Raw genomic sequence first — 57,671 nt, 5'->3', positions numbered from 1 at the left:
TCGCCAGGGATAAGTTCAGCATCACACCCATAACCATGTTCAAGGATGAATTGGTCGATATTGGCGATCAGTGTTGCAGAGTTCCAGTTCATATCTGCAATTGTTACGCTGCCACATTCTCCAGCGTTAGCATTACCGCTGGCTGCTGCCACTAACAAAAATACGGAGCTTAACTTGTATTTCATATTGAGTTTCCTTTCTCTTTAATAATACAACTAAGGTAACCAAGGTAAATTGATTATCTAAATTGCTCGATGGTGATCCTTTCCGTGTATTTGAACCATTTGAGCAGAAGGAGGGATGGGTGAAGTTTGAATAGATAAACGTGCAAAGTCAGTGAAGTGTGATTTGCCAATTCATCCACTGTGTTTCAACAGCCATCGGATAACTTTGTCAAACTATTACAAATTCGTCAAAAACCACCTCTATTTATAATCTTAGGGAATAATCGTACGAATTCCATCTTTGATGCGATTTACATGGCACTTTAACCGCCTGTGTCACATTACCGCTAAAGTTAGGTGTGGGGCTGTTGATTTTTGGATGAGCTTAAAGGTGGTAAGACCACAACTTGCGTGCGTGAAATGCGTTGAATAGTTTTTAAAATCGTATTTTTAGTCATATTTTCGCCAAAAACACTCAATTTGGTTTTTATTTATTCAGAACTGTTGGAGCTTGAAGTCTAATAAGATAGGTGGCTGTCATGGTTTAATGACAGCCAGAAAGTAGCAAAAGAAAGTTACATCGGAAGGTTCAAAAACTCATTTTGATACAGCTTGTTTGCCAAGCTATCGCGAAGCTTAACGGGGATAAATTTCATTCGATTGATTTGTCTGACCAACTCTTGTGCAAAGCTAGGCTTTTGTTTCATGTTCATCACGCAGCCCATTAGATTGATACTTTGTGCATCAAGCAGCTTTTTCGCTTGTTCTAGGTGGTGACTCGACGTTTCTCCATAGGCGACAACAATTAGTGTACTGCCACAAGCGCTCGCGACAGACTGCGCCGGAATATTGCCTTTGTTTATGTTGAGAAGCGGTGAGGTATCAATGATGACTCTGTCGTATTTCTCTAACCATTTGTTGACCACTTTTTGTAACGTTGTCGGATCTTTATAAGCCAATTGCGTTGAAGCAACTTGTGGAGCAGGGACACCGATAAACGTACGCTGAGATTCAACATGTTCTATCAGTTGACCTTGCTGATTATCTTCTAGCATATTCAAATCTTTGAAAGCAGGGTTGAATAAGTTGAGATCAACATAAAGCGTTGAATGACCCGCAAGAAGAAAACGCTCGGCTAATGCGGTTGCAATAGATGTTACGCCGTCACCTGAATGGCAGGCGGTGACGCATATTGATTTTTGGCCGTTAAGTTCAGAAGCTAAATACAGTTGCTCGACTTCGGCATGGGTCGCTGAAATTGTCATTATAAAGCTCCTATTAATACGATGGTGGTGGTGATACGCAGTATGTCATCAAGTCCGACGCGTGCTTTTTCAATAAAGCTTTCGCGACGGTCTGGGATGTAAATCGTGTCACCAGCGCGTAGCACCGGCAAGTTGTAAATGTTCGCCGTTTTGCTGAATTCAACAAGGTCAAAAGTACGAGCCTGACCTTGGCAGCAAGACATATTGACGATGGTAATTTTTTCTACATAAGCATTGTCGGTAGGTCCTGCTGCTTCTGCCAGAATATCTAGAATGGTCATGTTGTCGTTGAACACATAACGCCCCGGATTGTTAATCGCACCAAGCACACGAACGGTTTCTTCTTTCGGTGTATCTAACCAGTTTTTGCCTTTCTCTGGGATGTAAATCGTGTCGCCAGTGGTTACGTTTGGCAGTAACGATTCGTCACCGGTTTCGAAGTACAGTGATAAGTTAAGTTTGCTTACTTGCGAATAGGTTTTGTCACGATGCGTTACTCGAACATTGTGGATGTCGGCATCCTTTGTTGGGCCATCAGCCGCTGACAAGATATCAAGGAAGTGCATGTCTTTGGTGAAGCGGTAACGACCAGGCGCATTCACTTGTCCAAAGATGTAGATCGAAGCATCAGAGCTTTGACGAACCCATTGTGATTTATTGTCTGAAGGATCTTGTGGCAAGTCGTGAACGCGCACGATAGAACCCGCTCGAATTTGTGGCATTTGATCACGTGGCGCACCATTTCGAATAAAATCATCAAGGTTAAACACGACTAGCTTTCTACCCGTAACAACCTCGATTTTCGATGTGTCAGCGCGTAGCGTAGGGCCGCCGACGTGTGCCAATAGCCCCATGAAGTTCATTTCATCTGACCATTCAATACGACCAGGTCGATTGACCTCACCAATCACGTTAACTGCTCGGTCTGGCGTGATTTTCAACCAAGACTTCTCGTTCATGTCGGTTTTCTCGGGAACGAAAATCGCGTCACCCGCTTTGATGCTAGGAGGGTTGGAGTTAGGCAAGCCTTCAGTGTAAGCCGCTAAATCGAATTTAAGCACTCTACCATCTGCTTTGATGACACGGATTTGTCGTGACTCTGCAAATCGAGTTGGGCCGCCCGCATTCGCCAAGATATCCATAAAGGTCGCGTCTCTTTTGCCTTCAAAAGCACCAGGGGCTGCGACTTCGCCCATTACGTAAACCATGTTGGCGCCGGATTTGATCTCTTCTTCTTGCTTGGGAACGAAAATGGTCGCACCCGGGCGTAAAATTGGAAGCAGACTTTCGTCACCAGAATCTAAGTAACGTTTTAGGTTGAATAGCGTTGGGGTGTTGTTCGAAATCACTCGGATTTGCTCAACACTGGCATAACGAGTTACGCCGCCCGAACGCATAAGTACGTCGACAAGGTCGGTGTTCTCTTTGTAAGTGAACGAACCCGGCGCGTTCACCTCACCAAACACTTTGATGGAGTTACGAGAATCAGCACTGTCACCTGAGTTAGCAAGCTTTGCTGCGTCAAACTCTTGCTCGATGTTACCGACTAATGGAGAAGCCGGAACGAATAGTGAATCCAGTGATTGAAGAGTAGGTAATGCTGACTCGTCTCCTGAATCAAGGAATCGTTTGTAGTTAAACTCTTTCTTATCTGCGCCTCGCTTAAGAATCAGCTTATCCAGTTGCGCGCCCGGGCGTAAACCACCCGCAGCGTAAAGTGCCATTTGGATGCTAGAACCTAATGAGAGCGTGTATTCGCCAGGCTGTTCTACATAACCTTGCACGTAGATGATGATTTGCTGCTCTTTTACATACACTGAAGCGTTCGAAAGATCTTTATAAGCGGTTGCCAGCGACTCTAGAACGACTTTGTTAAGCTGTTCGCTGTCGTAACCTGCAACAAACACAGCGCCTACTTCAGGAAGGGCAATACGTCCACGCTTATCCACCTGGAAACCAGTGTTTAAGGTGCTTTCACCGGGTACATTAACTTGGATAAGGTCACCGACTTGAACCGCGTCTGAAAACTCGTCGTTAGCATTGACGACATTCGCAAAGCTCAACGACAGGGTGATGATAAAAGCGATTAAGGATTTCATATTCCACCTCCCATTTTCTCGGCATTCTTAGGCGAGATAACTTCGATACTTACTCGGCGGTTAGTTAAACGTGTGCCGTCAGATTCGCCTTCAAAAAGAGGGACGGTTTCGCCAACAGATACGGCTTTGATTCGTTGAGCGCCTAGTCCAAAAATAGTCAGGTAGCGTTCGACTTGTTTCGCTCGTCCAAGTGCTAACTTGTCGTTGTATTCTTCGGCACCCGTTGCATCAGCATGGCCGGTAACAACAAGGTCTAGGGATTTGTGTTCTTTAAGTAAAGTGGTCGCCTCGGCCAGTCTTCCCATATACTTAGGATTTACTTCAGTCGAGTTTTCCGCAAATTGGTTGTCAACATTAAGTAGGTCATACAACTGTTCAATAACCGACAGTTGCATTCTAAATTGATTTTCATTTTGTGGTGGCTCACAGCGGGCTTGTGAAGTTACGTAATCCAGTTGGACCTCAAGTTCATTTAGGCGTTTTCTTTGGATTACTAAGTCGTTGGCTGCATCCAGTAGTAGACCACCTTGAAGTTCGCGAGCAATACGATTTTGCTTTTCGATTGCTTGAACAACAGCAGCGGGGAAACACCAACGAGCACCTTCTTGAATCAAAGCATCAAGGTGCAATTTAGCGAGCTGCCAATCAAAGCGTAATCCATGTTCCGGACCAAGAGGCTCGTCTGGCATGACAGGAGAGAAGTCTGAGTTTTGATAGTTAATAGAATCGTAACTTTCAGCCAAACCCCCTGTGCCTTGTTCAGGATAGCTAGTACAGCCACCCAGAACGAGAGCGGACAGAGAAAGGGCTATGTAGTTTTTCAGTATTTTCATGCCAACGTCCTATGTTTCTAATTTTTCTTATTATTTTTTGTTACTTCTAGCTTAGTGGGTCTTCATGAATTTGCAGGATTTTTTGAATTTACTGGGATAGCGTGGCCAATACGCAGCAAGTTCATAATTTCAAGAGGTTGACCCGTCACATTTTCAAGTCGCATGTTGCGCTCGCGTTCAGTCAGACGTTTGAACATATAAACAATCGCGCCAACACCAGATGAATCTAAAAACTCAACCTGACTAAAATCAACTTCGATTTCAGGGTGACCATCGTTAGAAATCACATCATCGATGTCGGTTTGTGCATCACGACTGCCTGCTGCATCCAGATCACCGAAAATAGAAAGTGTCAGTGTCGTTGTGTTTAAATCAATCTTACGTAGTTCCATAGCGATATCTCCTTTTCAGTATGTATGGACAATTGCACTGAATGTGCCAACTTTTATATTGTTATTTTTCAATGGCTTATATTTATCGTGAATTCCCATCTCAAATTGAGAAAAGGCATTTCTCAATTTGAGAACTAAAAACGGCGGATCATATGAGAGCCATAAGTCATTAATTTAATGAATAGATGCAAGGGTTAGATAAGGTTGATGAGTGGATCGCATCTTCTAGCAAAGATTGTCTAACTGCGTGTTAGAGCACTTACGATTAAAAGCATTTGTTGACCACTACAGTTATTAATACGGAGAAGATGATGAGATTAACCAAACTGGCTTTAGCCACTCTATGGGTGTGTTCGCTTTCATCTCATTCATCCTATTTACCTCCGGACTATTTGGTGCTTGCAAACTCCTACCAGCAAGGCATAGATGTTTCTGAATACTGGAAGAGTGAAAAACTTGATGGGATTCGGGCTCTATGGGATGGACAACATCTTTATACACGCAATGGTAATCGTATTTACTCACCGAAGTGGTTTACGGAAAACTTACCTAAGGTCCATCTCGAAGGAGAGTTGTGGGCAGGAAGGGGCAAGTTCCACCTTGTTCAATCTACCGTTCTCGACCATACGCCGAGTGACACAGCATGGCGCCAAATCGATTTCATGCTGTTTGATATGCCCGGCGCTGCGGGAGATTATCAAAAGCGCTATTACAACATTTTGCATTGGGTAAGCGTGATTGGAGAATCTCATGTCAGCTACATAGAACATGTACCAATTCACAGTGAAGAGGCTTTGTTTCATCAACTTGATAATGTCGATGAGCGTAATGGCGAAGGTTTGATGCTTAGAAAAATCACCAGTCGTTATCAAGCAGGCCGAAGTAATGACCTGTTAAAGCTCAAAAGGCATCACGATGCCGAAGCTACAGTTATTGGATACAAGAGTGGGACAGGGAAGTATAAAGGGATGATGGGTTCAATTTTGGTTCACACAGAAGAGGGTGTGGAATTTTATATCGGCAGCGGATTCAGTGACTAGATGAGACTCGCACCGCCAGAGATCGGCAGCCGTATTACCTTTCGCTACAATGGTTTTACTCAAAACGGAAAACCCAAGTTTGCGCGCTTTGTTCGAGAGAAGAGTGAATACTAAGCCAGATGCGATCTACCTGACCATTAAACGAAAAAGAGCCCTGAAAATCAGAGCTCTTTTTTTTATTCGAAATCAGATAGACCGACTTAGCGAGTACGAATCTAGCGAGAACTAAATTCTAACTGAACGTCATCGTCCTGCTTGTGCATCCAGTGTAGACGCATACCCAGCATAATCGCGGCTGACGTTAGACCGACGATGAAACCAATCCAGAAGCCGTGCGCACCCATAGGGTCAACAATCCAATCTTTCATACCCAAGATGTAGCCGATAGGAAGGCCAAGCAACCAGTAAGCAACGAAGGTAATGTTGAAGATTGAACGCATGTCTTTGTAGCCACGCAGAGCACCTGCAGCGATAACTTGGATGGCATCAGTACATTGATAAACCGCCGCGAACAACAGCAACTGCATTGCAACGGTAATTACCGCAGTGTTCTCTGTGTAAAGTAATGCAACCTGTTCTCTGAACAGGACAGTTAACGCCGCTGTCATTAAGGCTGTCACTAAACCAACAATGATACCCACGTGTGTCGCTATCTTAGCGCCTTCGGTGTTGTTTTCGCCCAACTTATGCCCAACACGAATACTCACGGCTGCCCCGATACTCATCGGAATCATGAAAACCAGCGAAGAGAAGTTGATCGCGACTTGGTGCGCGGCAACAATCAATGAACCTAATGGTGCAACTAACAGAGAAACCACCGCAAACAGAGTTACCTCGAAGAAGATAGCGGCCGCCACTGGGAAACCAAGTCTAAACAGACGAATTTGAGCTTTAAGTTGCGGCTTATGGAACGTACCGAAGATGTTAATTTTCGCCAAACGCTTTGATGTTAAAACGTAAGCGAACAGCAGAGCAAACATCACCCAATATACGATAGCCGTTGCAACGCCACAGCCAACACCACCCAGAGCAGGAGCACCAAGTTTTCCGTATACGAACATCCAGTTAAGTGGGATGTTTAATAGCAAGCCAATAAAACCAATCACCATCGCAGGCTTAGTTAAAGACATACCATCCGTAAAGCTTCGCAATGTTTGGAACAACAAAAATGCAGGTACAGCAAACATCACCGCATTCATATAGCCGATGGTCTTTTCCGCCATGAGTTGTTCAATGTCCATCCACTCCAATATCAATTGTGTTTGAAAAAGCACACCAATGATTGGAAGGGAGATGACGAGCGCTAAAAATGCGCCTTGTTGAATCTCAAATGGAATTTTGACTTGTCGACCAGAACCATTCAGCTGTGCAACGACAGGAACCAACGCCATCAATAGACCAACACCAAATAGGATTGATGGTAGCCAGATACTTGCTGCAATCGAAACCGCCGCCATATCGATAGCACTTACGCCACCGGCCATTACGGTATCAACAAAACCCATTCCAGTTTGTGCAACGGATGCGATCAATACTGGGGTCGCAAGTTTGATTAGATTCGAGGATTCTTCTTTGTAACGATGCACAAACAACTCCAAATAAGAGGGAAAATTAGAATAATAGTGTAGGAAAGGACATTCTGAAGGAATCAGAGACAATGATCTTAAGCTTCCACTGGACGAATCATAAAGAAATGTCACAATAACTGCTATGAAAAACTGTTATTAGAATGCTAAATAGGAATCTTATGTTTACAGGTATCGTTCAAGGCATGGCAACACTGGTTGCTATCAACAAAAAAGAGTCGTTTCAAACTCATACCATTGAGCTAAGCGATGAAATGGTTGAAGGATTAGCCATTGGTGCTTCAGTAGCTCATAACGGTTGTTGCTTAACGGTAACGGAAATTTCAGGTAACCAGATTGCTTTTGATTTAATGCAAGCGACATTGCGATTGACGAACTTAGGCCAACTGAATGTTGGTGACAAAGTGAATGTTGAGCGTGCAGCAAAGTTTGGTGACGAAATTGGCGGGCATAGCATGTCTGGCCACATTACTCTGATGGCTAACCTAGTCGATGTGATTAAAACAGAAAACAACCGTACGCTTTGGTTTGAGCTGCCTCAAGAATCAATGAAGTATGTGTTGAGTAAGGGTTACATCGGCGTTGATGGTTGTTCATTGACGATTGGTGAAGTGGAAGAGAACCGTTTCTCTGTTCACCTGATCCCAGAAACTCTGAATCGTACTCTGTTTGGCGGCCGTGAAGTAGGCGACCAAGTGAACATTGAGTTCGATCCACAAACGCAGGCAATTGTTGATACTGTCGAGCGTGTATTAGCGAACCAGAAATAGCCACTAAGCGCATTTAATCGGTGGCAATAAAATCACACCGATGACCAAATTAAAAAAGAGCACGTGAGGTGCTCTTTTTTGATCATGGTTTAAACGAGAAACTGATTGTCAGAATACTTGTTCATCATCGGCATCAATCGAAAGGTTGATTCTGTCTCTTACTTCGTCAACCTGCATATCCAAATGAATGGCATTGCAACACGCTGGACAATCATCATAGAAGTCTTGGCTACCATTAGATGCATCAAGCGTGATGTTAATACCGTGCCCACAATGCGGACAGGAGACATGTTTCTCTGTGTATTTATGCATGGCAAATTCTCCTCACTGTAACTGATACCAATCGTATTCGGTTATAAACAGCTGTAATTGGTATTAAACGGCCTGTATCTTCTGAATGCATGCTTCAGTGTGTGCTAAATATTCGCCGCCAAATTGATTGCAGTGGTTAAGAAGATGGTACAAGTTGTAAATGTCTTTCCGATCAGTATAGCCAACGTCGAGTGGATTGACGCTCTGGTAACCTTCATAAAACTCTTTAGGGAAACCTTCAAACAATTCCGTTAATGCCAAATCGCATTCATGGTCCCCCCAGTAACAAGCCGGGTCGTAACAGATTGGCCCAAAGGCTGAATTTGCTACATTGCCATTCCAAAGATCCCCATGAAGCAAAGAAGGGCGAGGGTTGTGGCCAGCAAGACGCATATTCACCACATCAACGATGTCATCGATATCACCAAACTCGATGCCTTTCTCTTTGAGCAGTTGCAGTTGGAAACCAATGCGTTGCTCAGAGAAAAAGCGACCCCATTTCTTATGCCAAGGGTTGGGTTGAAGTGTGCTGCCGATATAGTTGTCTTGGTCGCAACCAAACTCTTTTTGCTCGCCCCATTGATGAAGCCGCGCAAGCTGAACGCCGAAATCGAAGCTATTGTTGCCCGTCTCGAGCGGTTTGGTCGGCAAGTAATTCAGAATAATGAACGAGCACTCTTTGGTTTTGCCAATAAGCACCAACTCAGGAACGTAAACAGTGGAGGTTTCTCTTAACAAGCGTAAGTTCTCAGCTTCAATTTCAAACTTAGGTAAAAATTCTCGCTGATTCACTTTCACAAAGTAACGCTCATTACCATCGCTGATCATATAGCAATCGTTAATGTCGCCACCAGAAACCTTGGTACGTTCAGTAATCTGAAAGTTAAATAGAAGAGTATCTGAAAGTTGTTGAGAAATGGCCTGCCACATAGGAAATCCTCAAAGACTGAAAGTTAAAAAGATTGAAGGTTAGAAATACTGTTTGTTTAATAGCAATAGTTTAGGATAAATCTGAACAATTTATAGACGCACTCGTCAATGTTCTTAGCTCTTCTTCATCTTACGTAGAATCAATTGGCCGAATTGTGAACTCGAACTGATTCAAGCTCTTTGAAATACAAACATAAATTGAAAACCTGACGTGATGAAATAGTTTGGAACTGGTCTCACAATCGAAACGGTTTTGAACGCCACAAACTGGAAAAGAGGTTTGAGCTTGTTATTGTCTAGCGACTAAATCAAATGAGCTTTTAGAGTAAGTTGAAAGGGCTATTGTTAACTGGCGCAATACTTTGCTTCAAAGTTTGTCTTACACTTCTTTAGCGTGAATTTACTTATGTCGTAAGTAGGCAGGTATACCACATAAAGCTATATCGATTTAATTTTAAGCTGAAATACTAACTAGGATCATTTAAATGTGGTTTTGGGCAATAAAGTGATGACAAATAGCTTCATTTACATAGTATTAGGCAAGTACGTATTAATCTGCTCTAGAGCTTAAAACGGAGAATTATTGTGGTTGTAGAAACCGATGGCTATTTGGCTTTAATCGAGCACCTATCATTCAACCTTGATGTGTTTACCAATAGTAATGGTGATACTGGAAACGAAAGTGTCGAAGACATTGTTACCGACATGATTTCAACAAACATCATGGCTATTTTCGAGCAAAACCCAGAGTTGCATTCGAGCGTTCGTTTTCAACTTTTGAAAGAAGCAGATGCCGTAGTAGCGGATCTTGGTGAAGTATTAGCGGGTGTGTGGGCTAAGAAAGCGACTAACGAACAAATTGTATTCCTCGATGAGTACATCGCGTTAGTGAAGAACCTGTTTGATACTGCTGTTGCTAAATACGATTAACGGTTTGTTTGCTCATTTATCGTCGTAATTAATCAGCATAATAACAACGGGCGTTTAAGTCGTATCTTTCTAGAGTTACCTCGCTCAGCGGTTTATCTTTCGAACCGCTATAAACGCCTAAAGTGCCAAAACTTGGATGCCCAGTAAGGGTTATCTAACCTAGAAATAATGACACCTTTCGATGTCGAGGCATGTAGAAATTGGTTGTTTCCTAAATAAACGCCTACATGTCGCACCGTCATCGAAGTCTTGAAAAACACCAAGTCACCGCTTGTTGCCTGCCCATACGCAATTTCTTTTCCCTTTTTACTCTGGTCTTTTGTGGTTCTTGGTAGAGCTTGTTGAGTCGCATTTTGCACGGCGATTTGAACAAAAGCAGAGCAATCTATACCTCGAAATGAGGTCCCACCGAAATGGTATGGCACGCCTTTCCACTGTTCATACACGCTCATATAAGCGTTTGTAGTCAATTGTTCTGACTTTGATAGGGGTTTCTGTGCGGTTTGACTAAGCTGAGAAGGCGAAGGTGACGAGCTACAAGCAGCCAATGTTGCTAAAGTTATTGTAACTACAGCCATTTTTCTGATTTTCATATGTAACTCTTCTGACAAAAAACTGAAATAAAAACGTCATCAAGGACTTCTAGTATACGACCTAACTTAAGGATATCTCTTTTCGTAGTCAAACTGGATTTCACATGCCCGACACAAATTTATCAATAAAACCCTCACGTTATACATTCTCGCTCATTCAAACCGTCACTGCTGTATTTATTTCCATTCTTTTACTTGTTACTTTTTTATCAATGGTTAGCATTCGGGGCGTTGAACGGGTCGGGGGACATTTTGATGCACTCTCGGAACAAGCATTACCCCTTGCTCTACATAACGCCGAATTAACGCAAAGCGTATTAGAACAAGTAAAACTTCTCACTTACAGCACCCAATCAACCGACTTAGATACACTGAATGCCATAAGGGGCTCAATTGACCAACTCGCGACAGAGAGCAATACCACGCTAGAGGAACTCCTTTTTATCTCCCAATCTTTTCCTGATGCAATCTCTTTAGAGCAACAACAAAACCTTGTCGATGACATGGCGCAACTGCAAACCATGACCAACACGGTACTGCTTGCGCAGATCGAAATTCAAAGTAAGCAAAATCTGATCGACAGTAAAATGGGCGAGTTCCGTTATGGCGTTGGGTCTATCGGACCAGAAATGAATCGAATCAGCTCATTCTTGGTTGAAGACAACCCAGAAGCGAGCGATGCAGCGAACCGATTCACATCCAGTGCGTCTGCTATGGCGAACACCTTCTTGATGTTGATGATGCAACCTGACATTGATAAAGCACAAGACGAATACCGTCAATTGAGAAACCGAATCGCAGGCCTTAACTTGGCTTACAGCGATTTTGCCGATTGGCATCCAGACATCGTTGAGTTCGCGAGCTTGACGGCGCCTTACGAGATGGTGAAAGAAGGCTTTACCGAAGAAGGCGTGATCAAACAGATCCTCTTGAAACTCGAACTTGTTCAGCAGCAAGAGCAGAACTTAACGCAAGTTATCACCCTCGCGAATACAGTCATAAGCACATTGAATCAGTTGTCTTCTACCGCTTCCCATCTGATTGATGAAAGCGAACTGGTTGTAAATCAAACCATCACCAATATTGATCGTGTGTTGTTTATCAGCGGGCTGGTTATTGCCGTAATCATTGTGATTTCATGGTTCGTGTTACGCCGTTGGATGAATAAAGGGCTAAAAAACATTACTCAACAGTTGAGTTCACTTGCAGATCATGACTTCTCTAAACAGAGTGAATTGCTTGGGCCGCTAGAGCTTCAAGTTATCACTTCAAAACTCAATACGGTCGTTGATTCCACCGCGGACTCGGTTCGTTTAGTAACGCGTAACTGTGAGACGCTTTATCAAACGGCTGAAGTAAGCCATGACGCTGCAGAGCAAACCAATTCGAGCTTGAACGAACAGAACGAATCACTTCAGAATATGATCACCACCATTACTGAGCTGGAAGCATCGATTGGTGAGATTGCTCGTATTTCTAACGCATCGAACGACGATGCTCAAATAGCAGAAGATGAGTCAGTGAGTGGCAGCCAAGTGGTTGGCCTTAACCAACAACGATTACAAGCGCTTGAGCAATCTCTTAGCATGAGTGAAGAGTCGATGGCTGACTTGGATGGTCGAGTGAAACAGATTCGTGAAATGGTCGATATGATCAGCGGAATCGCTGAAAACACCAACTTATTGGCACTGAACGCTGCGATAGAAGCAGCGCGAGCAGGTGAACAAGGTCGAGGTTTTGCGGTAGTTGCAGACGAAGTGCGTAAATTGGCGAGCGGCACATCCCAGCAAACCACCAATATTCGTAGCATGATGAACGAGCTAGTAGCGGCAGCCGATCGCTCACGTGCTTCTGTAACGGAATCGAGAAGTGAGATGGCCAATGCACTGGAAACCAGTGGCGATGTAAGACAAGCCTTCGAGAAAATAGAATTTGCGGTTAGCCAGATCAAAGGGCGTGTTGAGCAAATCATGGTGGCTACCGAAGAACAAGCTCGTGCAACTGTCGATGTTACCCATTCAATCACTCGAGTATCTGAGCAGGGCGAGAATACTAAGCTGCAACTTGAATCTATGATCGAGAGTTCAGAGCAAGTCGGAGAGATAGCAGGGCACCAACAAGCCATGCTTCATAAGTACGTATTGAAGTAAGTGTGTCAACGTCGTCCGGAAGTGGGAATTGCCGCTGAAAGGTGAGAAGCTACGCATATAAAAATGGTGCAATCTCTTATGAGTTTGCGCCATTTTTTATTATTTTCTTGAGGCGTTAGGTCTTGTCTTTCGAATGAGGGAAGGAAGCGAATGGTTGGCGTAACATCAAGTCGAGCCTTTGTTCTTTTCCGTCTCGTATTTCTGGTACACCGATGCTTACCTTATCGTGACCAAGCTTGGGTTGAGCACGATACGTTTTAAACCAGATATCCCAAACTGATAAGAAGAACCCAAAGTTAGAGTGGGTCTCTTTGACGATCACTGAATGGTGCACTCGATGCATATCTGGCGTGACAATCACTTTACGAAGCTGCTTGTCGAACCATAAAGGTAAACGACCGTTGCTGTGATTGAACATAGCACTCACATTAAGCACAACCTCGAATATCACAACCGCTAGTGCGGGCACACCCAATACGAAAATCAACGCGACTTTAATTAACATAGATAAAATCATCTCGATGGGGTGGAAGCGGGTACCAGTTGTGACATCGATATCTAAATCGGCATGATGGACGCGATGAAGTTTCCACAGGACAGGGATACGGTGGAAGACTAAATGTTGAGTGTAAATGGCAAGATCTAATAACACGACACAAAGGAACACGGTGATTTCAAAGGGTAGGCGAATGTTATTGAACAGACCCCATTGATTTTGTTCCGCAATCAGTGCCGCTTGAAATGCCGCAACAGGTATTAATGTCGCCAATAAAACACTGTTAAGCGCCATTAATGAGAAGTTATTTCCCCAACGAAACCATTTATTTTGAGTCAACGTTTTTCTTGGCGCACGATATTCCCACAACGCACACAAAACAAAAGCGCTAATAAAGAAAACAAGGCGAAGCAGTGATGGGTCTTGCATGGGAATTCCTTCTATCATTCTAGGGACACTGTAAGTACAATCGTGCCACTTTTCTAGATTTATCGTTATTGTCCATGAGAATCCACGCTTTTCACCGTTTATATCAACACCGTTTGTCTCTTTCTACCAAGCCGTTTAACGCGCGCGGGTGTAAAGTGGTTCGATGTGAGTTCTGTAAAATCAAACAAGACAGCTGTATCTGTGAACATCAACCAGACGTAAATACGAACGTCGCGACCATGTTGATCTTATCGGACAATGAAATACTTAAGCCAAGTAATACCGGCCGTTTAATCCTTGATACCGTTAAAGACAGCTATGCCTACCTTTGGCACCGCACTGAACCGAATCAAGAGATGCTTGATGTGCTGAAAGACGATAAATATCAGCCTGTCGTGGTATTTCCTGAAGATTATACTGATGACAAATCGCGCGTGGTTGCTGACCTTGGTGAGATGCGAGATTCGAACAAGACGTTGTTGCTGATCTTTATTGATGGTAGTTGGCGTGAAGCACGACGTATTTTCCGTCGTTCAGAGTATCTGCAAGACTTACCGGTGTTGTCGATCGAACCAGAATCGGTTTCGCAATACATGATGCGTAAGTCAGACAACGAACAACATCTCTCGACTGCAGAAGTAGCGAGCTTGGTTTTGAAACAGGCTGGTGAAGAGCAGGGCGCAAAGACTTTACAGCTGTGGTTTGAGACATTTCGTGAAAGCTACATGCTAAGTAAGACGCGTTATAAGTCCGATCCAACCAAACCAAGCCTGAACGCTTTCATAGAGCACACTAAAAATGAGACGTCACTCTAACCTTTAACCGCTTTGTGCTGACTTGTTGTTCAAACAGATTCGAACACGAGATAAGTTTGTTATCCATCACGGTTTGTAGGGGGAGTGTTATGGATAATGCGTCCTAGATGTTTAATTTGAAAAATTTATTTGCCCGAATTTAGGGAAAAATTGGAGAGATTTCATGTATTACGGCTTCGATGTTGGCGGCACAAAAATTGAATTTGGTGCGTTCAATGAAAAACTTGAGCGAGTAGCAACAGAACGCGTACCAACGCCTACTGAAGATTATCAACTGCTACTTGATACGATTGCCGGTTTGGTGAAGAAGTACGACAGTGAATTTTCTTGCGAAGGTAAAATTGGTCTTGGTCTTCCTGGTATGGAAGATGCTGACGACGGCACAATGCTGGTTGTTAACGTGCCAGCTTCAACGGGGAAACCACTACGTAAAGACCTAGAAGCACTTATTGGTCGTAGTGTGAAAATTGAAAATGATGCGAATTGCTTTGCGCTTTCAGAAGCGTGGGATGACGAGCTTAAAGACGAACCATCAGTAGCAGGCCTAATTCTAGGTACTGGTTTTGGTGGCGGGTTAGTTTACGAAGGCAAAGTGTTCTCTGGTCGTAACCACGTTGCTGGTGAACTGGGCCATATGCGTCTTCCTATTGATGCTTGGTTCCACCTTGGCGACAACGCACCGTTACTCGGTTGTGGTTGTGGCAAGAAAGGTTGTCTAGACAGCTACCTATCAGGTCGTGGCTTTGAATTGATTTACGAGCACTATTTCGGCGAGAAGAAGAAAGCAATCGAGATCATTCAAGCGTACAACGAAGGTGAAGCAAAAGCGGCTGAGCACGTTGATCGTTTCATGGAGCTATTGGCTATCTGTTTCGCGAACCTGTTTACCGGTCTTGATCCACACGTAGTTGCATTGGGTGGCGGTCTTTCAAACTTCGAACTTATCTACGAAGAGATGCCAAAGCGTATCCCTAAATACCTACTGTCTGTAGCGAAATGTCCAAAGATCATCAAAGCGAAGCATGGTGATTCAGGCGGCGTTCGTGGCGCTGCATTCCTTAACATTAAGTAATCGTGACTTAAGTTAAGCTAGCTAAGGTTAGATAGTTAAAAGCACAAATAAAAATGCCGCAATCTCTTTCGAGGTTGCGGCATTTTTTATAGTTCAGCGTTTTCGTTTCTTTAGCTCTAAGAGCTTAGATCTTAATTACAAACGAAAAGCTAGAAGCGACATATCAAGCAAAAGAGCCAGAGGGCTTACTTCTTCTTTTTACCAACACCAAGATTGTCTTTTTGCTTCAACGTAAGCTTAGTAAAGCCAAGCTTGCGGAAGTAGTTGTCTTGGTAGTTGCGAACCGCTTTAGTATCAGAAATCAACTCAAGCTGTTGCTCAGTTTTTAGATACTCAGAGATATCGATGCCTTCAGCTGCAGCAACAGCTTCTTGGATCGTGCGGTGTTCTTGTTTTGAAAACAGTAACTCTTTGTCTTCGTCTTTGTAAGTGTACAGAATGGTACGAGCCATGGTGCTCTCCAATAGAATTATTACTTTGCGCGCACTCTACATAAAAAGCGTACGTGGCTCAAGGTAATGGTAAGAAATCTTAAGATTATCGTTCTAAACGTTTAGCGTAATTTAAGCTATTTGTCTTTTAGGAAACGAACAGGTTGTTTTTCTCGAAACGAAAAGAACAAAAAGCCCCTTAACATCGAAAGCTCGATAGAAGGGGCTTCGTCTATGTCTTGGCGAAGATCTTCCAAATCACTTAAAAGCTTCTAAATCAATTAAAAAGCTGCCAAGTCAATTTAAGTGTTTGCTTTGAGTTAAACGCGACCTTGCAGAGGAATGATCGTCACTGTCTCGCCAACTTTCACAGTATCAACTGCTGGAGAGATTTCGATTAAGCAGTTCGCTTCACTCATTGAACGCAGAATACCTGAACCTTGCTTGCCCGTTGTTTTCACTTCAAGCACGCCAGATTCATTCATCGAGAACACACCACGGCTAAATTCAGTACGGCCTTGGCGTGAGCGCAGTTGTTCAGTTGCTACAGCATTTGCTTTTACTGGTGTCCAGTTCGTTTGACCTTGAAGCTTGCGGATCGCAGGCTCAACAAAGTTAATGAACGACACCATCACAGCAACAGGGTTACCCGGTAAACCAAAGAACGGCTTGTTCTCAATCTTACCGTAAGCCAATGGGCGACCTGGACGCATGTTGATACGCCAGAAGTTGATTTCACCCAGTTTATCTAACGCAAGCTTGATGTAATCCGCATCACCAACAGACACACCACCAGAAGTCAAAACCATATCGGTTTCAAGCGACGCAGAATGCAGCACATCCATCATCTTCTGCTCATCATCTTCAATGATGCCGTAATCGACGATGTCACAGCCGAGCTTTTGAAGCATGCCGATAATAGTAAAACGATTTGAGTCATAGATAGAGTTTGGTTTTTGCTCGTGACCCGGCGCTTGAACTTCATCACCCGTAGAGAACACACCCACTTTCACTTTACGCAGAACAGGGCAGGTACCAAAACCTAACGACGCCATCATGCCCATTTCTGGCGCTTCAATGCGTGTGCCACGTGTAAAGACAGGTTGGCCGATTTCTAAATCTTCACCTGCCATACGGACATTTTGTCCAACCGAGATTTTAGCATCAGGGAAGCTAACTTTATCGCCATCTTGGACGGCTTGTTCACGCATCACGACAACATCAACGCCTTCTGGCATTGGTGCGCCGGTCATGATTTTAACGGCTTCACCTTGTTGCACGATTTGCTCGTAGCTGTGGCCCGCCATGACTTCAGCAACGATGTTGTAACTGTCCAATTCTAGATCTTCACTACGAATTGCATAACCGTCCATTGCAGAGTTGGTATTCTGAGGAACGTTGATTGGCGAAATCACATCTTCAGCCAGCACGCGGCCGTAGCCTTGCAGTAATTCAACACTCTCTGTGAGATCGAGTGCGTCAATGCTATCAACAATCTTTTGTTGGCCTTGAGTAACGGTTAAACCTGCAGGAGAGAACGAATCACAACAAACAGCTGGCGCTGCGTCTTTTGAAGATGAGCATGACACGGCTCTGCCTGTTGTAGAGACAAGGTCAAAGGACTGCGCGTAATCGATGATGAAATCACGAATCGCTTCTAAGTCGCTGATCGCCATTTGTGGCAGCTCTGATTCAACTTGGCTGTCTGCCGCGATAGCAATAATGTTGTTATCGTTTGGATATAACCAAGGTTTGCCCACTTCATCTCGGTGCAGTTCAATTTTAGGGAAGGCGATGTTCTTACAGCCTTCAACCAAAATCAGATCAAGGGTGTTGGTATCAAATCGAGTCAGCAGGTAATAAAAATCTGCTTCGGCTTCTGGTGTTTCTGTCATCATCACGTGACGATTACGCGATGCAATCAACATTTGGTTCGCGCCCGCTTTACGTAAGCGGTAACTGTCTTTACCCGGCTTATCGACATCAAAATCGTGGTGAGCATGTTTTAACACGCCAACTTTTAAACCCGCATCAGTCAACAGAGGAAGCAGGGCTTCAAGTACGGTCGTTTTGCCTGTACCGCTATAAGCAGCAAAGCCCAATAAAGGAAGGATAGGGCGTTGTTTAGAATCTTTCATTATTGAAGCGTTCCGAATTGGGTGAGTTCTTCTGGCGTGTTGAGATTAACAAAGCAGTTAGGAGAATCGCTGAAATCAACGTATTCGGTAACACACTCTTTGTATAGCAAGATGATTTTACGATCACCACGTTCCAAAAACGCTTCTAGCTTTGGCAGAACACGTTTGTGGAATAGGGTGAATACAGGTTGCTTAAATTCGCCATCATGCGCGACAAGAATGTCACTGTCTTCTTTAACTGCAGAACAAAAACGCTCAACAAGGTCGTCACTGATTTGTGGGCTGTCGCACGGGACAAAGCCAACCCAGTCGGTGTTCGCGTTTTTAAGGCCAGCATGAATGCCACCCAACGGACCCGGGTAGTCAGGGAAAGAATCGGAAACAACCGGAGCAAATGCTTTATAACTGTCTAAGTTACGATTGGCATTGATAGTGATGCTGACATCTTGTTGTGACAGCTTGTTTATAACGTATTGAATAAGCGGAGAACCGTTGAGCTCAACGAGTCCTTTATCTTTTCCGCCCATACGGCTGGCCTGTCCGCCAGCCAAAATAACCCAACTAGTTTGCGTTGGAAGCAACATAAATATTCTCTTGTGCTTTATCTTTCTGAATAACTTGCAGAAGCGGGGATTCGGTCAAAGTATTGTCTTTGATCCACCACTGCTTCTTACATAAATCGGTTAACGCGTTAGTTTGGTGACTGGTGATGACTAAACTCGCGCCTCTCTGAAGAAGATCTTCGGCCATAATCACCAATCTTTCAATAGATTCTTTGTCTAAAGAAGCACTTGGTTCATCCATAAGCAAGATTGAAGGCTTAAGAATCCAAGCTCGAGCCATTGCTACGCGTTGACGCTCACCGCCAGACAACACAGAAATATGCTCATCTGCCAGGGTTTCTAAACCTACCATTCTCAATGCATTAATTATTTGAGCTCGCTTATCTTTTTGGCTCTCTTTGTTAAAGCGAATGCCATAAGCGACATTTTGGTACACCGAGCCATCAAAAAGATAGGGGGTTTGATGCAGGTAGATGATGTCTTTGAACTTGAGTCGAGGGAATAATCTTTGTTGCCAGCTCTGTGTTGGAGACTGAATACGGCCAGAGCTCGGCTGAATTAATCCAGACAATATTTTAAGTAGGGTCGTTTTACCCACACCATTATCTCCTTTGAGATAAATGGCATCGTTGGGGCCGATCGACAATTCGGGAATATGGAACAAAACACGCTCTTTGTAGCGCATTGAAATTTGCTGCGTTGTTATTTTTATACTCATGACAGCGTTCCTAAGTTCTTAAATAGCCTTTTCCTCTCACACTGGAAAGGAAAAAGTTAAGGGCTAATGCCAATGCTAATAACACCATACCGAGGGCGACGCCTTGAGCGAATGCGCCTTTGTGGCTTTCCATAGCGATAGCTGTTGGGATGTTTCTTGTCATCCCCATAATGTTGCCACCGACCATCATTGAACAACCAACCTCAGTGACGATACGAGAGAAGGCAGCGATAGTTGCAGCTAAAAGAGGGAAGCGCGTTTCCCAAATTAACGTACACGCCACACGAGTCGTTGATACGCCAAGCGTGCGCGCCGTTTCAACCGCTCGGCGGTCACTGGCTTGGAGAGCGCCGTGCATCATCGCGACTAGGATTGGGAAACAGATCAGCATCTGACCTAGAATCATCGCCTTTTGGGTGAACAGTAATTCCCAATCACCGAGTGGGCCAGAACGAGAGAGCATCATGTACATCAACAAACCGATAACCACGGTTGGGATAGCTTGCAGGGTGTTGATCACCGATAACAATGCCCACTTCCCGGGGAACTCAGTATAAGCCAATAAGAAAGCCATAAGGATTGCAGGAACAATCACTAATGAGATGGCGGACAAAGATACGCTGAAGGATACCGCGACGATTTTCCACAATTCGTGGTCAAAACTCACTAGTAGGTTCATTGCATCAATCGTTGTTTGCCATAGGGTCATGAAGTATCTCGTGTGAATCGATAATAGATCTTTATCGGTAATGACTGATGTTAATCATAGCTGACACAAACTATTTGAGCTTGAATTGGCCAGCTATTGTTTTTAAGAGTGTTTCGTTAACTGTTTAGCTAAGTGTAGTGCTTGTTGGTTTTGACTACACCTTCAACGCTACGCTTTACTTACAAGCAACGACTCATTGCTTACAATCAGCTATTCTGCGCTCGCAACAAACAGCTGTTTGCCGTGCAGTTTAAAGTCGTTAATCAGTTTCTGACCTTTAGGGTTAACCAGCCAATCACTGAATACTTTCGCAGCTTGGTAGTTGATGCTCGGGTAGCGTTCTGGGTTAACAAGAATCACTTGGTAAGGGTTAAACAGGTTTTTGTCACCTTGGAAAAGGATTTTAAGATCCAATTTGTTTTGGTAAGCCAACCAAGTACCACGGTCTGTCATGGTGTAGCCTTGCATCTCTGACGCCATGTTCAGAGTAGGGCCCATGCCTTGACCCACACTGCGATAACCACCGAAGTTTGGTTCCATTTTAGTTTGTGCCCAAATACCCATCTCTTTCTTATGAGTACCAGAGTCGTCACCACGAGAAACAAAGGTCACGTTATTGTTCGCGATTGCTTTGAACACATCAGTCACTGCTTTTTGAGATTCAATCTTCGCTGGATCGCTTTGAGGACCAACAATGACAAAGTCGTTGTACATCAGCTTGCGAGGTAGAACCCCGTAACCTTGTTCAACGAAATTCGCTTCAGCCTTTGGTGCGTGAGTCATCACTAGATCTACATCGCCATTCTCACCCATGCGAAGTGATTTACCTGTACCCGCCGCTAGAACATCAACTTTGATACCAGAATCTTTTTCGAACTCAGGTAATAAGTAGTCAAGTAGACCAGAGTGGTAGGTACTTGTGGTGGTCGCCAATTTGATATGGGTGGTGTCTTCCGCGCTGCTAGCCGTGTAACTGACGATAGATAGAGCTGCAATAGTTAGGGGAATTGCTTTCATTATTATTATGTCCATTCTGTTATAAATGAATGACATGCCTTTAGTATTAAAGGGCTCAAAAAAGGGCATGTGCATAAGACGCTAATTGTTGTAATTAGAAATCTACACCTTATAAGCAATCTTAATGCCAATAAATCATGCATCAGGTCTCATTAAATTGCTGTTATTTCGGACAAAACTGCGTCATTTAGCCCTCTAAAATGAATCAAAACATGAGCTAGGACAAAATGTCGCACATTGTCCCTGTTGAACAAAAGGTTAATTGGTACACTCTGTCCCAACTTTCCCCACCGGCTAATCATTATGTCTTTACCTAGTTCACCTGCACCCAACCTCAACCCGAACACATTGACTCAATATCAAGCGTTTTCCGTCTTGGTTGTGGATGATGAAATGGGTATGCAGGCTATTTTAAAGAAAGCACTGGGTAAGTTCTTTGGCAAGGTATCGAGTGCAGGGTCGGTTGAAGAAGCCGAAATACTGCGTTCGAGCGAGCATTTTGATCTGATTGTCCTTGATATCAACCTACCAGGCCGCTCTGGCATTGAGTGGGAAGAGGCGTTTAACGACAACGACAAACGCGCCGATGTGATTTTCATGACGGGTTATGCCGATCTAGAGATGACCATATCCGCGCTTAAGCTTGGTGCTTCAGATTTTATTCTTAAGCCGTTCAACCTCGAACAGATGATACAAGCGGTTCTGCGTTGTATGGATAAGCGACTCGACCAAAGAATGCAGTACGCGTTGAAGCGTGATGTGAGTCGTCATATCAAGACTGAACTGATTGGCAATTCAGACAAGACCAAACAACTTAAATTGCTGATCAGTCAATTTGCACCGTCTCGAGCGTCCGTCTTGATAGAAGGTGAGTCGGGTACCGGCAAAGAGCTGGTTGCTCGTGGTGTACATGAAGCCAGTAAACGCACAGGTCCATTTGTGCCAATCAACTGTGGTGCGATTGCTCCAGAGCTTCTAGAAAGTGAACTGTTTGGACATACCTCAGGCGCATTTACTGGTGCGAAGAAAAACCGTGAAGGTCTTTTCCGAGTCGCAAGTGGTGGCACCTTGTTCCTTGATGAAATTGGTGAAATGCCACTGCCAATGCAAGCTGCATTGCTACGCGTGTTAGAGCAAAGAACCATTCGTCCAGTCGGTAGCGAAAAGGAAATTTCCGTTGACGTACGAGTGGTGGCGGCGACCAACCGAAATCTTCAAGAAGAGGTCGATAAAGGGCACTTCCGCCGCGATCTGTTCTACCGACTCAATGTACTTAAGATTGATGTGGTGCCATTGAGAGAGCGCCCGTCAGACCTGATTGAACTTGTTCCATACTTTACTCGTCTTTTATCGAGCGAGCTTGGCATGCCAGTTCCAAATTGGGCACATGAAGATATCTTGGCGTTGAACGAATACGAATGGCCGGGAAATATTCGTGAACTTAAAAACTTAGTCGAACGATGCATTCTTTTAGACAAGCCACCAGCACACTATTGGCGCGAGATTAATGGTGATCCTGTTCCCGCTAGCATTTCAGTGACGGTGTCACATGGTGCGGAAATGCCAAACTTGAATAATGCAGACGCTGCCGAGGGTTATCCAAACACTTGGACACTCAAAGAAGTAGAAAAATCTCATATAGAACAGCTGGTTAGTTTTCATGATGGCAATAAATCGGCAGCTGCAAGAGATCTTGGCGTCGCACGTAAAACGCTAGAGCGTAAGTACAAAGATTGGAACACAGAAGGCTCTGAATATGCCGATTAGACGTCGTTGGTGGTCAAAGTGGGCGTTCCGATTCAAAACCATGGTTCGCTACCGATTATTATTCCTAACATCAGCTCCGATCATTCTGACCTTGTGCGCGCTTGTGGCTATCACACTGTATTGGTCAATACATTACACGTGGCAGGGCGCTCTGATTGATGTTGATGAACGCTTGGATGTTGCCGATAACAGTATTCACCTGATCCAAAATCAGCAAGCATACAACGTTCGTGCGTTCGCCGAGTCTTATAACTTTCGAACCAAACTCGCGAGTGATCTTTCACACGAAGAACTAACTCGCTGGGTGTCTGAGAACAAATCTCGCTATGAGCTCGATTTTCTGCGCTGGCGCAGTGTCGAGAGCATGGAAAAGAAACTCGAATATCTAAACTTAACTCACAAGCCTTCATTTTTCAGTGTCTTAAGCCGTAATGAACTCAATTATCTCGATCGTGACCTCGCTAAAAAAGCGGAAGTTCCGATGCTCAACGGGCAAGAGGTCGAGACTCGCGGATTGGTAAGCCGAACCGTTGTATCCATCAAAGATGAACATGATCATGTGATTGGTTTTCTGGATGGTGGGATCTTACTGAATAACAGTACTCAACTTGTTGACCAAATCAGTAACCTTATCTATCCACAACGAGAAGGTTTTAATCGTCATATAGGAACGGTCACGGTTTTCCTTGATGATCTTCGTGTTAGCACCAACGTGCCTTTGAGCAGTGAAGACAGTGTAGGGCGCGCCATTGGTACACGTGTTTCTCACGAGGTTCACTCGAAAGTCTTGAATGAAGGTAAAGAGTGGCTAGATCGAGCGTATGTTTACGATGCTTGGTACATCACAGCTTACCAACCAATCCATGACCAGTTTAATAATGTGATTGGTATGCTTTACACCGGTTATTTGATTTGGCCGCTGATAGAAACGTACTTGACCAACCTTGGCGAAATTAGCATTACCATTGTGTTGCTTCTGTTGGCATCCGGTTTGATCGTTCACCGTGGCGCACGTGATCTTTTCAACCCAATCGAACGCATTCATAAGGTCGTCAAGCTAGTCCAGATGGGGCAAGACAAGCGAATTGGTGCGCTAGGTTTGGATGATCAACACGAACTGACACTGCTCGCTAAACAATTCGACAAGATGTTGGATCTACTGCACGAGCGCAATCAAGAGATTCAACAAGCGGCGTCTGAACTTGAGTGCAAAGTGCATTCTCGTACCGCGAGTTTGAAAGAGAAAACTGAAGAACTCGAACTGCACATCAAGCTTCTCAATCAAGCCAGAGATAAGCTGGTGGTCAATGAAAAACTGGCCGCGTTAGGTGAATTAACGGCAGGTATTGCTCATGAGATCAATAACCCAACCGCCGTGATTCTTGGCAACGTTGAACTGATGAAGTTTGAACTGGGCGATGAAGTGAGCCGTGTAGATGAGGAAGTCCACGCGATCATGGAGCAGATTGACCGAATTCGAAATATCACACGAAGCCTGCTTCAATACAGCCGTCACGGCGGCGTACAAGACGAAATTACGTGGCAACATATCAACCCAATAGTGGATGAAAGTATTACGCTCGTAAAAACAGGTGCGAAGAAGAAAGGCATTGTGTACGTATCGCAGCTGAACGCTAAAACCTCAGTCGAGGTCAATCGAAACCAATTGCTACAGATTCTGGTTAACCTACAAATGAACGCGATTCATGCAATGGACGGTCAGGGCACGTTAACCATTTCGAGTGAAGACTGGGTTGAAAATGGTGTGTCTCATGGCGCTATCGTTCATGTTCAAGATGAAGGCTGCGGTATTAAGGAAGAACAACTGAAACGTATCTTCTCGCCTTTCTATACCACCAAACGAGATGGCACGGGCTTAGGGTTGTCAGTATCTCAGAGTATCTTGAGCCAAACTGGCGGCGAGATCCGAGTTGAATCTGAGGTAGGTAAGGGAAGTTGCTTTAGTATCTATCTTCAACAGAAAGCGACACCTCAATTGCTTGTATCAAACCTATAAGTTCTAAGAACTCATTCACTGATATTATCATCTGATAATATTTCTAACGCGCTTGGGCTATTACACGAACGTTTTAGCCCAAGCACGAAAATTCTGCACTACTAATCTATCGCAAACCAAATCTCAACTCGCTGCAAATGAGGTACTCCAAGCCTCACAATCGCTCGCAGAAGACAGTCAGAAAATGGCGAACACTACAGAACACCTTACTGAGCAATTGAAATACTTTAAGGTTTAGCATCAATAGGACTATTAGCTTAAAGATAAAAAGCTCATAAAAAACACCTCCGCACTTGCGATAAGTTCGGAGGTGTTTTTATTTATGGCTAGCCATTTGCTATAAGCAACAAACGTCTAAAGCATCAAGCCTAATGCGCCGCTACTGAAATTTTCGGTGGGTTGATGTTGTGCTTCTTAAACTCTTTCATCACACGCAAAGTAATGTCGGTTTCAAACAGCTTCTCATACGCAGTATCCACAACGTAAGCCTTACAAGTTAGCTGTATTGCTAGGTAGTTATCGGTAATCGTCTGTTTAACCAAAACCGTTACAGGTTTCGGCAAGTGGATATAACGACTTGAAGACGCCGCTTCTTGAATCAGATCGCGGGCTAGGGTGATGTCTTCATCCATACCAACGTAAAACGGAATCACCACCTGCATGTCCAACGCACCGTAGTTACCACTGGTGGTCACTTCATTTAAGAACTTGTTGTTCGGAATGGTAATGATGTCATCGTTCAGGGTTCTCATTCGCACTGAACGCAAACCAATGGTAATGATATCACCGTAGTTGCCTTCGAACGTGACGCGGTCACCAACTTGAAAGGGCCTATCAATCATTACCGTGATGCCCGCGATGAATGAAGCTGCCAAATCTTTAAGCGCAAAGCCGACTGACACGGCGAGGGTACCACCAATCAAAGCCAGTATTTGGTCGTTGATTCTAAAGCTCATCATGAACACGATAAGACCTGTGCTCACATAGATAAAGAACTGAGTAAACGACTGCAGTTTCTGTAGCAGCATTCGGTATTGCACGAATTGGCTACCAAAACTGGTCACCATCGAGTTGATAAACTTAAGCAGTAACCACATCGCAGCAATAACGATCATGGAGAAGAACACGCCGCTCCATCGCACTAGACTCGCTATCTTTGAGATGTTTTCTACATTGGCTAACTCTTCCGTCGCAAAGATCGGGAAACTGACAGCACTTGCCAAGCCAACAAATAGTAGGATAAATAACTTCTTCATTTTACTTCACCAGTAGATGTTGACGGTCGAGAACGTTAGTAATGTGGCGGAACCAGTGCTCGGAAATTCGAGCCTTTTCTTCATGCCAACCAATATAACCACGGCTTTCAAAGTAACGCAGAATGCCGGTTATCTCAGCCGTGCTTAGCTGCGTACAATCAGACAAGACTTCCGGAGACGCGATTTCCAACTGCACGATAGAACGAAGTACAGCCAACATAGGTTTTGGCATGTTTTCCAGCTCCTGTGCTTCAGGAACATGGAACAAGCGCACCACGGCTTGATCGGTATCTTTGTTCCGATTTAAAGAGAGTCGGAAGAAGCGCAGCGCAACGGTAGGGTTACCATCAGAGTAATGCCACAAGATTCGGTAGAAGCCTTGACGTGCGCGATCTTCCTCGCTCATGTCATCTTGGTCCCACTGTTTAGGCACCACCAAACCATCAAACGATAACGGCTTCTCAAGCTCCGTATTAATACGGCTATTTAGAAGCTCACCGACTTGTTTCTCTGTCCAACGCGGAAGGAAACACACCAAGTCAAACAGCAAACGTTCGCCACGCGCTCGATCGACAAACCGCCAGCTTGATTTGGCGATCGATATCACGACACGGTGGTTCTTTTTAGAACGACGCAGTAGATTGGTTAAACGTATCAGATCAGACAAGCCGCCAACCATTGGCTTAACTAGACGTTGTGCATTATCGATCGCAATCAAGTACGTGGTCTTGCTTTTACGAAGGTGAGCCAAGATCTGAATCTCAGTCGCTTTTTCTTCCAAGCCGATGCTCACCGCTAGATGCGCTAACAGCTCTTGATAACCAGCGTAAGGGCAACTTACGTAGACAGGTTCAGCGTTAGAGACTTTGTGCAGCAGTGTATAAAGCAGCGTTGTTGCGCCCACACCACGTTCACCTGAAACAATACAGATAGCAGGGCTGTCTGACATCAAGTAGCGAGACAGTTGCTTAACCTCATCACCGGCGTAATCAATCAGCGTGCTGTCGATATTACCCGGAAGAATGTATTCATAGGTTTGATCGCCTTTGATTCGAACCAAGTTTTGCTGATTCTTGTCAAGGTCAGACTGCTTAGCCACTTCAATTCTAAACAGGTACGCCAAAGCTTGGCTAAACAGTGTGTAATTAGACAGTAAGGCCATGATGCGGTGTTGGAAGTTGTAAACACTCAACCATACGATGCCAATGGCCGTCGCCAATATATTAAGTAAGAAGGTATCCTTGCGGTTTACTGCCCAGTTCACCCATACCGGACGATCAGAGATGTGTTGCAGCGTATCGAAGACTTTCGCACGCCATAATCTAAGCACTGAAATGGTAACTAGTACAAACCAGAAAAATAGGGCGCTGTAGATCCAGCTATAGATAGTGCCTTTGCCTAGCGTGATACTCGATATTTGCAAAGTCACACCCGCAACAATGAAGCTCCAAACATAACGGCGAATGGTCGATAGGCGCAGCGCAATCACTTCTTGATTGGATGTGCGGCCCAAACGATACGCAAATTCCAAAATAAAGCTGATAGCAATCGAACCACCTAGAATCCACCAAGTGAAGATCTCAAGGAAAATCAGGTGTTGCAGGCTAGGGATGCTGGAGAGCACTCTTAGAGAAAGCGTAATCGCAATTAACCAAGCAATCGCACGATCAGCGCGGCTGATGTACCAGATCACACGTACTAAAAATGGAGGGTTCGTTTTCGCTTCAAGAAAATTAATTCTGAACAACTCAATCAAACGAGTGCTATTGGCAAGCCACCACGCTAAACCAAAATAGATAAACAACACTTTTAACGATGCACCAATCACAGGCACTGGCGAAATAAAGATGTCTTTAACGAGCGCTTTAAAGCTACGAATTTGGAAGTAAACAAGATACTCAATGTTGAGCTTGGTTAATTCCCATTCTTGCTTAAATTGAGTTACACCGTAGGGGCCAAAACCCGTTAGGCGCTCTTTATTAGCGGAATTCGTCTGCTCTAACAGGTGTTGCTTGCTCACATTCAAGCTATTCAAAGTGACGTAACTGGTTTGAACGGCAAACCATTGATCGGCGTCGTTGTTCGCTCTGTAGGCTTTTATCTGTTGCTCGAAGGTTTTGATTTCCTGCTTTTGAACTTGTAGCACTTCAGCGAGCAATATATTGACTTGGCGTCTGTCCGACGGTTCCATAAAGAGGGGGTCGGGTAACGAATCAATTCGATCATCGAGATCAACAGCAGAATCGGATACCTGCGGCTGAGATTGTAAGTCATATTCCAAGTTGGCATGACTAGGCCAAGAGAGAATGGCCAAAGTGAGGATTAAGAAGCGCGATAGTGAACGCATAAAAGTCTCTTAGAATTATGAGGTTAGGATTACTATAGTTAGATAATCTGACTTTGTGAAATCCAACCCCGTGTCGGGGGCGAGTACTTTATTCCTGTTTCGAGCGATTTTGTCATGAAATTGTCAGGGATTAGGCTAGTATTTGAGCATCTTTATTATGTCTTCTGTTGCGTTGATCGGGTTGGCTTTTACTGTGACCAATCAGCATACGATATATTCAATGGTTGGCATGATTTGGGACGTTATATACCGCCCATTATGGTGCGCTGTTCGATATTTTGTTTTTCCTTAAAATCGACGGTTTTACGGCGATAAATAGAAAACCAAAAATGTGAGTCAGTTCAAACTATGATTTGGCTAGGTTATCACTCACTTAATGGCCAGTAATTGCAATCAATACTTGCAGTTAAAGCCCTGAACAAGTAACGTTGCGGCGTTTTTCACATTAAAAAGGTAATGGCATTGATCTCCACAGCAAATATCACCCAACAATTCGGCGCTAAGCCACTTTTCGAAAATATTTCAGTTAAGTTCGGCGAAGGCAACCGCTACGGTTTAATCGGCGCGAATGGCTGTGGTAAATCGACGTTCATGAAGATCCTATCTGGTGAACTTGAGCCAAGTGCTGGTAACGTAAGCTACGATCCAAACGAGCGCGTTGCTAAGCTAAACCAAGACCAGTTTGCTTACGAAGAATTCACGGTAATCGACACGGTTATCATGGGTCACAAAGAGCTTTGGGCTATTAAGCAAGAGCGTGACCGCATTTACTCTTTGCCAGAAATGAGCGAAGAGGACGGCATGAAAGTGGCTGACCTTGAAGTTCAGTTCGCTGAAATGGACGGCTACATGGCAGAAGCTAAAGCTGGTGAGCTTCTTCTAGCGGTAGGTATTGAAGAATCAATGCACTTCGGTCTGATGAGCGAAGTAGCACCGGGTTGGAAACTTCGTGTTCTATTGTCTCAAGTACTGTTTGCAGACCCGCATATCATGCTTCTTGACGAACCAACGAACAACCTGGACATGGACACCATCAAGTGGTTGGAAGATACGCTAAACCAACGTAACTGCACAATGATCATCATTTCGCACGACCGTCACTTCCTAAACTCTGTTTGTACACACATGGCTGACCTTGATTACGGCGAACTTCGTCTATTCCCAGGTAACTACGATGAGTACATGACGGCTGCGACTCAAGCTCGTGAGCGTCTACTGTCTGACAACGCTAAGAAGAAAGCACAAATTGCTGAACTTCAAACGTTCGTATCTCGTTTCTCTGCTAACGCATCTAAAGCGAAGCAAGCAACGTCACGTGCTAAGCAGATCGATAAGATCCAACTAGACGAAGTTAAAGCGTCTAGCCGTCAAAACCCATTCATCCGTTTCGAACAGTCTAAAGAGCTATTCCGTAACGCACTTGTGGTTGAAAACCTATCTCAAGGTTTTGAAGAAGACCTATACAACAAGTTCGACGGTATTTTCGAAGTAGGTGAGCGTGTTGCTATCATCGGTGAGAACGGTGTGGGTAAAACAACACTACTTAACACACTAGCTGGCGCTCTTGAGCCTCGCACAGGTGAGTACAAGTGGTCTGAAAACTCAAACATCGGTTACTACGCTCAAGATCACGCACACGATTTCGAGACAGACATGAACTTGTTTGATTGGATGAGCCAATGGCGCCAAGAAGGCGAAGACGAGCAAGTTGTTCGTGGCTTCCTAGGTCGTATGCTATTTGGTCAAGACGACATTAAGAAATCTGTAAAGGTTATCTCTGGTGGTGAGCAAGGTCGTATGCTTCTTGGTAAGATCATGATGCATAAACCAAACATCCTTCTAATGGATGAGCCAACAAACCACATGGATATGGAATCTATCGAAGCGCTTAACTTGGCTCTTGAGAACTACAAAGGCACATTGTTCTTCGTATCTCACGACCGTGTATTCGTAGACTCGCTTGCAACTCGTATCCTTGAAATCAAAGATGGCAAGATCAACGATTTCCGCGGTACTTACGCTGAGTTCTTGAAAGCACGCGGCTAAGCTTTAAGTTAGCCTTAGTTTTCAACTCTATGCGTTGGAAATTAAGCTATAAATTGAAAATTAAAAACGCCGTCATACTAAAAAGCATGACGGCGTTTTTGTATCTAGCTAAGTTTCTATGTATTTATCCTTGATGGGTCACTAACTATTTACATCAGAACTTTACAATTAGAAGCGGTTAGTGAATCACCAATCAAACCTACGCTTTTTTCCGACTGCTGATTATTCACCTTTCACATCAAAGTCAATCTTGTCTGCACCCGTGAACACTTGGAAGCGTAAACCTTTAGCGCGAGCAATCGTAGTGATGCCGAACTTCTGCGCTAAATCTAAGCCCATTTGTGTAACGCCAGAGCGTGACAGTAGTACAGGGATTCCCATCTGCGCAACCTTAATCACCATCTCAGACGTTAAACGGCCTGTGGTGTAGAAGATCTTATCTTCACCTGTCTCTTTGTTAAGCCACATCTCACCAGCCAATGTATCAACGGCATTGTGTCGGCCAACATCTTCAACAAACGATAGAACCTTGTCGTCTTTGCAAACAGCACAGCCATGAACCGCACCCGCTTTCTTGTAGGTGTCGTTATAATGAGTCAGCGCTTCTAGAGCCGTATAGATTTCAGATTGCTTAATCTTGGTTTGAGGCACTTGGTAATCTTCCAACTGCTTCATCACGTTGCCATACATAGTGCCTTGACCGCAGCCAGAGGTTACTGTCTTCTTCTTAAGCGCTTGCTCAAGTTGGCTTGTATCTTCTTTGGTGATAACCGCTGCTGAGCTGGTTTCCCAGTCGATGATGATTGATTCAACGGCTTCTGGATCAGAAAGGAAGCTTTGGTTTTTCAAATAACCCAAGACTAATGCTTCCGGGCGTGAACCCAATGTCATTAGAGTTACGATCTCTTTCCAGTTCAACATAACGGTAAGAGGGCGCTCGCACGCAATTTGTTTCGTTAGCTTTTCGCCATATTCATCAAACACTTCAACTTCGATGGTCTGAAGTGGGTTTTCACTGGTTTTTATTATGTTTGGTTTTACCACAGTCATTTCCTACTTAATGAGATAGCGATTTTATGAGATAAGAAGTCAACAAGAGCAATAAGGCTCTCATTCATTAATGCGCTAGTTTGTTGATTCGCTATGGCCTAGATTTCGATTATCGTTCTCGAACATGCCATAGATCTGTGAATACATAGCTCTGTGAAGAACATTAGCGAATTAGCTAAAGCAAATCTTATTCCAAAATAACGGGGATTGATGGAAACATGAAGCATTAGATTAAAATAGCGCAAAATATGAGAGTTCACCGGGTGGAGTTGTCTGAAATAACCAGTATCGACTAACGTTATAGTGACAACTTGATAACGAACGCTATAGATACGCTCTCGCAGTTAATCCGTATTGGCGTGTTTATTGCTTTATGGGGTGTATATGAATGCACACAGTACAAAATGTCCTAAGTGCATTCAGACCAAAGAAAATCAATTGGGTGAAGTATGTCTGAGATAAAAGAATTCAAAGAACAATATGAAAAAACAGAAGCAGCTTGGCCAATCGGTGTCCAAAGAATAGAGAAAGAGATCAAAACTGGCATTTGGGTAACAACTCAATGGGAACTCATCGGTTTTGAATTATCACCTGAACATGAAACCCCAGACGTATGTTTGCTTCAGTTGCACAAAGACGAACGTACCGACTACCGCTTCAATCTAAGCTCTCAGCAACCTAAGCTATTCTTAGTTATGGATAATGTTGACTCCGGTAAACCTATTATTCAATTACTGACAGCATCACAAACAGTCGCAGGCCAATACATGGACGGAGATAACCAAGTATTGTCTTACGACATGCCATTGCCTGTACAAGCTTGGATGGAAGCATTCATCGGTCGTCATGGCGAGTTATTAGAAGCAAGACGTAAGAAACGTAAAGGCGCGGGTCGATCAAATGGCAACTAACTTTTTTAGCCGTTGGTCTCAACGAAAGCTTGATGAATCAACCGACCAACCTTTAGAAGCGCAACAAACGCTTGAGGAAACTGAGCTTACTTCCACTGAGGCTTCGTCTGCTGCTTCATCTATAGACGCAGAAACATCGGAGTCACTAGAACGTGGAACTTTGGAAAAAGAGTCTCCAGAACACGCTGTCGATTCTCAAACTATTGACTCTCAGGAGATAGCATCAGAAACGACTGAAGACTTGTCTGTTGCTCAATTATTGGTGTCAGAAGCTTCAGAAAGCGTAAAAAAAGCGGCATTGCGTAAATTATTCCTCTCAGAAGAATTCAACGTTCGTGATGGTTTAGATGATTACGACGACGATTACAGTAATTTGAAGTCTCTTTCTGAAGGGGTTGCGGAAACCTTGCGTGATTGGGTTAAAGACAAAACGGAAGAAGAAACTGCGCCAGAAGAAGAGCAAATCATTGATAATAAAGACGAAGGTGAAGTTTTAGAAAATTCTGAAAGCGATCTTGAGGTATCTGATAATAAACTTGAAACGTCAGAAAGTGCCGAAATAACCGAACAAGAAAAAGAACTGTATAAAAACACAGTATCGGATAATAACGCTACAATGTCAGACGAAGCAGACCTGAAAGAGGTGGGACAAAATATACCACACAAAGAATAGGTACATTTTGACTAAACACTCAATGAACCGCTTGCGACAAAATGTCCCAAGCGGTTTTTTTATACGCACAATAAACGTTATATAGGATTAAATCACTGAAATATAAGGCATATTAAATTGGCATGGCATTTGCAAAATAACGTTCATTATCAACTTTTTTGTAGATAGACGAGTTCACGGTCTGACGAACGACACACTGGCTAAAGGGTTAGTTGTTAACGGATTACTCAGCAAGTTCTCTCTCGCTTACTACAATAAAGGTTGAACAGATTATCCATGTCCAAAGATGGAACTGAGCAATGCTTAAACAATTATTAGAACAAGCAAATTCAAATAACGCTAAAGCAAGACTGTATGCATTTGAAAATACAGTTGAGTTAACAAATCTGATTCCACCTACTGTTAGCTACGAAAGCGGCGGTAATACACTTGTTATTGGTCCAACTGCGATCATTGAAAGTGCTGCGGCTCAATTACCTCAATTGACGAGCCTAACCTTATTGTCAACAGATGGCGAAAAGGGCACAAACCCAGAACTGTACTTCGCGAATTCGGTTCAAGTATCCGGTTTCCTTGGCACGTTTGAAGTTGTGATCGAAAACAAAGGCACATCAAGCAATCTAGCGAAAGTCGCGATTAATCACGATTGTTTCGATGTTGTTTTAGACCTATGTCTGAATAGCTGCATGACAGAAGAAGTACCTGTACCGGGTTATTACCCAGTAGGTCGTGGCTATCCAAAACTTGCTGAAGCACTGGAAGAGATTCCAACGCTTATGGGCACATTTGATAAGCCTAAGTTCTTCCGTCTCGACACTGACCTTTGCGCGCACAGTTCTCGTGGCGTAAAAGGCTGTGAGCGTTGTGTAGATGCTTGTCCTGCTGGCGCACTATCAAGTGAAGGCTCTGATAAGACGGGTCACAAGATTGAGATTAACCCTTACCTATGTCAAGGCGTTGGTACTTGTGCAACTAGTTGTCCTACAGAAGCGATTACCTATGCGCTGCCAAACCCTGATGACACTCAAAAGTTTATTGAACGTACGCTAGCTAATTATGAGCAAGCGGGTGGTCTGGATCCAATCGTACTTATCTGTAGCTCACGTCATGAGACTTACAACGTGATGGCTCTTAAAGCGCTACCAGATAACGTGATTCCAATTGTCGTAGAAGAACTGCCATCTATTGGTATCGATACTTGGTTTGCAGCTTTAGTTAATGGCGCAACTCAGGTTCTGTTTGCCGCATCTCGCTTTATGCCAGAAACGATCATTCGTGTTCTGAATAACGAAGTAGGGATTGCTCAAGAACTACTAGATCAAATCGGTATTCCAAAAGAAACCATCGATATTCTGTACTTAGAATCTCTACGTGAATGTCCTCCAACACTTTGTGTGGATTCATTCGACCTTGCACTTGGCGATCTTCAAGGCAACAAGCGCCAACGTCTATTTACAGCACTTGATGCGATGTCTTCAGCTCGTATTCCTGTTGAAAATATTGTTGAGCTTCCGTCAAACGCACCTTACGGCAACGTTTCGTGTGATAGCAAAGATTGTACGTTATGTATGAGCTGTGTGGCTGTGTGTCCGACACGTGCACTTCATACCGACGGGGCTTCTCCATCACTTAAATTTGTAGAACAAGACTGTATTCAATGTGGCTTGTGTGAAAAGGCATGTCCTGAAAATGTTCTGACTCTTACGCCTCGTATGAACTGGGTAAAAGAAGAACGTCAAAAAGCAGTTGTGATTCATGAAGAGAAAGCTGCGGAATGTGTACGTTGCCATAAACCATTCGCACCTCAGTCTATGATTGACATGTTACAGAACAAGTTACGCGGTCACTCTCACTTTTCAGATGAAGCAGCGATTAATCGTATTGCTATGTGTGAAGACTGCCGTGTGGTGGATATGTTCGATTCAATGGCTCAAGACCCATTGAAACAATTGAAATACTAGGAGTTAGCCTTGGAAACGAATTTGGATCAGGCACAAGAACAGACACTAAGAACTGAGATCTATTTGGTTCTATCCGCACTGTTTCGCAGCGCACCTTCTGAAGAGGTGATCGACTTTCTAAAAACACTCGATATTGAAGCGTCTGAAAGCGCAATGCAAAAGGCTTGGATTGCCATTCAACAAGCGGCAACAGAATCAAACCGTGAAGCTCTTGAAGACGAATATCAAGATTTGTTCATCGGTATTGGGCGTGGAGAAGTCGTTCCATTTGGTTCTTGGCATCGCACTGGCGCCATGATGGAAAAACCATTGGCAGAGATTCGTCATGACTTAGAGCTTTTAGGCATTGAGCGTGACGATCAAGTGAAAGAGCCGGAAGATCATATCGCAGCACTGTGTGAAGTGATGGCGATGCTAACGGCTGAAGAAGAAGCACTGCAACAGGCGGTATTCAATAAGCACCTTGGCCCTTGGTTTAACTCTTTCACGCGTCAGCTTGAAGGGGCAGAAAGCGCGAACTTCTACAAATCGGCCGCTCAACTGTGTGAAGCATTCTTAACGTTAGAACAAGTGCGTTTTAGCGTGAATACAAAAAGCAGTAAGCACAAATTAAAGATTGATGTGAAAAACGTCACTGATTACGAGTAATCGAGCAGTACGCGATTATATCGATAGAGGGGCATTAAGCCTCCAAAAAAAGATCTACCGTAAGGTAAGGAAGCAATGATGAAAGATAATAAAGATATAAATACAAGCCGTAGGGATCTACTCAAAGGCTTGACGACTGCAGCCGTTGCTGGTGCCGTTGTCGCTGGTACAACTAAAGTGGCAACCGCTTCAGAAACTGTTGAAATTTCGAAAGAAGACGTGAAGAAGACAGGGTATCGTGAGACGCAACACATTCGCGATTACTACGACACACTTTAGGAGATAACGGATGAAACTTGTCAAACGCTCCGATAGTGTGAGCAAAGAAACCAATCAGCTAGGTGTGTCTCGACGTGCCTTCATGAAAAACACTTCATTAGCTGCTGGTGGCGCAGTGGTAGGCGCAAGTCTATTTGCACCAGGTATGATGAAGAAAGCACAGGCTAAATCAGTCGATCCAGAAGCGAAAACAGAAGTGAAACGTACTATCTGTTCTCACTGTTCTGTGGGTTGTGGTATCTACGCTGAAGTTCAAAATGGCGTATGGACAGGTCAAGAGCCTGCATTCGATCACCCATTCAACGCTGGTGGACACTGTGCGAAAGGTGCAGCACTTCGTGAGCACGGCCACGGTGAACGTCGTCTTAAGTACCCAATGAAATTGGAAGGCGGTAAGTGGAAGAAGCTTTCTTGGGAACAAGCGATTGAAGAGATCGGTAACAAAGCGCTAGAACTTCGTAAAGAGTCTGGCCCTGATTCAGTTTACTTCCTAGGTAGTGCGAAACACAGTAACGAGCAAGCTTATGCATTCCGTAAGATGGCTTCGCTTTGGGGCACCAACAACGTTGACCACCAAGCACGTATTTGTCACTCAACCACAGTAGCCGGTGTTGCGAACACTTGGGGTTACGGTGCAATGACAAACTCGTTCAATGACATGCACAACTGTAAATCGATGCTGTTCATTGGTTCAAACCCAGCGGAAGCTCACCCAGTAGCGATGCAACACATCTTGATCGCGAAAGAGAAGAACAACTGTAAGATCGTTGTTGCGGATCCTCGTCGTACGCGTACTGCTGCGAAATCAGATCACTACGTTTCTCTTCGTCCAGGTTCTGACGTTGCGTTTATCTGGGGTGTGTTATGGCACGTCTTTGCAAACCAATGGGAAGACAAAGAGTTCATTAAACAACGTGTATTCGGCATGGACGAGATCCGTGAAGAAGTCGCGAAGTGGAACCCAGCAGAAGTTGAACGCGTAACTGGTGTTAGTGAAAAAGACGTATACCACACCGCGAAACTACTTTCTGAAAACCGTCCGGGTTGTATCGTTTGGTGTATGGGTGGTACTCAGCACACGACTGGTAACAACAACACACGCGCTTACTGTGTACTTGAGCTTGCGCTAGGTAACATCGGTAAATCAGGCGGCGGTGCAAACATCTTCCGTGGTCACGATAACGTACAGGGCGCAACTGACCTTGGCGTACTGTCAGACACACTTCCAGGCTACTACGGCTTGTCTGAAGGTTCTTGGCGTCACTGGTCAAAAGTTTGGGATATCGACTTTGACTGGGTGAAAGGCCGTTTCGACGACAACGCATACGGCGGTCAAAAACCAATGAACAGTGCAGGTATTCCTGTATCTCGTTGGGTTGATGGCGTACTTGAAGACAAAGACAAGATTCGCCAACGCGAAAACATCCGTGCCATGTTCTACTGGGGTCACGCGGTGAACTCTCAGACTCGTGGTCCAGAGATGAAAAAAGCGATGCAGAAGCTGGATATGATGGTTATTGTTGACCCATACCCAACGGTTGCAGCGGTAATGAATGATCGTACCGACGGCGTTTACCTGCTACCAGCAACGACTCAGTTTGAAACCTACGGCAGTGTAACGGCGTCAAACCGTTCTCTACAGTGGCGTGACAAGGTTGTTGATCCTCTATTCGAATCTAAACCTGACCACGAAATCATGTACCTGCTTTCTAAGAAGCTTGGTTTCTCTGATCAGCTGTTCAAAAACATCCGTGTTGAGAACAACCAACCACTGATTGAAGATATTACACGTGAATTCAACAAAGGTATGTGGACAATCGGCTACACAGGCCAAAGCCCTGAGCGTTTGAAAGAACACCAACAGAATTGGCACACATTCCACAAAACGTCTCTAGAAGCAGAAGGCGGTCCAGCAAATGGCGAGACTTACGGTCTACCTTGGCCATGTTGGGGCACACCAGAGATGAAACATCCGGGTACACACATCCTTTACGATACGTCTAAGACGGTTGCTGAAGGTGGTGGTAACTTCCGTACTCGTTTTGGTGTTGAGTTTGAAGGTCAAAGCCTACTGGCAGAAGACAGCTACTCGAAAGGCTGTGAGATCAAAGACGGCTACCCAGAGTTCAGTGACAAACTACTGAAACAACTGGGTTGGTGGGATGATCTAACTGCAGAAGAGAAAGCGGCTGCTGAAGGCAAAAACTGGAAGACTGACGTTTCAGGTGGTATCCAACGTGTGGCAATTAAACACGGCTGTATCCCATTTGGTAATGCGAAAGCACGTGCGATTGTTTGGACATTCCCAGACCGTGTACCACTGCACCGTGAGCCACTTTACACGCCACGTCGCGACCTAGTTGCTGATTACCCAACGTGGGACGACAAAGAAGCTATCTTCCGTGTTCCTACGCTTTACAAGTCGATTCAAGAGCAAGACAAATCTGGCGAATACCCGATTATCCTGACTTCTGGTCGTTTGGTTGAGTACGAAGGTGGTGGTGAAGAAACCCGTTCTAACCCTTGGCTAGCAGAACTACAGCAAGAGATGTTTGTTGAAGTGAACCCGAAAGATGCAAACGACATCGGCTTTAAAGACGGTGACGATGTTTGGGTTGAGGGTGCAGAGAAGGGCCGTATTAAGGTGAAAGCGATGGTTACACGTCGTGTGAAACCGGGTCTGGCATTCATCCCATTCCACTTCGGTGGTAAGTTCCAAGGCGAAGATTTGCGTTCTAAATACCCAGAAGGCACTGATCCTTACGTTATTGGTGAAGCTGCTAACACAGCAACCACATACGGTTACGACCCTGTCACGTTGATGCAGGAAACGAAAGTAACCCTTTGTAATATTCGTAAAGCGTAAGGAGTCTTAAAATGGCTAGAATGAAATTTCTTTGTGACACCAAGCGTTGTATCGAATGTAACGGTTGTGTCACTGCATGTAAGAATGAAAATGATGATGCTCTGGAATGGGGTATTCAACGTCGTCGCGTTGTGACACTGAACGATGGCGAACCAGGTGAAAACTCTATCTCAGTAGCGTGTATGCACTGTACTGATGCCCCTTGTATGGCAGTTTGCCCGGCAGACTGTTTTGAACATACGGAAGACGGCATCGTACTTCACAATAAAGATCTGTGTATCGGTTGTGGTTACTGCTTGTTTGCTTGTCCGTTTGGCGCACCTCAATTTCCTAAACAGGAAGCCTTTGGTGAGCGCGGTAAAATGGACAAATGTACCTTCTGTGCTGGCGGCCCAGAAACAGAGCCAGGTTCTGTGGAAGAACGTCAGAAGTACGGTGCGAACCGTATTGCTGAAGGCAAGCTACCAATGTGTGCTTCTTTATGTTCGACCAAAGCACTGCTAGCGGGTGATGCAGAGAAAGTCTCTGATGTATTCCGCCAGCGTGTTGTTGAACGTGGTGCGAAAGGTGCAGGTTGGACAGACGGCAACGACCTTTCTTACGATGCGACTAAGAGCTAAGTAGGAGAGACATATGCTTACAATGTTTAAGCGTCTCTTCCTTGTAGTGCTGCCAATGTTGGCAGCACTAACAATGCTTTCTCCTATGAGTCATGCATCTGAGACGAACTCATCACAAACTCAATCGAGCTCTGCTCAACGAGAAATCACACAACTTGCTGGCGCCGATTTTTGGCGACAAGTGAGAAACGGTGAGGAAGGTTACACCACATCTCAATCAGCTGAGCATGGTGTGTTGATCAGTACTCCAGGTCAAACGTGGTACATATTGAAAGAGAAGTGGATGTCACCAGCCGGTGCCGTCGCTATCTTTGGCAGTATTGCTTTCGTGACTTTGATGTACGTTGTGATTGGCCCGCTAATGCTAAGCGCGCCAAGAACAGGCCGTAAGATCAAACGTTGGTCTCGACTAGACCGTGCCTTGCACTGGAGTATGGCGTTTACCTTCTTAACACTGGCGTTCAGTGGTTTGATGTTGGTTTACGGTAAGCACTTCTTGAAGCCGTACATTCCAACAGACCTTTGGGGCTTCATCGTTCTACTGGCTAAGCAATACCATAACTACATCGGCCCAATTTTCTATGTGCTGTTGATGGCTGTTCTTATCAAGTGGTGGCGTAAGTCTATCTTCAAGATGGTCGATATCCAGTGGTTCATGAAACTGGGTGGTATGGTCGGGAAACATAAAGGTTCTCATCCATCTGCAGAGTTTTCGAACGCGGGTGAAAAAGCACTGTTCTGGCTATTGATTGTTATGGGTAGTGTGGCTGCGATCAGTGGCTTGGTTTTAGACTTCCCAATCTTCGGTCAAACCCGTCGAGATATGGAGCTCTCAAACCTAGTCCACATGTTGGCTGCTTTGATCCTTATCTGTGGTTTCGTGTTCCACATCTACATCGGCTTGTTCGGTATGGAAGGGGCACTAGAAGGCATGGTAACAGGCGAAGTTGATGAGACTTGGGCTAAAGAGCACCATGATCTTTGGTACAAAGAAGTGATGGAACAAGAGAAAAACGGCGTTGAACAAAGCGCTAACGCAGCAACAGAGAAAGCGGAAGGGGTGAATAAGAATGAACAAACCTCATAAAGGTATTTGGGTCGCTTACATACTAAGCTGCTTTACGCCATTTACTTGTCTTCTCTCTGGTGTGGTTGCCATCATCTACGCGGGCTATCGTTTAGATAAAGGTGAAGACGGCGAAGTAGTGGATACCCATTACTACGGCTTGATTCGCTCGTTCTTCTTGAACTTGACGTTCTTTGTTGTACTTATCGTGACAGTAGCGACCTCTAATGGCGTGTTGATCGGTGTGAACGATTACTGGTATCAAAATCATATTATCGATGACATCGCTTACTACATACCGTATGTAGGCATGTTGTTCGGTGGTGTTGCGATTGTGGTTTGGTTTATCCGTATGTATCAAGGCATGCAGCGTTTAAGTCAAAACCTACCGCAAAACCCGTCGACAGGACCAAACCTGTAACGCTGAGACGTTAATGACATATCTAAAGAAAGCCCAGTGATTCATTGAACTGGGCTTTTTGTTTTTAAGTCCCCGGAACCGTAAATAGTTGTCAGCCGCTATCTGCATCAGAACCTACTTATTGACCGCTTCAATATGGTGCAACTCCCTTATTTGGTGCAATTGTCGTTGCGATTTTTTTTGGTGTAAAGGACCATAAAAGTGCACCTAAATATTTAGACTTTAATAATCAATAAGTTAAAAACAAAACCTGTTGCACGAAAATTACCCCTCACACTTGGAACGCATCTTGCGTTCACTGTTGAGTCTTTAATTAATTACAACATTGAATCGCACGATATCAGTGCAAATCAGATAAAGCGAAGGAGAATGCTTTAATGAGTGAAACGGTGACTCAAGTTCATAGTGCAGTACAAACCCTTACCCAAAGTTCAGATACTTTATTCCTATTACTCGGCGCCATCATGGTTTTCTTGATGCACGCTGGCTTTGCATTTCTAGAAGTCGGTACCGTTCGAAAGAAGAACCAAGTGAACGCGCTGGTTAAAATCCTGTCGGATTTTGGTGTCTCCGCCATTGCTTACTTCTTTATCGGTTACTGGGTTGCTTACGGTGCACACTTTTTTGCAGACGCAGAAACACTTTCGCAAGGCAACGGATATGAACTGGTTAAGTTCTTCTTCCTAATGACATTCGCGGCGGCAATTCCTGCGATCGTTTCAGGCGGTATCGCAGAGCGTGCACGTTTCTACCCAATTTTGATTGCGACACTGTTTACGGTTGGTTTCATCTATCCATTTTTTGAGGGCATCATTTGGAACGGCAACTTTGGATTCCAAGATTGGCTAGAAGGTCAGTTTGGTTACGTGTTCCATGACTTCGCAGGCTCGGTAGTGGTTCACGGCGTAGGTGGTTGGATTGCTTTGGTTGCGGTTTACTTCTTAGGTATGCGTAAAGGTCGCATCCGTGCAGGCAAACACACCAACTTCGCACCATCGAATATCCCATTCTTAGCACTAGGCTCTTGGATCTTATGTGTCGGTTGGTTCGGCTTTAACGTAATGTCAGCTCAAGCAATCAATGGTATCAGCGGCTTAGTGGCGATGAACTCACTCATGGCAATGGTTGGCGGTATTCTTGCGGCTCTAATTGCGGGTAAAAATGACCCGGGCTTCATCCACAATGGTCCTTTGGCTGGTCTCGTCGCTATTTGTGCAGGTTCAGACTTAATGCACCCATTAAGCGCGTTAGTGACTGGCGGCGTGGCAGGCGCATTGTTTGTTTACCTGTTCACGTACATGCAAAACAAAACACAGATTGATGATGTATTAGGTGTATGGCCTCTACACGGCGTATGTGGCGCTTGGGGTGGCATTGCAGCGGGTATCTTCGGCTCGCAAACATTCTGGGGGCTAGGGGGCGTGAGCTTTGCTTCTCAAGTTGTCGGTACACTAGCGGGCATTGCTGTGGCTTTGATTGGCGCAATGATTGTTTATGGTGTGTTGAGCAAACTAACAGGCCTACGCTTAAGTGAAGAAGACGAATTCAACGGCGCGGATCTTTCAATCCATAAGATCTCGTCTATCAACGAAGATTAACGTTGTTCACTTTGATGGGTTTAAGCTACATCAAGTAGGCATCAGTTAAACAGAACTAAGCGGCTTCGGTCGCTTTTTTGGGTTCTGTGAAAAGCTAAACCAAGAGTTTGAGTAACAACGGCAGTATCCATCAAGCGAGTTATGTCACAAATAGCCAATGAATTCAGTTGCCTAAGACTATGGTCTAATCCCCAAAAACTATTGTTGGAATTTGAACAGTGCTAAGCTGTTACAAAGTGACATATCTAAAAGGACGTTATATGCATTTCCCATATCGAAATATCGTAATTCTTACTGGCGCTGGCATCTCTGCGGAGTCGGGGATACAAACATTCCGAGCACAAGACGGGCTATGGGAAAACCATAAAATCGAAGATGTCGCGACTCCAGAAGGTTTTGCTAAAGATCCCGACTTGGTTCAAGCATTCTATAACAAGCGTCGTCATGGCTTACAAGGTGAGAGCATTCAACCAAACTCCGCCCATAAGGCGCTAGGTGAGCTCGAAGACAAACTTGATGGCAAAGTAACAATCATCACTCAGAACATCGACAACCTGCACGAGAGAGGCGGCAGCAACAACATTATCCACATGCACGGTGAACTTTTAAAAGCACGTTGCAGTGAATCCAATCAAGTTATCGAACATAAAGGTGACATCGAAACCGGCGAACTCTGTCACTGTTGTCAAATTCCAGCGCAGATGCGCCCTCATATTGTGTGGTTTGGCGAAATGCCATTACGAATGGGTGACATCTATTCAGCACTGGAAGAAGCTGATCTGTTTATCTCTATCGGAACTTCAGGTGTTGTTTATCCAGCGGCAGGCTTTGTTCACGATGCGAAAATGCATGGTGCACATACTATCGAGATAAACCTCGAACCAAGTGCGGTTGAAAGTGAATTTGAAGAGAAGCGCTACGGCAAGGCGAGTATCGAGGTGCCTAAACTGGTTGGCGAGTTATTATGTACAGAGAAAGGTTCTTTAACGGCCTAAGCCTTGTCTTTAATAACACACATCAGTTTCTGAATCTGAAAAAATAAAGCGGCTTACGCCGCTTTATTTACTTAACTTCTTAACTAACAATAACTTAGTTGTTTACTTTAAGTTTTTGGAAGTACTCGTCATAAATAACGCTCGCTTCACCAACTTCATCTTGCCACACACCGTTATCCATCACTGATTGTGGTGGGAAAACGTTCTTGTCTTCAGCAAATTCTTTAGGAAGAAGAGGGTAAGCGGTTTTAACTGGTGTCGGGTAACCGATCTCTAGAGCAATTTTCGCAGCGTTCTCTGGGCGAAGAAGGAAGTCGATCATCTTATGAGCCGCTTCAGTGTTCTTAGCGCCTGCTGGAATTGCTAGGCTGTCCATCCAGAAGATAGCGCCTTTTTCTGGCCAGATAATGTCAATCGTTGCGCCTTCTTGGCGTGCCATGTAAGCAGAACCATTCCAAAGCATACCAAGAGACACTTCACCTGCTAGGTAAGGGTTCGCTGGGAAATCTGAGTTAAATACCAATACGTTTGGCATTAGCTTACGAAGTTCTTCGTAGGCTTCTTTGATTTCTTCAGGGTTAGTCGTGTTTGGAGAGTAGCCCAGTTTAGATAGAGCGATATGGAAAACCTCACGAGAGTCATCCATCATCATCAGTTGACCTTCCCACTGCGTATCCCACAGATCGCCCCAGTTTTTAACTGAAGACTTGTCTAGCATGTCTGAGTTGATACCAATACCCGTCGCACCCCAGATGTATGGGATTGAGTAGTTGTTATTTGGGTCAAATGGCTTATCTAAGTAATTTGGATCCAAATCTGCAAAGTGGCTTAGCTTGGTTTTATCAAGCTCTTGAAGCATGCCTTCTTTACGCATCTTAGAAACGAAGTAAGTAGAAGGAACCACTAAGTCGTAACCCGTACCTTGAGTTTTTAACTTAGCGTACATGCTTTCGTTAGACTCATAAGTTGAGTAGTAGACTTTAATGCCCGTCTCTTCTGTGAAGTCTTCTAGTACTTCATTTGGAATATATTCAGACCAGTTGTAAAAATACAGTTCTTGGTCAGCTGCGAAAGAGGGTGTAGAAAGTAAAGTAGCAGCACACAATGCGCCGGTATACAGTGTTTTTTTCATTACTGTTCCGTTCATTTGTTTGATTTGGAGCTGGGTAGTGAACCCAAGGTAAAGGATTTCGAAAAATCGCGCTATATTATAGCAGCGATATAATAAAATAGGCAGCCTAAGCTGCCTATTCATTGATATTCTTATTTTTAACTTATTGATTATCTACGTTGACCTGTTAAGTAAACTGGTTACTTAGCCACAGTTAGATAATAAGCTAAATTACTGACCTGCTTTAAGTTTCATGAAGTAATCTTCGTACTTCACTGTCTTATCGCCAACCGCAGCTTGCCATTCAACACGATCAAGGTCTTCTTGCGATGGGAATAGCGCAGGGCTATCTTTGAACTTCTCGTTAGACGCTTTAACGGCCGTTAGGTAGCCTGTGTCACGAGAAATTTGCTCAGCAATTTCAGGGCGAAGTAGGAAATCAATCATCTTATGAGCTGCTTCTACGTTTACCGCACCAGAGCTAATCGCAAAGTTATCAACCCAACCGATACCGCCTTCTTTAGGGAAAACCAGTTTGATTGGTAGACCTTCGTTTTGCGCTGCAGCAGCAGAACCGTTCCACAGCATACCAAGACCCACTTCACCAGACATGTAAGGCGCGCCTGGGTTGTCTGAGTTAAATACTAGAACGTTTGGCATAAGCTTTTGTAGCTCAGCGTACGCTTCGTCGATCTCTTTTTCGTTGGTTGTGTTACCAGAGTAACCTAACTTACGCAGTGCGATGTGGAACACTTCACGAGTGTCGTCCATCATCATCAGTTGACCTTCAAGCTCTGGCTTCCATAGATCAGCCCAGCTTTGGAAATCTTCTGGATCGTACATGTCAGTGTTAACAGCAAGACCTGTGATCGCAACTACGTGTGGAATAGAGTAGTCGTTGCTTGGGTCGTACGGCTTATCTAGATAGTTAGTATCTAGATTCTTGAAGTTGTTCAGCTTAGTTTTGTCGATCTTTTGTAGCATACCTTCGTCACGCATCTTAGATACGAAGTAAGTCGACGGCACAACTAGGTCATAGCCTTTGTTGTGTGTTTTTAGCTTTGCGTACAGGGTTTCGTTCGACTCGTAAGTCGAGTAGATCACCTTGATACCAGTTTCATCAGTGAACTGTTCTAGAATCTCACTGTTGATGTAAGGTCCCCAATTCATGAATACCAATTCTTTGTTATCTTTTGCAAATGATGGTGCAGATAACATTGAAAGCGCACATGCACTACCAGCTAATAGAGTAGCCCATTTTTTCATTGACGTTAGCTCCAAACTAAACGTTGCCCGAAGGCAGTAGATAGAAAAACAGAATGGCAATTTACCATTCTGTTTATGATTAACACTTTTTTTGAACTTGAAGTCTCTTAACTTCTTAATCAAGCCAGTCTCTATATAGAGTAGGAGACTTACTTGATTTTTTCTCTCGCTAATGACTGAGAAATGATCACCAGTATTAACGACACCACTAACATCACTGTTGCTAGGGCGTTTACCTCAGGAGAGATACCCACTTTAACCATTGAGTAAATCTTCAGTGGTAAGATTTCATACGTTGGGCCGGTTACGAAAGAGCTAATGATTACATCGTCCAAAGACAGAGTGAAGCTCAATAACCAACCCGCAGCAACCGCTGGCTTAGCAAGAGGCAGAATGATCTGTTTTAGAATCGTCCATTCACTTGCACCTAAGTCTTTTGCTGCTTCTAGCATCTTCACATCAAAGCCATTCAAGCGACTGTATACCGTTACTACAACAAACGGTAGACAGAAGGTAATGTGAGCAGCAAGTAGGGTAAAGAACCCAAGTTGAACACCCATTACCAAGAATAGCGCAAGAAGCGAAATCGCCATTACGATATCTGGAGACATCATTACGATGAACAGCATGCCATTTACGATGCCTTTACCTTTAAATTGGTAACGGAATAGGGCTACTGCTGTAAGGCTCCCGACAATCGTTGCGGCTGTTGCTGAGAACACCGCTACGTTGATCGAGTGCCACGCAGCCTGCATTAGGCTGTCGTTGTTAATAAGCGCGTCATACCATTTAGTGGTGAAGCCACCCCATTTCATACCAAACTTATTGGCATTAAACGAGTTAGCGATCAATACGATAATAGGTAGGTATAGAAAGGCGTATACCAGCGCCATAAAGCTGAACTTAACTGTGCGCCCCATTAGTCTAGCTCCACTTTCTTGTTCAATAGCTTACCTGCTCGGTAGTAGGCATACAGCATCACAGCCATTGCCATGGTCAGTGCGATACTCGTCGCTGCGCCAAACGGCCAGTCTCGAGCGTTGAGCACTTGGCTCTTAATCACGTTACCAATCAATAGGTTCTTAGCTCCGCCTAATAGGTCAGAGATGTAGAACATACCTAACGCTGGCAGTAGCACTAACAAACAGCCGCCAATAATGCCCGGCATTGTTAGTGGTAGTACCACTTTCAATAGCGTTTGCAGTTTGTTCGCACCTAAATCTTTAGCCGCTTCTAAATACGTATCGTCCAGTTTTTCAATCGCTGAATACAGCGGCAGAATCATAAACGGAAGTAGGATGTACACTAAACCGATCATTACTGCGGTTTCTGAGTACATGATACGTAGCGGTTTATCAATGATATCTAACGCTAACAAGCTTTTGTTCAAGACACCTTGCGTACCCAGTACAATTTTTAATCCGTATGTACGAATCAAAGAGTTCGTCCAGAATGGTACTATCACTAGGAACAACATGATTGGACGCCACTTCGCCGGCATTTTTGCCACGATGTAAGCGAATGGGTAACCAATAATCAAACAAAGTAGGGTTGCGACAATTGCCATATAGAAAGAGTGCATCAACACTTTAAAATACAGCGGGTCAGCCAAACGCACGTAGTTATCGAGAGTGAAGGTCATCTCGATCAAGTTCGCTTCATCACGAGTTAAGAAGCTAGTACCAATGATCATGATGTTTGGAATCATCACGAACAACACTAACCAACCTGTGATTAAAGCAACAATTGCGTTTTGTAAATTAAACTTCTTGCTCATCTTCTAATACCACTTCCCAGCTCTCAACCCAAGTTACTGCAACTTTTTGGCCCAGTGAGTGATCAACATCAGGGTCATCTTCGTTGAAGAATTCGCTAACCATGACACGCATACCAGATTCAAGTTCTACGACTGAATCTAATGTCATGCCTTTATAGGTTCGCTCGACAATGTGGCCAACAATACCGCGTTGCTCTGACTCTTTAATTTCTTCGATTCGAAGATCTTCAGGGCGAAGCAATACTTGCAGTTTTTGACCCGGTGTTACGTCTTTATCGTGATAGATAATGGACTCTTCACCTTCGATTGTCGCAACAATGCGTTTTTCATCTTGACGAGATTTCGCTGTCGCTTCGAATACGTTAATTTCACCAATGAAACGCGCTACAAATAGGTTCTTAGGCTCTTCGTAGATCTCTCTTGGTGTTCCGTCTTGTTCAATCACGCCATCACGCATAACAATAATACGGTCAGACATAGACAGCGCCTCTTCTTGGTCATGCGTTACAAAAATGAACGTGATACCAAGTTGGCGTTGTAATTGTTTCAGCTCGATTTGCATCTGTTTACGTAGTTTGTAATCCAGAGCAGATAGAGATTCATCCAACAAAAGAACTTTAGGCTTATTAACGACAGCACGAGCGATTGCGATACGTTGCTGTTGGCCACCAGATAGCTGGTGTGGCTTTCGTTGTGCCATTTGTTCTAGGCGCACCATTTTCAAAGCATCCATTACACGAGGTTCAATCTCGCTGTTTGGAACTTTCTGCATGCGTAAGCCAAATGCCACATTGTCGAAAACGGTCATATGCGGGAATAGGGCATAGCTTTGGAATACAGTGTTTACATGCCTTTGTTCAGCAGGAACTTGGGTTACGTTTTGTTCAGCTAATAGTATTTGACCACTATCTGCCGTTTCAAAACCCGCAATCATTCTTAGCACGGTTGTTTTACCACAACCTGATGGGCCTAAAATCGTGAGAAACTCACCATGATTTACGTTTAAATCCAGATTGCCGATGACTTCCTTACCATCGAAACTTTTACTGATGCCAGTTAGCTGTACTACTGGCTTTCCTACTGATTTTTTAGCGTTCAACGTCTGTTTTTCTCCACCTTGGTTCTATTTGAGACCTGTTGCTATACACCTTTAAGGCGCGCATCATAATCACCAAAAACGTGAATTCAAAGCATTTTTTACCTTTCGAAGATAAAAAATTTCGCAGGTAAAAGTAAACATCCTTTACCATACTGTTATTTACTGGGTTTACACCCTAACAAGTGTCTAATTATTAACCATCAAGACGCAAAAGCAAGCCTTGTTACAGATTCATATTTTAGTTTGTATCCGACATATGAGTATAATGAAGGTAATTTTTTATCAATAAGTTAGGTGGCTTCGCTTAATCGGCACACCTAGGTATCAATATGAACAACGACATCGAAAAAGATTTTAATTTGGGCGGTAGTATCAACCGTGCACTTTCTGGCGATTATGAGCTCAAAGCAACGGCTGTATTCCAAGAAGCTTGGAAACATACGATAAGTCACTTTCTTTCGTTTTCCCCAGCGATTATTGCTTTGATGTTTGTGCAGCTCGCTATCTTTTATATCGCACTAAAACTACAGCTTGGTGATCCCGCGGTTATCTTAGATGCAGTTATCGACCCAGAGTCGTTTACGCCACAAATCGTTGAATCGATTTTTATCGCGAACTTTAGCTATGAAGTGATCAGTGCGCCTATCTATGCGGGTATCTGTTTAATGGCAATGAGTCACGCCGCTGGCCTACAAACCAAAGTACGCCACATCGGTAAAGGTTTGCAGTTTACGGTTCCGGTTATTCTAGTGACTTTGTTTAGCCTAATGCTTCAAGGCATCGCAGGTATGATTCTGCCGTTCTTGTCTATCTACTTCTCACTGGCGTTCAGCCATTCGATTCTGCTGATTTGTGATAAGAAAGTGCCGCCAATGCAATCGCTGCTGCTTTCTCTGCGTGCTGTCAACAAAAAAATCTTCACCGTTGCTTCTATCTACCTATTAGTAATGCTGATGTTCATCGTCGCGGCAATGATGTACGGCATTGGCCTTATCTTCGTTTTACCTTTCTTCTTCCACGTGAAAGGGATTCTTTACCGCGAGATGTTTGGCATTAAACTCAAACTGATCGCGTCAGACAGACCAAAGAGCGACGACGACCACAACGGTAGCAACAATAAAGACCCACAGGTATTCGATGCATAACAACTCTAAATTAAGCGCAAGTAAATCACTTGCGCTAAAAGTGACAGCATTAGCCTTAGTTGGCTCGATCTCGTTAGTTGGCCCAATGCTTTACCAACAAGAAGAAGAGCGCAGGCGAGCGGGGCAAAAGGCTCCAGACTCAGAGCAAAACTTTGGTGACTTGACCGTCTCTTCTGATAAGCCAGATTTCGCAGCGATTGAAGATGTAAATAAAAAGAAAGACACCTTCTTTTCTTATCTTCGCCCAAGTATCAACATCGAAAACAAGCGAATCACCAAAGAACGTGCGTTTCTAACCAAGTTTTCAGAGACGGGGTTGAACAATGTTGACTCTGAAGACGCGTCATACGCAAAGAGACTAGGGAAGCTGTATAGCCTGCCTGTACCTTCATCGGGCTTAGATGACGCTTGGCTGAAAGAAATGTTGAATCGTGTAAACGTGCTACCTGAAGCGCTTGTGTTAACTCAGGCGGCCAATGAATCAGCTTGGGGTACATCTCGTTTCGCCACTAAAGCAAATAACTATTTTGGACACTGGTGTTACACCAAAGGTTGTGGCCTTGTTCCGCTACAACGTAACGAAGGTAGCTCGCATGAAGTCGCAACATTCTCTTCAAGCCAAGAATCCGTACATCGGTATTTCATGAACCTTAATCGTAATCGTGCTTACGCCGATCTAAGAGTGATTCGTGCAAAACTTGATGCGCAAGGTGATGATCTTTTAACAACCGCAACGGCGACAGAGCTCACCAATGGCTTGTTAAAATATTCTGAGCGAGGTTCCGACTATGTGACTGATTTACAAGCTATGATCCGTCACAACGAGGTATACTGGAAAAAGTAACTCATTTTGATACCAACTTGGTTGCCTTCGATAGTCGGCTTATACCAGTAATATCACAAAAAGAGCAGCTCATTGGCTGCTCTTTCTATTTATAAACGCTCAACTTCGACAAGATTATAATAATGAAAAAGACAGCACTCGCTTTATTAGCCTCATTAAGCCTTGGGGTTTCTCTTCCTGCTACAGCGCAAGAATACATGTTCACGTATTCTAAGCTTTATACTCAGCTGAAAAACAACACCAAAGAAGGGCATGATGATGTCAAAGTTGCGGTCTTCTTTGTTGATCAACAAGCTCAGCAAACCTGTCACATCAGCAAAGCTTGGATGGAAAAAGAAGAGCACTACGAAGAGCTAAAAGTCTCTCCAGCCAATGAACTGCTTCTACCGGTAGATCAAAACCTTCGTTCAGCAAACCCTCTTATCTTTGTACAAACTCAAGAACAAGAATGTGCGTATTCTTTGGTCGTGATGACTCAAGAGCCTTTAGTTGAAACTGTTGAAGTTACACAGATAGAAAATCTATTGCCACAGATGCAGGCGATGCTTGAAGACGTCAGCGGCATGTTCTCTGGTTGGTTCACGCCAGATATCCAAGGGTTAACGCTAGAGTTCGCTAATAAGCTGGAAGGCAACATCGAGCTTTCAAATGGTAAGCAACTACCAATCAAAGAAGGGCGAGCGAAATTCACCTTAGAAGAACTTCATGGAAGTGACAGCATCACGTTACCAGAACCAACAGTTCGCGTATTGCCGTACATTCCCGCGCAATAGTTTTTAACGGAATCATTGTTAGTGAAGTAAAAGCTTAGCGGAATCATTCCCCTAAGCTTTTACGACATATCTTAAAGCAGCCTCATCGAATTAGATCAGGCTGCTTTTCTTTATCTGCGATACCAACCGAGAGCATGTGAAACCGCGTTTCTCTACCAGCTAGGGAGCTTATCGAACAATAAAAGCAGAATCTTTCTATTACTCAGCTTGTTTATCCTGCCGTTACTATTTCAACATTAAATAAAAATCCGTATAATCCACGCCCTAAAACAGTCCCACTAGCAATCTACAGTCGGTAATACGACGGTGTGAGAGTCGCAATGAACCAAAACGATAATAGAAAAGAAACACTTGAATTCAACAAACTTCAGAAACGTCTGAGAAGAAATGTTGGAAATGCCATCATCGACTACAACATGATCGAAGAGAATGACGTAGTAATGGCATGTATTAGTGGCGGTAAAGATTCATTTGCGATGCTAGATATTTTGCTACGTTTACGTGAAGTAGCACCGATCAAATTTGATGTTGTGGCAGTAAACCTAGATCAAAAACAACCTGGGTTCCCTGAACACATTCTTCCTGAGTACTTTGAAACGCTGAACATTCCTTACTACATCGTAGATAAAGACACGTATTCAGTGGTTAAAGAGAAAGTGCCAGAAGGTAAAACAACGTGTGGCCTATGTTCTCGTCTTCGTCGTGGTACTTTGTACTCATTCGCAGAGAAGATTGGTGCAACTAAGATCGCTCTGGGTCACCACCTAGACGACATCGTTGAGACCATGTTCCTAAACATGTTCCACGGTGCGCGCTTAAAGGCTATGCCACCAAAGCTTCGTTCAGATGATGGTCGTAACGTTGTTATTCGTCCACTGACTTACTGTCGTGAAACGGACCTAATCAAATACGCAGAACATAAAGAGTTCCCAATCATTCCTTGTAACCTATGTGGCTCTCAAGAGAATCTACAGCGTCAGAACATTAAAGCGATGCTAATTGATTGGGATAAGAAAACGCCAGGTCGTGTTGAGAAGATCTTCAAGTCAATCCAGAACGTAAGTCCAAGCCAACTGGCTGACCGCGAGCTGTTTGACTTCGTGAACCTTCCACTAGACCGTAGTGAAGACCGCAAAGCGTACGAATTCGAAGAAGCTGAAATTTCATCTTCTAACATCGATGAGTCAATGTTCATCGACGTAACGAACGTATAATAAGAATAATCGTTGTAGAGCAATAGATGCGCCTACAACAGACAAACAAAAACGCCTCAAGCAATGCTTGAGGCGTTTTTTTATAAGTTAAACTATCCCTGACCTAACCTTTCGAAAGGTTAGGGTCTAGTGGGCTGACGTAACCAGACGGTTTAAGAGCCAACACATCACAGTTAATCTTATCGATAACATGTTCCGCGGTATTACCAATAAACACGGCAGACAAGCCAGTACGACCCGTTGTACCCAGAATCACCATCGCAGCGTTATTTTCAGAAGCGACGCGAGGAATAACATCTTCTGGCAAGCCTTGTTCAACCACAGTTTGTTCTTCACACATACCGTGCTTCTGGCGCAATGCTTTCATTGCCGTTAAGTGATGGCCACGAACCGCATCGGTATAAGACGTTGGATCAAACTCTGGCAGTTCAATGGTAATATTCGCAGGTGTCACAGGGTAGGCATTCACCAAGAACGGTTCCGCATCCAAACGACCGGTGATCTCTAGCAATCTGTCGACCATCGTATCGTTAAGCTCTAAATGAGCTTCTGTTTCAGAACCTACATGAACTGAAGCAAAAATCTTCGCGTGATCTGGCCAGAAATCGTTTTTAACCAATAGCACTGGGCTAGGGCACTTTCTCAACAGATGCCAATCGGTTGGAGTGAAGATGACAGATTCCAAAGTATCGTGTTTACGCGTACCTTTGATTAAGATGTCGTGCTCACCACTGTAAACCTCGGCAATGATCGCTTCGTATGGGCGGTTATGCCAAACCACTTGTACATTAAATTCAATAGAATCATCTAGGTAAGGTTCTGCGACTTTATTCATCCAAATTTCGCGTTGATGAATTACGCCTTTGCGCATTGCGTCTCTTTCATCGATAGAGAGCATAGATGTCATTTCATACGAGAAGTCGTATATCGACAAAAAGAAAGTGATGTGGCTTGTTGAGGTGCTTTTCTTAGCAAGTTGGATAGCACGAAATAGAGCAGGCTGCTCATCGTGATTAATGTCTGCGACAACTAAAATTTTGTTATAGATACTCATAACTAAGCCTACTTTTCAGACCGAACATATAAATAATGTAGCGTAGTTATGGAGAGATTAAGAGAAATATAAGAGGTTTTAAGAGAGAAACATGATGTAGCTCATTATTGAACTACATCATTGATATCTAGACTATTCTTTTGAAACGCCAGCAAGTTCCATCAACGCATCGTGATCTTCGATAGTGATATATTTGCCTTTAACGCTCAAGATGTCTGCTTTTTGGAAACGACCTAGAAGACGGCTGATTGTTTCAACAGTCAAACCAAGGTAGTTACCAATATCACCACGAGTCATCGTTAGGCGGAACTCACGCGGGCTGAAGCCACGTTGAGAGAAGCGAGTAGAAAGGTTGTAAAGGAATGCAGCAAGGCGCTCTTCCGCGTTCTTCTTAGAAAGAAGCAGAATCATTTCTTGGTCACCTTTAATCTCGTTACTCATCAGGCGCATAATTTGCTGACGCAATTTAGGCATTTTTCCTGATAGGTCATCAAGAATCTCATATGGGATTTCACATACCATAGAAGTTTCTAGCGCTTGTGCGAAACTAGGGTGTTGGTCACCAGTAATCGCATCGAAGCCAACAAGATCGCCCGCTAGGTGGAATGCAGTAATCTGCTCATCACCTTGCTCGGTAATCGTGTAGCTCTTGATCGTTCCAGAGCGAATAGCATATAGAGATTTAAGCTCGTCACCGGCTTTAAATAACTCTTGGCCTTTTTGAATAGGCTTTTTTCTCTCAATGATCTGATCAAGTTGATCGAGTTCAGATTCATTCAAAGTAAACGGAATACAGAGCTGGCTAATACTACAATCCTGGCAATGGATCGCACAGCCACCAGACTGAACACGTTTCGTCACAGGCTTTTCAGAAATCATAACAATCTTTCACTATTTGATATACGTCAATATTTTAGCATTCCTTTATCCAGTTGGGTAGTAAAAAAACCGGATTTAAAGATTACCTATACGGTATAAATAATGAGCTGCAATGCCATATATCCGGTATAGAAACCGTAAAGGAGGATTAAAATTGCGCCTAATTGGCGAAATAAGTCAGCTTGTTGCAGTTTTTTGAGGAAATTAGCGCCCATGCCTACTGTGAGCATTGCTGGAAGCGTACCTAAACCGAAAGCAAGCATGATACCGGCACCGTTGTACCAACTTCCTGATACGGCCGCCCACGTAAGCATTGAGTAAACTAAGCCACATGGTAGCCAACCCCAAATAAAGCCAAACGGCAAAGCATGGCTAGGGTGCTTCAAGGGTAGAAATGATTTACCTAAAGGAGAGATATAGCGCCATAGTTTCTGCCCGACTTTTTCAAAGAACAACAAGCCGAACCACCATTTACCGATATACAAACCTAAGACGATCATAAAGCCAGCTGCAAATAATCGCAGCCAACCTAGCAGAGCGTTAAAATCGCTTAGCTGACCTATCGAAGAGATTGCACCGCCAATCACACCACCAATCACGGCATAACTTAGCAAGCGCCCTAGGTTATAAAGTAGGGGAATAACAGGGGAAGGTTTACTGTTGCCAATCGAAAGAAGCGACGCAATACCACCACACATTCCCATGCAGTGACCTGCGCCGATCAATCCAACAACAAAGGCTCCGATCCAATCAGGCGTCATCGTTCTTTTTGTCTACGTTAGTTTGGCTCTCGCCGTTAGCTTTCTCATTCTTGACAGGTTTGCTATCAGAATGGTTGTGAGCCTTTTCGTCTTCATCAAACAGAATGTTGTGACCTTGACGTTCTAGGTCTTCAAACTGTTCGCTCTTCACCGCCCATAGAAAAATACCAACAGCGATGCACACCAGAACAATCGCAATGGGGATCAGAATGTATAAACTTTCCATTATTTACCTTGCTCTTTTAAAAGCCTTAACGAGTTAGACACAACAATAATAGAGCTGGCAGACATGCCCACAACGGCAATGTATGGAGCAACCAAACCCGCAACGGCCAATGGAAGGATGAGTAGGTTGTATCCCAATGACCATGCTAGGTTTTCACGAATTATCTTACGCGTTTTTAACGCCAAAGTACGCGACTTAAGTAATCTATCAAGCTTATCACCCAACAACACCATATCCGCAGAAGCTTTCGCCACGTCTGTACCGCCGCCCATAGCGACAGAAAGGTGGGCACCTGCAAGAATAGGGGCATCGTTAATGCCATCGCCAACCATCATGGTAATGTCACTTGCATCTCGAGAGTTCAGGTAAGCAAGTTTATCTTCAGGTTTCGCGTTAGCAACAATATCAGTAATACCAATCTCTTCAGCAACAGGCTTCGCGTTAATCAAAGAATCGCCAGTAAGCAGAGTTGTTTTGATGCCCGCTTCTTTAAATTGCTTAATAAACTCGATGCTTTCTTTACGGATTGGATCTTCATAAGTAAATGTAGCGATATGACGACCCGCCATCGACAAGTAAATGCCGTTGCTTTCCGATGGTTGAGCTTCACCTAGAATGAATTCACTACTACCAATCGCAACTTCTTGGCCATTCCACTCACCAGTGATACCTGAACCAATCACGTTATTAACTGACTCTACTTCGATCTCATCAGAAAGATGAGTCTTGAACGCTTTAGCGATAGGGTGGTTAGCGTGTTGTTCCAGGCTCGCCGCTACTTTGAGACAAGTGTCTTTATCAAGTTCAGCGAAGGTTTCAACTTGGCTGATACGAATATCACCCTCAGTCAATGTACCTGTTTTATCGATGATCAAGTGATTCACTTTGCACAAGGTTTCGAATACGTGGCCTTTGCGCAGCAAAATACCGAAGTTACCCATGCGAGACGTTGAACAAGTAATCGCCGTCGGTGTTGCCAGTGACAGAGCACAAGGACACGTTGCTACCAATACCGAAAGCATGATCCAGAAAGCGTCTTCTGGTCGTGTTTGGTGCCAGTAAAACCAAGTACCGAATGAGATGATTAAGATCACCGCAACAAAGTATCGAGCCACAACATCAGCAATTTCTGCAATGCGGGGTTTAGACAATTGCGCTTCGTCTTGCAGGCGAACGATATTGGAAATAACCGAATCCGCTTTTGACGTCATTACTTCCAATTCAAATGATTCATCACCATTCAATGTACCAGCAAAGACGGTATCGCCTTCGTTTTTGACCACATGGATAGATTCGCCAGTCAGCATCGATTCATCGATATGAACTCTGCCAGACAATACTTTGCCATCGGCAGGAATGTGCTCACCCGGTAGAACGCGAATTTGGTCGCCAACTTTTAAGGTTTTGACTGGAACTTGTTCGCCATCTAACGTTGTTGCCATAGCAGGAACGAGCTTAAGCAGGTTACCACTAGCAGCGGCGGCTTTACGACGAGCGCGCATTTCAAGGAAACGACCAAGCAGTAGGAAGAAGGTAAACATCGAGATAG

The 57,671-nt window shown here is 44.1% G+C and carries 52 protein-coding genes and 1 pseudogene (2 of these 53 cut by a window edge); 24 read left to right on the top strand and 29 right to left on the bottom strand.

From position 1 onward, the window contains the following. From AB4329_RS10840 to AB4329_RS10820, 5 genes are all read right to left on the bottom strand, one after another. Positions 1-185, bottom strand: partial view of an ABC transporter substrate-binding protein gene (locus AB4329_RS10840; protein WP_076647098.1) — the beginning only. 808 nt of this gene lie to the left of the window's left edge; the window shows 185 of its 993 coding nt (coding positions 1-185); its start codon is at positions 183-185; its stop codon lies off the left edge, out of view. Between the two features lie 554 nt (positions 186-739). After that, positions 740-1,429 (bottom strand): tyrosine-protein kinase family protein, encoded by a 690-nt coding sequence (locus tag AB4329_RS10835; RefSeq protein WP_017063892.1) that lies wholly within the window; start codon positions 1,427-1,429, stop codon positions 740-742. Beyond that, the gene (locus AB4329_RS10830) at positions 1,429-3,528 is read right to left on the bottom strand and encodes an SLBB domain-containing protein (RefSeq protein WP_372138281.1); all 2,100 of its coding nucleotides are present in this window, start codon (positions 3,526-3,528) and stop codon (positions 1,429-1,431) included. The genes AB4329_RS10835 and AB4329_RS10830 overlap by 1 nt, the downstream gene beginning before the upstream one ends. After that, positions 3,525-4,361, bottom strand: coding sequence for an OmpA family protein (locus tag AB4329_RS10825; protein ID WP_102320212.1), 837 nt, complete (start codon positions 4,359-4,361; stop codon positions 3,525-3,527). The genes AB4329_RS10830 and AB4329_RS10825 overlap by 4 nt, the downstream gene beginning before the upstream one ends. 62 nt (positions 4,362-4,423) lie before the next feature. After that, positions 4,424-4,753 (bottom strand): STAS domain-containing protein, encoded by a 330-nt coding sequence (locus AB4329_RS10820; RefSeq protein WP_050621341.1) that lies wholly within the window; start codon positions 4,751-4,753, stop codon positions 4,424-4,426. Positions 4,754-5,028: 275 nt separating this feature from the next. Here AB4329_RS10820 and AB4329_RS10815 point away from each other — a divergent pair. After that, positions 5,029-5,907, top strand: a pseudogene (locus AB4329_RS10815) (DNA ligase). 101 nt (positions 5,908-6,008) lie between these two features. Here AB4329_RS10815 and AB4329_RS10810 read toward each other — a convergent pair. Further along, positions 6,009-7,379 carry an MATE family efflux transporter gene (locus tag AB4329_RS10810; protein WP_017059598.1) on the bottom strand — a complete coding sequence of 457 codons (1,371 nt, stop codon included), beginning with the start codon at positions 7,377-7,379 and terminating at the stop codon, positions 6,009-6,011. Between the two features lie 161 nt (positions 7,380-7,540). Between AB4329_RS10810 and AB4329_RS10805 the strand changes: the two genes are divergently transcribed. Next, a complete protein-coding gene (locus tag AB4329_RS10805) occupies positions 7,541-8,149 on the top strand; it encodes a riboflavin synthase (RefSeq protein ID WP_017065861.1) in 609 nt (202 codons plus the stop codon). Positions 8,150-8,257: 108 nt separating this feature from the next. Here the strand turns inward: AB4329_RS10805 and AB4329_RS10800 are convergent, their stop codons facing one another. Both AB4329_RS10800 and AB4329_RS10795 read right to left on the bottom strand, forming a co-directional pair. Further along, positions 8,258-8,461 (bottom strand): CPXCG motif-containing cysteine-rich protein, encoded by a 204-nt coding sequence (locus AB4329_RS10800; protein ID WP_017059600.1) that lies wholly within the window; start codon positions 8,459-8,461, stop codon positions 8,258-8,260. A 63-nt stretch (positions 8,462-8,524) separates the two neighbouring features. Continuing rightward, the gene (locus AB4329_RS10795) at positions 8,525-9,391 is read right to left on the bottom strand and encodes a fructosamine kinase family protein (RefSeq protein WP_017059601.1); all 867 of its coding nucleotides are present in this window, start codon (positions 9,389-9,391) and stop codon (positions 8,525-8,527) included. Between the two features lie 585 nt (positions 9,392-9,976). Here AB4329_RS10795 and AB4329_RS10790 point away from each other — a divergent pair. Continuing rightward, a complete protein-coding gene (locus AB4329_RS10790) occupies positions 9,977-10,321 on the top strand; it encodes a DUF3802 family protein (RefSeq protein WP_010440912.1) in 345 nt (114 codons plus the stop codon). A 107-nt stretch (positions 10,322-10,428) separates the two neighbouring features. Here AB4329_RS10790 and AB4329_RS10785 read toward each other — a convergent pair whose 3' ends face one another. Beyond that, positions 10,429-10,914, bottom strand: coding sequence for a C40 family peptidase (locus AB4329_RS10785; RefSeq protein ID WP_017059602.1), 486 nt, complete (start codon positions 10,912-10,914; stop codon positions 10,429-10,431). A 104-nt stretch (positions 10,915-11,018) separates the two neighbouring features. On the opposite strand from AB4329_RS10785, the gene AB4329_RS10780 reads away from it, so the two are divergent. Next, entirely contained in the window at positions 11,019-13,064 is a 2,046-nt protein-coding gene (locus tag AB4329_RS10780; protein ID WP_372138280.1) for a methyl-accepting chemotaxis protein, read from the top strand. A gap of 115 nt (positions 13,065-13,179) precedes the next feature. On the opposite strand, the gene AB4329_RS10775 is transcribed toward AB4329_RS10780, so the two are convergent. Beyond that, the gene (locus AB4329_RS10775) at positions 13,180-13,989 is read right to left on the bottom strand and encodes a sterol desaturase family protein (protein WP_171733000.1); all 810 of its coding nucleotides are present in this window, start codon (positions 13,987-13,989) and stop codon (positions 13,180-13,182) included. 68 nt (positions 13,990-14,057) lie between these two features. Here AB4329_RS10775 and AB4329_RS10770 point away from each other — a divergent pair, with 68 nt between their 5' ends. Then, a complete protein-coding gene (locus tag AB4329_RS10770; RefSeq protein ID WP_193841325.1) occupies positions 14,058-14,804 on the top strand; it encodes a tRNA-uridine aminocarboxypropyltransferase in 747 nt (248 codons plus the stop codon). A 163-nt stretch (positions 14,805-14,967) separates the two neighbouring features. Beyond that, positions 14,968-15,876: an N-acetylglucosamine kinase gene (gene nagK, locus AB4329_RS10765; protein WP_017068179.1), complete on the top strand. Its 909-nt coding sequence runs from the start codon at positions 14,968-14,970 to the stop codon at positions 15,874-15,876. Positions 15,877-16,061: 185 nt separating this feature from the next. On the opposite strand, the gene AB4329_RS10760 is transcribed toward nagK, so the two are convergent. The 6 genes from AB4329_RS10760 to AB4329_RS10735 form a co-directional block, all read right to left on the bottom strand. After that, entirely contained in the window at positions 16,062-16,328 is a 267-nt protein-coding gene (locus AB4329_RS10760; RefSeq protein WP_017063882.1) for a DUF2960 family protein, read from the bottom strand. Between the two features lie 299 nt (positions 16,329-16,627). Then, positions 16,628-18,445, bottom strand: a complete 1,818-nt coding sequence (locus AB4329_RS10755) for a bifunctional molybdopterin-guanine dinucleotide biosynthesis adaptor protein MobB/molybdopterin molybdotransferase MoeA (protein WP_372138278.1) — start codon at positions 18,443-18,445, stop codon at positions 16,628-16,630. Then, positions 18,445-19,029, bottom strand: a complete 585-nt coding sequence (gene mobA / locus AB4329_RS10750; protein ID WP_050634342.1) for a molybdenum cofactor guanylyltransferase MobA — start codon at positions 19,027-19,029, stop codon at positions 18,445-18,447. The genes AB4329_RS10755 and mobA overlap by 1 nt, the downstream gene beginning before the upstream one ends. Further along, positions 19,007-19,726, bottom strand: coding sequence for an energy-coupling factor ABC transporter ATP-binding protein (locus AB4329_RS10745; protein ID WP_372138276.1), 720 nt, complete (start codon positions 19,724-19,726; stop codon positions 19,007-19,009). The genes mobA and AB4329_RS10745 overlap by 23 nt, the downstream gene beginning before the upstream one ends. Positions 19,727-19,736: 10 nt before the next feature. Next, positions 19,737-20,435 (bottom strand): ABC transporter permease, encoded by a 699-nt coding sequence (locus tag AB4329_RS10740; RefSeq protein WP_017068184.1) that lies wholly within the window; start codon positions 20,433-20,435, stop codon positions 19,737-19,739. 210 nt (positions 20,436-20,645) lie between these two features. Then, positions 20,646-21,452: a substrate-binding domain-containing protein gene (locus AB4329_RS10735; protein WP_017077255.1), complete on the bottom strand. Its 807-nt coding sequence runs from the start codon at positions 21,450-21,452 to the stop codon at positions 20,646-20,648. A 303-nt stretch (positions 21,453-21,755) separates the two neighbouring features. Between AB4329_RS10735 and AB4329_RS10730 the strand changes: the two genes are divergently transcribed. Together AB4329_RS10730 and AB4329_RS10725 are read left to right on the top strand one after the other, a co-directional pair. Next, a complete protein-coding gene (locus AB4329_RS10730) occupies positions 21,756-23,219 on the top strand; it encodes a sigma-54-dependent transcriptional regulator (RefSeq protein WP_372138275.1) in 1,464 nt (487 codons plus the stop codon). Continuing rightward, entirely contained in the window at positions 23,209-25,236 is a 2,028-nt protein-coding gene (locus AB4329_RS10725; protein ID WP_372138273.1) for a cache domain-containing protein, read from the top strand. The genes AB4329_RS10730 and AB4329_RS10725 overlap by 11 nt, the downstream gene beginning before the upstream one ends. A gap of 368 nt (positions 25,237-25,604) precedes the next feature. Here the strand turns inward: AB4329_RS10725 and AB4329_RS10720 are convergent, their stop codons facing one another. After that, positions 25,605-26,492, bottom strand: a complete 888-nt coding sequence (locus AB4329_RS10720; RefSeq protein WP_017059614.1) for a mechanosensitive ion channel family protein — start codon at positions 26,490-26,492, stop codon at positions 25,605-25,607. Between the two features lies 1 nt (position 26,493). Then, positions 26,494-28,839, bottom strand: coding sequence for an ATP-binding protein (locus AB4329_RS10715; RefSeq protein ID WP_017068188.1), 2,346 nt, complete (start codon positions 28,837-28,839; stop codon positions 26,494-26,496). Positions 28,840-29,301: 462 nt separating this feature from the next. Between AB4329_RS10715 and AB4329_RS10710 the strand changes: the two genes are divergently transcribed. Next, on the top strand, positions 29,302-30,885 hold the full coding sequence (locus AB4329_RS10710; RefSeq protein WP_009846736.1) for an ABC-F family ATPase: 1,584 nt from the start codon (positions 29,302-29,304) through the stop codon (positions 30,883-30,885). 222 nt (positions 30,886-31,107) lie between these two features. Here AB4329_RS10710 and AB4329_RS10705 read toward each other — a convergent pair whose 3' ends face one another. After that, positions 31,108-31,929: a formate dehydrogenase accessory sulfurtransferase FdhD gene (locus tag AB4329_RS10705; protein ID WP_017068189.1), complete on the bottom strand. Its 822-nt coding sequence runs from the start codon at positions 31,927-31,929 to the stop codon at positions 31,108-31,110. 455 nt (positions 31,930-32,384) lie between these two features. On the opposite strand from AB4329_RS10705, the gene AB4329_RS10700 reads away from it, so the two are divergent. The 11 genes from AB4329_RS10700 (at position 32,385) to cobB (ending at position 43,973) form a co-directional block, all read left to right on the top strand. Further along, on the top strand, positions 32,385-32,846 hold the full coding sequence (locus AB4329_RS10700; protein WP_017059618.1) for a DUF3305 domain-containing protein: 462 nt from the start codon (positions 32,385-32,387) through the stop codon (positions 32,844-32,846). Beyond that, positions 32,836-33,519: a DUF3306 domain-containing protein gene (locus tag AB4329_RS10695; protein WP_102320204.1), complete on the top strand. Its 684-nt coding sequence runs from the start codon at positions 32,836-32,838 to the stop codon at positions 33,517-33,519. Before AB4329_RS10700 ends, AB4329_RS10695 begins: the two co-directional genes overlap by 11 nt. 299 nt (positions 33,520-33,818) lie before the next feature. Next, positions 33,819-35,480: a 4Fe-4S dicluster domain-containing protein gene (locus tag AB4329_RS10690; RefSeq protein WP_017059620.1), complete on the top strand. Its 1,662-nt coding sequence runs from the start codon at positions 33,819-33,821 to the stop codon at positions 35,478-35,480. Positions 35,481-35,489: 9 nt separating this feature from the next. Then, positions 35,490-36,128, top strand: a complete 639-nt coding sequence (locus tag AB4329_RS10685) for a molecular chaperone (RefSeq protein WP_017059621.1) — start codon at positions 35,490-35,492, stop codon at positions 36,126-36,128. Positions 36,129-36,206: 78 nt separating this feature from the next. Further along, positions 36,207-36,407, top strand: a complete 201-nt coding sequence (locus tag AB4329_RS10680; protein WP_008217926.1) for a twin-arginine translocation signal domain-containing protein — start codon at positions 36,207-36,209, stop codon at positions 36,405-36,407. Positions 36,408-36,417: 10 nt separating this feature from the next. Then, positions 36,418-39,273, top strand: a complete 2,856-nt coding sequence (locus tag AB4329_RS10675; protein WP_017063869.1) for a formate dehydrogenase subunit alpha — start codon at positions 36,418-36,420, stop codon at positions 39,271-39,273. Between the two features lie 11 nt (positions 39,274-39,284). Next, a complete protein-coding gene (fdh3B, locus tag AB4329_RS10670; RefSeq protein WP_004742271.1) occupies positions 39,285-39,893 on the top strand; it encodes a formate dehydrogenase FDH3 subunit beta in 609 nt (202 codons plus the stop codon). A gap of 13 nt (positions 39,894-39,906) precedes the next feature. Continuing rightward, entirely contained in the window at positions 39,907-40,980 is a 1,074-nt protein-coding gene (locus AB4329_RS10665) for a formate dehydrogenase subunit gamma (protein ID WP_372129792.1), read from the top strand. After that, complete coding sequence (locus tag AB4329_RS10660) at positions 40,964-41,380, top strand: hypothetical protein (RefSeq protein WP_048658737.1); 417 nt, start codon at positions 40,964-40,966, stop codon at positions 41,378-41,380. The genes AB4329_RS10665 and AB4329_RS10660 overlap by 17 nt, the downstream gene beginning before the upstream one ends. Before the next feature lie 377 nt (positions 41,381-41,757). Then, a complete protein-coding gene (locus AB4329_RS10655; protein WP_372138271.1) occupies positions 41,758-42,978 on the top strand; it encodes an ammonium transporter in 1,221 nt (406 codons plus the stop codon). Between the two features lie 260 nt (positions 42,979-43,238). Continuing rightward, positions 43,239-43,973 carry a Sir2 family NAD+-dependent deacetylase gene (gene cobB / locus AB4329_RS10650; protein WP_061017917.1) on the top strand — a complete coding sequence of 245 codons (735 nt, stop codon included), beginning with the start codon at positions 43,239-43,241 and terminating at the stop codon, positions 43,971-43,973. A gap of 94 nt (positions 43,974-44,067) precedes the next feature. Here the strand turns inward: cobB and AB4329_RS10645 are convergent, their stop codons facing one another. From AB4329_RS10645 to potA, 5 genes are all read right to left on the bottom strand, one after another. Further along, positions 44,068-45,105 (bottom strand): extracellular solute-binding protein, encoded by a 1,038-nt coding sequence (locus AB4329_RS10645; protein ID WP_017059627.1) that lies wholly within the window; start codon positions 45,103-45,105, stop codon positions 44,068-44,070. Between the two features lie 210 nt (positions 45,106-45,315). Continuing rightward, positions 45,316-46,350 carry an extracellular solute-binding protein gene (locus AB4329_RS10640; RefSeq protein ID WP_017059628.1) on the bottom strand — a complete coding sequence of 345 codons (1,035 nt, stop codon included), beginning with the start codon at positions 46,348-46,350 and terminating at the stop codon, positions 45,316-45,318. Positions 46,351-46,499: 149 nt separating this feature from the next. Next, on the bottom strand, positions 46,500-47,270 hold the full coding sequence (gene potC / locus AB4329_RS10635; protein WP_017059629.1) for a spermidine/putrescine ABC transporter permease PotC: 771 nt from the start codon (positions 47,268-47,270) through the stop codon (positions 46,500-46,502). After that, entirely contained in the window at positions 47,270-48,127 is an 858-nt protein-coding gene (gene potB / locus AB4329_RS10630) for a spermidine/putrescine ABC transporter permease PotB (protein ID WP_017059630.1), read from the bottom strand. Before potB ends, potC begins: the two co-directional genes overlap by 1 nt. Then, positions 48,111-49,226 (bottom strand): spermidine/putrescine ABC transporter ATP-binding protein PotA, encoded by a 1,116-nt coding sequence (gene potA, locus AB4329_RS10625; RefSeq protein WP_017059631.1) that lies wholly within the window; start codon positions 49,224-49,226, stop codon positions 48,111-48,113. Before potA ends, potB begins: the two co-directional genes overlap by 17 nt. 329 nt (positions 49,227-49,555) lie before the next feature. Here potA and AB4329_RS10620 point away from each other — a divergent pair, with 329 nt between their 5' ends. The 4 genes from AB4329_RS10620 (at position 49,556) to ttcA (ending at position 53,202) form a co-directional block, all read left to right on the top strand. Further along, on the top strand, positions 49,556-50,371 hold the full coding sequence (locus tag AB4329_RS10620) for a membrane protein (protein ID WP_017063864.1): 816 nt from the start codon (positions 49,556-49,558) through the stop codon (positions 50,369-50,371). After that, a complete protein-coding gene (locus tag AB4329_RS10615) occupies positions 50,364-51,215 on the top strand; it encodes a glucosaminidase domain-containing protein (RefSeq protein ID WP_372138269.1) in 852 nt (283 codons plus the stop codon). Before AB4329_RS10620 ends, AB4329_RS10615 begins: the two co-directional genes overlap by 8 nt. A gap of 122 nt (positions 51,216-51,337) precedes the next feature. Beyond that, positions 51,338-51,988 carry a DUF2987 domain-containing protein gene (locus tag AB4329_RS10610; RefSeq protein WP_102320199.1) on the top strand — a complete coding sequence of 217 codons (651 nt, stop codon included), beginning with the start codon at positions 51,338-51,340 and terminating at the stop codon, positions 51,986-51,988. A gap of 320 nt (positions 51,989-52,308) precedes the next feature. Continuing rightward, positions 52,309-53,202 carry a tRNA 2-thiocytidine(32) synthetase TtcA gene (ttcA, locus tag AB4329_RS10605; protein ID WP_102320198.1) on the top strand — a complete coding sequence of 298 codons (894 nt, stop codon included), beginning with the start codon at positions 52,309-52,311 and terminating at the stop codon, positions 53,200-53,202. Positions 53,203-53,305: 103 nt separating this feature from the next. Here ttcA and uspE read toward each other — a convergent pair whose 3' ends face one another. From uspE to AB4329_RS10580, 5 genes are all read right to left on the bottom strand, one after another. Continuing rightward, complete coding sequence (uspE, locus tag AB4329_RS10600; protein ID WP_017066876.1) at positions 53,306-54,256, bottom strand: universal stress protein UspE; 951 nt, start codon at positions 54,254-54,256, stop codon at positions 53,306-53,308. A gap of 132 nt (positions 54,257-54,388) precedes the next feature. Continuing rightward, a complete protein-coding gene (locus AB4329_RS10595) occupies positions 54,389-55,135 on the bottom strand; it encodes an FNR family transcription factor (RefSeq protein WP_017059637.1) in 747 nt (248 codons plus the stop codon). A gap of 86 nt (positions 55,136-55,221) precedes the next feature. After that, entirely contained in the window at positions 55,222-55,896 is a 675-nt protein-coding gene (locus tag AB4329_RS10590; protein ID WP_017059638.1) for a sulfite exporter TauE/SafE family protein, read from the bottom strand. Then, positions 55,886-56,122 (bottom strand): cbb3-type cytochrome oxidase assembly protein CcoS, encoded by a 237-nt coding sequence (gene ccoS, locus AB4329_RS10585; RefSeq protein ID WP_017070549.1) that lies wholly within the window; start codon positions 56,120-56,122, stop codon positions 55,886-55,888. The genes AB4329_RS10590 and ccoS overlap by 11 nt, the downstream gene beginning before the upstream one ends. Next, a protein-coding gene (locus AB4329_RS10580) for a heavy metal translocating P-type ATPase metal-binding domain-containing protein (RefSeq protein ID WP_029235846.1) crosses the window boundary here: on the bottom strand, positions 56,122-57,671 show its 3' portion. The gene runs 823 nt beyond the window's last position; 1,550 of the gene's 2,373 nt are visible here — the last part of the coding sequence; its start codon lies beyond the right edge, outside the window; its stop codon occupies positions 56,122-56,124. Before AB4329_RS10580 ends, ccoS begins: the two co-directional genes overlap by 1 nt.

The organism is Vibrio sp. 10N.261.54.A5, assembly GCF_041471145.1.
Classification (GTDB): domain Bacteria; phylum Pseudomonadota; class Gammaproteobacteria; order Enterobacterales; family Vibrionaceae; genus Vibrio; species Vibrio crassostreae_C.
Note: the sequence above shows the minus strand (reverse complement) of the source record. Positions and strands in the feature narration are given on the sequence as shown.

Excerpts from the sequence above, each read along its gene's own strand:
- AB4329_RS10680 (WP_008217926.1), top strand. The coding sequence starts at position 36,207 with ATGAAAGATAATAAAGATATAAATACAAGCCGTAGGGATCTACTCAAA.
- potC (WP_017059629.1), bottom strand. The coding sequence starts at position 47,270 with ATGGGGCGCACAGTTAAGTTCAGCTTTATGGCGCTGGTATACGCCTTT.
- AB4329_RS10730 (WP_372138275.1), top strand. The coding sequence starts at position 21,756 with ATGTCTTTACCTAGTTCACCTGCACCCAACCTCAACCCGAACACATTG.
- AB4329_RS10690 (WP_017059620.1), top strand. The coding sequence starts at position 33,819 with ATGCTTAAACAATTATTAGAACAAGCAAATTCAAATAACGCTAAAGCA.
- ttcA (WP_102320198.1), top strand. The coding sequence starts at position 52,309 with ATGAACCAAAACGATAATAGAAAAGAAACACTTGAATTCAACAAACTT.
- AB4329_RS10820 (WP_050621341.1), bottom strand. The coding sequence starts at position 4,753 with ATGGAACTACGTAAGATTGATTTAAACACAACGACACTGACACTTTCT.
- AB4329_RS10725 (WP_372138273.1), top strand. The coding sequence starts at position 23,209 with ATGCCGATTAGACGTCGTTGGTGGTCAAAGTGGGCGTTCCGATTCAAA.
- AB4329_RS10645 (WP_017059627.1), bottom strand. The coding sequence starts at position 45,105 with ATGAAAAAAACACTGTATACCGGCGCATTGTGTGCTGCTACTTTACTT.
- AB4329_RS10590 (WP_017059638.1), bottom strand. The coding sequence starts at position 55,896 with ATGACGCCTGATTGGATCGGAGCCTTTGTTGTTGGATTGATCGGCGCA.
- AB4329_RS10775 (WP_171733000.1), bottom strand. The coding sequence starts at position 13,989 with ATGCAAGACCCATCACTGCTTCGCCTTGTTTTCTTTATTAGCGCTTTT.
- AB4329_RS10740 (WP_017068184.1), bottom strand. The coding sequence starts at position 20,435 with ATGACCCTATGGCAAACAACGATTGATGCAATGAACCTACTAGTGAGT.
- AB4329_RS10805 (WP_017065861.1), top strand. The coding sequence starts at position 7,541 with ATGTTTACAGGTATCGTTCAAGGCATGGCAACACTGGTTGCTATCAAC.
- AB4329_RS10780 (WP_372138280.1), top strand. The coding sequence starts at position 11,019 with ATGCCCGACACAAATTTATCAATAAAACCCTCACGTTATACATTCTCG.
- AB4329_RS10735 (WP_017077255.1), bottom strand. The coding sequence starts at position 21,452 with ATGAAAGCAATTCCCCTAACTATTGCAGCTCTATCTATCGTCAGTTAC.
- AB4329_RS10745 (WP_372138276.1), bottom strand. The coding sequence starts at position 19,726 with ATGAGTATAAAAATAACAACGCAGCAAATTTCAATGCGCTACAAAGAG.
- AB4329_RS10610 (WP_102320199.1), top strand. The coding sequence starts at position 51,338 with ATGAAAAAGACAGCACTCGCTTTATTAGCCTCATTAAGCCTTGGGGTT.
- AB4329_RS10830 (WP_372138281.1), bottom strand. The coding sequence starts at position 3,528 with ATGAAATCCTTAATCGCTTTTATCATCACCCTGTCGTTGAGCTTTGCG.
- AB4329_RS10620 (WP_017063864.1), top strand. The coding sequence starts at position 49,556 with ATGAACAACGACATCGAAAAAGATTTTAATTTGGGCGGTAGTATCAAC.
- ccoS (WP_017070549.1), bottom strand. The coding sequence starts at position 56,122 with ATGGAAAGTTTATACATTCTGATCCCCATTGCGATTGTTCTGGTGTGC.
- AB4329_RS10835 (WP_017063892.1), bottom strand. The coding sequence starts at position 1,429 with ATGACAATTTCAGCGACCCATGCCGAAGTCGAGCAACTGTATTTAGCT.
- AB4329_RS10665 (WP_372129792.1), top strand. The coding sequence starts at position 39,907 with ATGCTTACAATGTTTAAGCGTCTCTTCCTTGTAGTGCTGCCAATGTTG.
- AB4329_RS10655 (WP_372138271.1), top strand. The coding sequence starts at position 41,758 with ATGAGTGAAACGGTGACTCAAGTTCATAGTGCAGTACAAACCCTTACC.
- AB4329_RS10785 (WP_017059602.1), bottom strand. The coding sequence starts at position 10,914 with ATGAAAATCAGAAAAATGGCTGTAGTTACAATAACTTTAGCAACATTG.
- AB4329_RS10760 (WP_017063882.1), bottom strand. The coding sequence starts at position 16,328 with ATGGCTCGTACCATTCTGTACACTTACAAAGACGAAGACAAAGAGTTA.
- AB4329_RS10720 (WP_017059614.1), bottom strand. The coding sequence starts at position 26,492 with ATGAAGAAGTTATTTATCCTACTATTTGTTGGCTTGGCAAGTGCTGTC.
- fdh3B (WP_004742271.1), top strand. The coding sequence starts at position 39,285 with ATGGCTAGAATGAAATTTCTTTGTGACACCAAGCGTTGTATCGAATGT.
- AB4329_RS10715 (WP_017068188.1), bottom strand. The coding sequence starts at position 28,839 with ATGCGTTCACTATCGCGCTTCTTAATCCTCACTTTGGCCATTCTCTCT.
- AB4329_RS10800 (WP_017059600.1), bottom strand. The coding sequence starts at position 8,461 with ATGCATAAATACACAGAGAAACATGTCTCCTGTCCGCATTGTGGGCAC.
- AB4329_RS10640 (WP_017059628.1), bottom strand. The coding sequence starts at position 46,350 with ATGAAAAAATGGGCTACTCTATTAGCTGGTAGTGCATGTGCGCTTTCA.
- nagK (WP_017068179.1), top strand. The coding sequence starts at position 14,968 with ATGTATTACGGCTTCGATGTTGGCGGCACAAAAATTGAATTTGGTGCG.
- potB (WP_017059630.1), bottom strand. The coding sequence starts at position 48,127 with ATGAGCAAGAAGTTTAATTTACAAAACGCAATTGTTGCTTTAATCACA.
- AB4329_RS10595 (WP_017059637.1), bottom strand. The coding sequence starts at position 55,135 with ATGATTTCTGAAAAGCCTGTGACGAAACGTGTTCAGTCTGGTGGCTGT.
- AB4329_RS10700 (WP_017059618.1), top strand. The coding sequence starts at position 32,385 with ATGTCTGAGATAAAAGAATTCAAAGAACAATATGAAAAAACAGAAGCA.
- AB4329_RS10675 (WP_017063869.1), top strand. The coding sequence starts at position 36,418 with ATGAAACTTGTCAAACGCTCCGATAGTGTGAGCAAAGAAACCAATCAG.
- AB4329_RS10755 (WP_372138278.1), bottom strand. The coding sequence starts at position 18,445 with ATGAAAGATTCTAAACAACGCCCTATCCTTCCTTTATTGGGCTTTGCT.
- AB4329_RS10695 (WP_102320204.1), top strand. The coding sequence starts at position 32,836 with ATGGCAACTAACTTTTTTAGCCGTTGGTCTCAACGAAAGCTTGATGAA.
- AB4329_RS10615 (WP_372138269.1), top strand. The coding sequence starts at position 50,364 with ATGCATAACAACTCTAAATTAAGCGCAAGTAAATCACTTGCGCTAAAA.
- AB4329_RS10795 (WP_017059601.1), bottom strand. The coding sequence starts at position 9,391 with ATGTGGCAGGCCATTTCTCAACAACTTTCAGATACTCTTCTATTTAAC.
- uspE (WP_017066876.1), bottom strand. The coding sequence starts at position 54,256 with ATGAGTATCTATAACAAAATTTTAGTTGTCGCAGACATTAATCACGAT.
- AB4329_RS10825 (WP_102320212.1), bottom strand. The coding sequence starts at position 4,361 with ATGAAAATACTGAAAAACTACATAGCCCTTTCTCTGTCCGCTCTCGTT.
- AB4329_RS10660 (WP_048658737.1), top strand. The coding sequence starts at position 40,964 with ATGAACAAACCTCATAAAGGTATTTGGGTCGCTTACATACTAAGCTGC.
- cobB (WP_061017917.1), top strand. The coding sequence starts at position 43,239 with ATGCATTTCCCATATCGAAATATCGTAATTCTTACTGGCGCTGGCATC.
- mobA (WP_050634342.1), bottom strand. The coding sequence starts at position 19,029 with ATGTTGCTTCCAACGCAAACTAGTTGGGTTATTTTGGCTGGCGGACAG.